The organism is Nonomuraea sp. SYSU D8015, assembly GCF_008065375.1.
GTDB lineage: Bacteria > Actinomycetota > Actinomycetes > Streptosporangiales > Streptosporangiaceae > Nonomuraea.
In genome coordinates this window covers 283516-340286 of sequence record NZ_VJYI01000009.1, presented here as the reverse complement: position 1 = coordinate 340286, position 56771 = coordinate 283516, and the positions used below count along the sequence as shown (strand labels likewise).

Genomic DNA, 56771 nt, shown 5'->3' with positions numbered 1-56771 from the left:
CCGCCGTACTTCGCCAACCGGGGACCCGGATCGCTCTTCGGCGGCCCGGACCGGCTGGCCGAGTTCTTCGTACGGGACATCGCCGAGGGCATCGGGCGGACCGGCGTCAAGGCCGCCATGCTCAAGTGCGCCTCCGACCACCTCGGGATGACGAAGGGGTGCGAGCGGGTGTTCCGGGCGGTCGCCGAGGCGCATCTGGCGACCGGCGCGCCGATCACCACGCACTCCCACAGCGCCTCCAAGGGCGGCCTGGAGCAGCAGCGCCTGCTCGCCTCGCTCGGGGTCGACCTGAGCCGGGTGGTGATCGGGCACGCCGGGGACTCGGCCGACCTGGCCTATCTGGAGGAGCTGGTCGCGGGCGGCTCCTACCTGGGCATGGACCGCTTCGGGATCGAGACGATCAGCTCCTTCGAGCAGCGGGTGTCGACCGTTGCCGCGATGTGCGAGCGCGGGCACGCCGGAAGGATGGTGCTGGGTCACGACTCGTACTGCTTCAACGATCGTTTCGACGCCGACGTCGTACGCGTGCGCCACCCCAACTACCACCTCCTCCACATCTCCCGCGACGTCGTGCCCGAGCTGCGCAAACGGGGCGTCACGGACGACCAGATCCATCAGATGCTCGTCGACAACCCGCGGAGGATCTTCGCATGACCGATGACTTCGACGTCGGCTCGGACTGGCACGTCGCGGACCCGTACCCCTTCCTCGCCCGGCTCCGCAGGGAGTCACCGGTGTTCTGGAGCGAGCACCTCCAGGCGTACGTGCTGACCCGCTACGCCGACGTGCGAGCCGCGTACGGCGACCCGCGGCGCTTCTCCTCCAAGGGCTCGCTCACGATCTCCCGGAGCCTGACCGAGGAGACGAAGGAGAAGCTGGGCGAGCACGGCTCCTTCCTGTCCAGCTTCGTGGCGAACGTCGACCCGCCCGACCACACCCGCCTGCGCCGGTCGGTGTCGAGGGCGTTCACGCCGCGGGCGGTCGCCGCCATGGAGGACGCCTTCCGGCGGCTCAACGAGGACGTCCTCGACCGGATCGAGCCGCGGGGCGAGGCCGACTTCGTGGCCGAGATCGGGCACGAGCCGTCGATCAAGCTGACGGCCCGCTTCATCGGCGTGCCGGAGTCCGACGAGGCGTTCGTGCAGGCGCACGTCAAGGACTGGTTCCAGCTCTTCCTGTCGCCTCAGCCGCCCGGGCGGCAGCTGGAGCTCGCCGACAGCTTCCTCACCTATCTTGACTACGTGGACCGGCTGGTCGCCGCCCGGGCCAAGGACCCCAAGGACGACTTCGCCTCGCTGATGACCTCCCTGATCGGCGACGAGCTGACCCACAGGGAGGTGGTCGAGCTGATCTCCACGATCCTGCTCGGCGGCAACGACACCGTCCCGAACCAGCTCGGCAACTCGGTCCTGCGCCTGCTCAGGGAGGGAGCCTGGCCGGTGCCCGCGGAGAAGACCGCGAACGCGGCCGAGGAGTGCATGCGCATCGACGGCGCCTCGCTCGGCTCGTTCCGCTACGCCGCCGCCGACGTGACCCTGCACGGCGTGACGATCCCGGCGGGCGCCCTGGTCCTGCTGTCGACCGACTCCGCCGCCCACGACGAGACCGTCTTCCCCGACCCGGAACGCTTCTGGATCGACCGGCCGAACGCCGCCGACCACATGGTCTTCGGCTACGGCATCCACTTCTGCGTGGGCGCCGCCCTCGGCCGCCTGCAACTGCGCACCGCCCTCGACGTGCTCGGCCGCCGCCTGCCGGGGCTCCGCCTCGTCCCCGGCCAGCCGGTCGCCCACCGCAAGTCGATCGTCGGGCGCGGGCTGACGTCGCTGCGGGTGGCGTGGTGAGCGGCCGCTTCGACGGCCGCGTCGCGCTGGTGACGGGGGCCGGGTCCGGGATCGGCCAGGCGTGCGCGGCCCGGCTGGCCGCCGAGGGCGCCTGCGTGGGCGTGCTCGACCTGCGCGCGGCCGCCGCCAAGGCCACCGCCGCCGCCATCCGCGCCCGCGGCGGCACCGCCACGGCGCTCACCTGCGACGTCTCCGAGGAGAAGCAGGTGGAGGAGGCGGTCGCGACCCTGGTGGCGTCGTTCGGCCGGGTGGACGTCCTGCACTCCAACGCCGCCGCCCTCGACCACGACGTGTACGGCCGGGACCGCGAGCTGGACGGGCTCGACGTCGCCGTCTGGGACCGCACCATGGAGGTCAACCTGCGCGGCGCCATGCTCATGGTCAAGCACACGGTCCCCGCCATGCCCGACGGCGGCGCCATCGTGCTCACGTCGTCGGTGTCCGCCCTGACCGGCGACACCGTCCACGCCGCGTACGGGGCCTCCAAGTCGGCGCTGATCGGCTTCACCCGCTACGTCGCCACCATGTACGGCGAGCGCGGCATCCGCTGCAACGCCGTCGCCCCCGCGCTCGTCCTCACCCCGGCCGCGCAGCGCGCCCTGACGCAGGAACAGCTCGCCGACAAGGCCGCCGAGCGCCTCCTGCCGTGGCCGTGCACGGTGGAGGACGTGGCGAACCTGGTGGCGTTCCTGGCCTCCGACGAGAGCCGCTGCGTCACCGGCCAGACCCTCGTCATCGACTCCGGCACCCTCGCCCACCGCCCGCAGCACGCCGTCCAGAGGTGGCGCGCGGCCCAGTGACGCCGATGGGCGGGCGCCGCGCGGGGCGCCCGCCCATCGGGCCTGACTCCGAAACGACCCCACAGGATGTTGTTTCCGAAGCGGGGAAAGTTCCATGATTGCGCCCGCAAGCGGAATACTCGCAGCCATCCGGTGTTCGCATGAGCGTTCTCGGTGATCTCGGGAGGTCGTATGGAGCCGGTGGCGGTCGGGCTGGTCGGAGCGGGGCCGTGGGCCCGGATGGCGCACGCGCCCATGCTGGCGAAGAGCCCGCACACGCGGCTGGCCGGGGTGTGGGCCCGGCGCCCCGAGGCGGCCGCCGAGCTGGGCGCGCCGGTCTTCGAGCGGATCGAGGAGCTGTTCGACGCCTGTGAGGCCGTGGCGTTCTGCGTGCCGCCCGCCGTGCAGGCCGAGATCGGCGTGCGCGCCGCCCGCGCGGGCAAGGCGCTGCTGCTGGAGAAACCGCTGGCCGACTCCCTGGAGGCGGCTCAACGGCTGGCCGACGCCGTCGCCGAGGCGGGCGTGGCCTCCCAGATGCTGCTCACCCTGCGCTACGCCGCGCAGACCCGCACGTTCCTCGCCCGGTGCCGCGAGATCGAGCCGTTCGGCGGCCACGCCGCCAACATCTCCGGCGCGCTCCTCGGCGACCACCCCTTCGCCACGCCGTGGCGGCTGGAGCGCGGCGCGCTGCTCGACGTCGGCCCCCACGTGATCGACCTGCTGGACGCCGCGCTCGGCCCGGTGACCGGCGTGCGCGCGCACGGGCGTTCGCGCGGCTGGACCGGCCTGCTGCTGGAGCACGAGGGCGGTGCGGTCTCCGAGGCGTCGCTGTGCATGGCCGCCGTCGGCGACCTGCCGCCCCCGACGTTCGCCGTGTACGGCCGCACCGGCAGTGCCGTCCTGCCGTCCTTCGACGACGATCCCCTGGACGTCGTGGCCGAGGAGTTCGCCCGTACCGTGCGGAACGGGGGCCACCCGCTCGACGCGGCCCACGGGCTCAGGCTGCAGCGGATCATCGCCGAGGCGGAGTCCCAACTCGCCCCTTGACGCTGAGGATATTTGGGGCATTGATACGGTTTGTCGGAAGCGCAGTGTTGCAGCGAAGTCCGGTGCGAGTCCGGCGCTGTCCCGCAACTGTCATAGCCAGGTCGCCTGCCTCTGCGCTGACGCCATCAACCCTCGTGGAAAAGGGTGATCCGTCGCTCATCGCGGGTCTCTCGGTTCCGACAGTGTGAAAGGACTTCTCGTGAGGCCCGTACGCACGGCCTTCGCGGGCGCGCTGCTGGGAACGCTGGTGCTGGCCGGATGCGGTCAGACCGGCACCACGGCCACCCCCTCCGCCACCACCGCCCCCGCGGCCCCCGCCGCGGAGAGCTTCCCCGTCACCGTCGAGGCGGGCAACGGCAAGCTCACGCTCACCAAGAAGCCGGAGCGGATCGTCTCGCTCTCGGCCACCCACACCGAGACGCTGTTCGCCATCGGCGCGGGCCCCCAGGTCGTCGCGGTGGACGACCAGTCGAACCATCCGCCCGAGGCCCCCAAGACCGACCTGTCCGGCCTCAAGCCGAACGTCGAGGCCATCGTCGCCAAGAAGCCCGACCTGGTCGTGCTCTCCGACGACCTGGACCAGGTGGTCGCCGAGCTGGGCAAGGTCAACGTGCCCGTCCTCCTCCAGCCCGCCGCCACCGACATCGACGACGCGTACGAGGAGATCGCCGAGCTGGGCGCGGCCACCGGCAACAAGGCCAAGGCCGACCAGCTGGTCGCCGACATGAAGGCGGCCATGGACAAGCTCGCCGCCGAGGCGCCCAAGGACAAGAAGCTCACGTACTACCACGAGCTCGACCAGACGCCGTACGCGGCGACGTCCAAGACCTTCATCGGTCAGATCTACGCGATGTTCGGCCTCACCAACATCGCCGACAAGGCGCCCGACGCGGCAGGCGGATATCCCAAGCTGTCGGCCGAGTTCGTGGCCCAGGCCGACCCGGACCTGATCTTCCTTGCGGACGTCAAGTGCTGTCAGCAGAACAAGGACGCCCTGGCCAAGCGGCCCGGCTGGAAGAATCTCTCCGCGATCGAGAACGACCGGGTGATCCTGCTCGACGACGACGTCGCCTCCCGCTGGGGCCCGCGCATCGTCGAGCTCGCCGAGACCATCGGGGCCGCCGTGTCCAAGGCCGGCGCGAGCTGACCATGGCGACGCAGGCCGGCCCGTCCAGGGCCAGACCCCTCTGGGTGGCGGGCGCCCTGGGCGTGCTGGCCGCGTCCATGATCGCCGGACTCCTCGACGGGGCCGCCGACATCTCGCCGTGGCAGGTGGTGCTCCAGGCGGTGGACTGGCTGCCGTTCGTCCACGTCGACTCGGGCCTGGCGCCCGTCGAGCAGGGGCTGCTGTACGAGCTGCGGCTGCCCAGGGTGCTCGTCGCCGCCGTGGTCGGCGGGCTGCTGGCCATGGCCGGGGCCGCCTACCAGGGCGTGTTCCGCAACCCGCTCGCCGACCCGTACCTGCTGGGCGCGGCCGCCGGCGCGGGACTGGCCGCGACGGTCGCCATCGTGGCGCTGCCCGCCGTGGCGCAGAGCATCCCTGTGGCCGCGTTCATCGGGGCCGTGGGGGGCGTGTTCCTGGCCTACATGCTCGGCAACACGGCCGGGCGCGCCGGCGGAACCGCCACGCTGGTGCTGGCCGGGGTGGCGGTCACCTCGTTCCTGACCGCGATCCAGACGTTCGTGCAGCAGTTCAAGGTCGAGGAGTTGCAGCGCATCTACTCGTGGATCCTCGGCGACGTCGGCGGTGGCTGGGACCAGCTCTGGCTGGTGCTCCCGTACGCCGTCGTCTCCACCGTTCTGCTCCTGCTGCACGGGCGCATGCTCGACGTGCTGTCCGTCGGCGACGAGGAGGCCACCAGCCTGGGCCTGCGGGCGGCCAGGGTGCGCTTCGCGGTGCTGCTGGCGGCCTCGTTGGCCACCGCGGCGGCCGTGGCGGTGAGCGGGCTGATCGGGTTCGTGGGCATCGTGGTCCCGCACGTGGTGCGGCGGCTGGCGGGCGGTTCGTACCGGATCGTGCTGCCCCTGTCGCTGATCGGCGGAGCCGCGTTCCTCGTGCTGGCCGACCTCGTCGCCCGCACCGTCCTCGCGCCGGCCGAGCTGCCGATCGGCGTGGTCACGATGTTCGTGGGGGCGCCGTTCTTCGTCGCGGTCCTGCGCATGACCAGGCGGGCGGTCGCGTGATCGAGACCCGGGGCCTGTCGGTGCGGCTCGGCGAGCGCGAGGTCGTCCGCGACGTCGGCTTGCGGGTGCGCCGCGGCGAGTGGCTGGCGATCATCGGGCCGAACGGGGCCGGCAAGTCCACCCTGCTCAAGGCCGTCATGGGGCTGGTGGCGCACCGGGGGGACGTCACGCTCTCCGGGCGGCCGGCGGCGGGGCTGAAGCCACGGGAGCGGGCCAGGCTGCTGGCGTACGCGCCGCAGACGCCCGCCCTGCCGCCCGACATGACCGTCTTCGACTACGCGCTGCTGGGGCGCACGCCGTACATCCCGTATTTAGGACGCGAGAGCCGCCACGACCGCGACGTCACCGCCTCCGTGCTCGACCGGCTCGACCTCGGCGCCCTCGCTGCGCGTCCCGTCGGGGAGCTGTCCGGCGGGGAACGGCAACGCGTCGTCCTGGCCAGGGCGCTCGTCCAGCAGGCCCCCGTGCTCCTGCTCGACGAGCCGACCACCGCGCTCGACCTCGGCCACCAGCAGCAGGTGCTGGAGCTGGTGGACCGGCTCAGACGCGCCGACGGGCTCACCGTCGTCACCACCCTGCACGACCTGACCGTGGCCGGCCTGTACGCCGACGCGCTGCTCCTGCTCGCCGACGGCCGCGCCGTCGCCTCCGGCGACCCCGCCCAGGTGCTCACCGAGGAATTGGTCGGACGGCACTTCGACGCCCATGTGAAGATCGAGCCGGGGCCGGACGGGCGGCCCGTCGTCCTCTTGGTCAGGGGAGGGTCGTGAAGCTGACGTATCGGGTGGAGGAGGGGGTGCGGCTCGGGGCCCTGCTGTGGGAGTTCGGGCCGGGCTGGCGGATGATCTCCTCGGCGATGCTCGGCGGGGGGATCGGGGAGCGCGAGTGGGTGCTGAACGCGCAGGTCGTGGCCGGATATTCGCGGATGGACCCCGTCGATCATCTCCTCTCGCTGGGGCCCGCGGGCGCCGGGGTCGGGATGATGACCGCCGCGTCGGTCGATCGGTACGTGCGCGCGGCGGACGGCGGCGCAGAGGCCTTCGCGACCGTGGGGTTACGCGTCCCCACCTGGGCGGCCGCCCCGGAGGGTTTCCAGGATCCGGAGCTGGCCCCGATGCGGGTGGGCACCGTCAACATCGTGGCCGTGGTGCCTGTGGCCATGACGGACGCCGCCCTGGTGAACGCCGTCATGACCGTCACGGAGGCCAAGTCGCAGGCGTTGATCGAGGCCGGGTTCCCGTGCACGGGGACGGCGTCGGACGCTGTGTGCGTGGCCGTGCCCGTCGAGGGGACGCCGGAGTTGTTCGGGGGGCCTCGGTCGGAGTGGGGGGCTCGGGTGGCGCGGGCCGTGCATGCGGCGGTGCGGCAAGGCGCCGAAGCGTGGCGGTCTCGTGACTCAAAGTGAGGAAATCCGGGGAAGTAGCATGTGGGCGAGGGCGAGACTCCCGATACTGAATGGGTGACCGCGATGGCGACGATCGAACCGACGGAGCGCACGGCATTTCCGGCCGCGCCGTTCACCGTCGACGACCTGTTCAACTTCCCCGATGACGGGAACCGTTACGAGCTCTTCAACGGGAGCCTGGTAGTGAGCCCTGCCCCCACCCCCTGCACCAGGACGCGCTCTTCCGGCTGCAGATGCTTCTCCACCAGGCGGTGCCGTCGCATCTGAAGGTGTTCTCCACGGTCAACGTGCGCGCGTCGGACACGGACTTCTACATCCCGGACCTGGTCGTGGTGCCCAAGGGCAGGTTCGAGTCGGTCAAACTCATGTTCACGCCCGAGGACGTGCTGCTCGCTGTGGAGGTGGTCAGTCCGAGCACGAAGACACGTGACCGGGCGACCAAGGTGGAGGCATATGCCAAGGCCGGCATTCCCACTTACTGGCGTGTAGAGCTCGACGAAGGGCCGACGCTCTACGTCTACGACCTCGACGGCGACTCCTACAGAGGGCCCGTCGCGCACAAGGCCGGGACCCTCGCATCACTGACGGCGCCCTACCCGATCAGCTTCGATCCTGCCGACCTGATCGAGGACTGAGTCTCGGCCCCGTAGTCCTCGGCCGCCCCTCGGGGCGTGACGCGCCCCGCCTCGAGGTCGGCCAGGACCGCCGCCGGGTCCCGTTCGCTCGGCGGGCCGAGGCCGGCGCCGCCGGTGGTCTCCACGATGAACGCCTCTCCGGCCGCGAATCGCACATTGTTGACCTTCGACGCGAGCCGTTCCACCGTCCCGTCCAGGTGGCGCTTGAAGAACCCGCCCACCCGGCCCGGCAGACCGCCGTCCCTGCCCGGGGGCGGGAGGCGGAGGCGGTCACCGCGGGTCGTGACGTGGCAGTCGGCCAGGAAGCGGTAGACGGTCCGCGACCCCAGCCCGCCCCGGAAGCGTCCGGGGCCGCCCGAGTCCGGGATCGTCTCGATCGACTCGACGATCAGCGGGCAGCGGCTCTCCACCGGCTCGGCCTGCGGCACCGAGTTGCGGCCGACCCCGAAGTGCACGCCCGTCGCGTCCGGCCCGTCCAGCCCCTGCCGGGCGCCCACGCCGCCGAAGTCGTACGACAGATGGATCCAGTACGGCGCCCCCACGGCGGCGATCGAGAACGGCTGCAGGATCCCGCTCGGCGCGATCGCCCGTTCGGGCACCGCGTCCGACAGGGCCTGGAAGACGGCCTCCATGGCGGCGTAGATCGGGACGTACCGGCCGCCGCAGGGGTACGGGGAGCGGGCGTTCAGCAGCGAGCCCTCGGGCAGGCGGACGTCGATGGCGCGCAGGCAGCCGTCGTTCATCGGGATCGTCGGGTCCAGGAAGCAGCGGACCGCGAAGACGGCCGCCGCCAGGGACTGCGAGGCCGAGGCGTTGACGGCGGCGGGGACCTGCGGGTCGGTGCCCGCGAAGTCGAGCACGGCGCCGGTGGCGTCGAGAGTGACGGCGACGCGGATGTGGTGTGATTTTTCGGGATTTATCCCGTCGTCATCGATCGGGTACGCCGCCTCGAACCGGCCCTCAGGCAGCTCGGCCAGCGAGGCGCGGGTCCTGGCCTCCGTGTAGTCCAGGTAGTCGTCGACGCCGGCCGCCAGGCCCTCTACGCCGTACTCGCCGATCAGCGACTCGAGGCGGGCGGCGGCCACCGCCGTGCCCGCCACGAGCGCCCGTACATCACCCATGACCTTGTCCGGGGTGCGGCTGTTGGCCCGCAGTATGGCCTCCATGGCCGGTTCGATCCCGTCGGCGGTGGCCAGGCGGACCGGCGGGAGCTGCAGGCCCTCCAGGAAGATGTCCGTGGCCAGCGGGGCCATCCCGCCTGCCGAGAGGCCGCCCAGGTCGGAGACGTGGATCATGGTGGCGGTGAAGTAGGCGGGGGTTCCGCCGACGAAGACCGGCCGGTAGACGAGCAGGTCGTTGGTGTGCACGCCGCCCCGGTAGGCGTCGTTGAGCACGTACACGTCGCCGGGGCGCATCGTCTCCAGGGGGATGTCCTCGATCAGCTCCGGGAGGGCGACCTTGAGCGCCATGCTGTTCATGAGCGTGGTGGCCATGGAGTGGGCGATCAGACGGCCTCGGGCGTCCAGGACGGCGGCCGACGCGTCGGAGCCCTCCACGATGAACGTCGAGTACGCCGAGCGCACCACCACGATGCTGGCCTCCTCCGCGGCCACGACCAGCGCGTTCCTCAGCACCTCCGCGGTGAGGGCGTCGCTCATGGGCTCTCGCTCCCGCGGGTCAGGTGGACGGCGTGGGACTCGGTGAGGGCGGCGGTCCAGGCGGGCGGCACGACGATCGTGGACTCGGTGTCCTCGACGATGGCCGGGCCGTGGAGGGTGCGTTCCATGGTGTCCCTGGTGTGGACGGGGGTTTCGACGTAGCCGCCCAGCTCGGGGAAGTACGCCCTTCTGGCGCCAGGAGGGTGCGGTTCGGCCGGGGGAGGGGCGGGCGTCGGCGCGGTGGACCGTGCGTGGGCGTCGGCGGGGGTCGTCAGGCGGATGCGGTAGCTGACCAGCTCGATCTCGCCCTCCTGCGCGATCCCGTACACCTGCCTGTAGCGGTCGCAGAACCGGGACGCGAGCACCTCCCGGGAGGGAGACCAGTCGACGGTCAGGTCGTGGGACTGGCCCTTGAAGCGGACGTCCACCGAACGCAGCAGCCGCACCGCCGGGTCCGAGAGCGAGACGCCCAGGTCGGCCGCGGCCTCCTCGGCGAGCGAGGTGAAGACGGCCTCAGGGTCGGGCGCGTCCAGGCGGGACAGGACGCGGTCCGTGGAAAGGTCCCCGGCCAGCAGGCCCGCCGCCGACGCCACCCCGCAGTACGCGGGCACCACCACCGTGGAGATCCCGAACCGCTCGGCCACCCGCGCCGCGTGCATCGGCCCGGCGCCGCCGAAGGCGACCAGGGCGAAGCCGCGCGGGTCGATCCCGCGCTGGACCGTGACCACGTGCACGGCCGACGCCATCGAGGCGCTGACGATCTCGTGCACGGCGTACGCGGCCTCCTCCCGCGACACCCCCAGCGGCCCCGCGAGCCGGTCGAGTGCCTTGTCCGCCAGCGCCGGCGACAGCGGGATAGAGGCCGAGGAGAGGTAGCCGAGCACCAGGTTCGCGTCCGTGACGGTCGGCTCGGAGCCGCCCAGGCCGTAGCAGGCGGGGCCGGGGGACGAGCCGGCCGAGTGCGGGCCCACGCGCAGCGCCCCCGCCGCGTCGAGCCAGGCCACGCTGCCGCCGCCCGCCCCCACCTCCGCCAGGTCGATGGCCGGCGTCTTGATCGGCACGCCGGTGCCCGCCCGCCGCCCGCCGAAACTCCCCTTGCCGCCCACGTGGAACTCGTGGGTGATCTCGGGCCGCCCGCCGCGCACCACGCATGCCTTGGCGGTGGTGCCGCCCATGTCGAACGAGATCACGTCCGCGAACCCGGCCCCGGCCGCCGCCAGCACACCCGCCGCCGGGCCGGACTCGATCGTGGCCACCGCCCGCCGGGCGGCCAGCTCGGCGGAGATCACGCCGCCGCTCGACTCCATGACGTGGATGGGCGCGTGGATGCCGAGGCCGGCGAGCCGGGTGCGCAGCTGCGAAAGGTAAGAGGCCATCAATGGGCCGATATATGCGGACATGATGGTGGTGGTGGCGCGCTCGTATTCGCGGATTTCCGGCCACACCTCCGACGAGGTCACCACATTGGGGACCGATTCCCGCAGGATCGCCGCCACCTGGCGCTCGTGTGCCGGATTGGCATAGGAGTGCAGCAGGCACACGGCCGCCGACCCGATGCCCCGTCGCGCGATCTCCGCCGCCACGCGCCGTACCGAATCGGCATCGAGCGGGGTCAGCACCTCGCCGCGCGCCGAGACCCGCTCCACCACCTCGAAGCAGTCCTCCGCGGCGACCGGGGGAGGGGGCGGCGAGAAGCGCAGGTCGTACCGGTCCTCCTCGACGCGGGCGTAGCGGCCGAGCGGGATGGCCGCGCGGAAGCCCCGGGTCGTGACATAGGCGACCCGCACGCCCTTGCGTTCGAGCACCGCGTTGGTGGCCAGCGTGGTGGCGTGCACCACTCGTCTGACCTGCGCCGGGTCGCGGTCGGCGAGCGCCTGTGTAACGCCGGTGAGGATTCCGGCGATGGGGTCATGGGGGGTGCTCAGACATTTGGCCACGGAAATGGCGCCGGACGTGCCTCGAAGGACCACGTCGGTGAAGGTGCCGCCGACATCGACGCCGATCACGTAGTCCATTCGGGTACGTTATGCCCCCTAACAAGCGCTTGTCTATCGGCCCCTCTATTGACTTACGGCACCTGATTGGGACCCTGGTCCTATTCCTGCGTTTTGGGAGCGGAGATGGCGCGCCTCACAGCTCTGGCCGGTGGCGTCGCGGTGGCAGTGTTGCTGACCGCGATGCCGGTCGCGGCTCACGAGCATCCGAGCGGGATCACCGACCTGGTGACCCCTGCCGTGGTGCGCGTGGAAGCCGTGTCCCATGTGGAGATCACCCTGCTCGATCACATCGGCGAGCTGAAACACGTGGAGCGGTCCTATGACATCCCGTTCGGGTCGGGCACGGGCACCGTGGTCAACCCCGACGGGACGATCGTCGGGCTGCGCCGTTTCGCGGTCAACGACGACGACGTCGCCGTCTACGCGGCCAACAAGATCTTCGCCGAGCACCACAAGGTGAAGATCCCCGCCGACTACAAGAAGCACAAGCTCTCCGACGATCAGCTCAACCGCCACCTCCAGGCGTGCTACCCGCCCAAGAGCGACACCGCCACCTGCATCATCAACGTCACCACCGAGATCACGGCCTACCCCAACGTGTCCCCGCCCAGCGCCGACGGCTTCAAGGTCAAGTGCATCAAGGCCGGCCCCACGCCCGACAGCCCCGCCGTGCTGGTGCCGGTGGCCCCGGTCACGGGCAGCGTGGGCATGCCGACCGCGCCGCTCGCCGACAAGGTGCCCGACCAGGAGGGCTCGCCCACCAGCATCGCCGGATTCCTCGGCCGGCCGGGGCCGAACGTGGCGCACACCGTCGAGATCGCCCACCTGAGCAAGGGCGGCGGCCAGGGAGCGACCGGCAGGCCGTTCGCCGACCCCGAGAAGAAGGTGGATGAGCCGGTCAAGCTGGGCGGCCTGGCCGACAAGGGAATGGCGGGCGCGCCGGTGATCGGCGACAAGAACGGCCACGTCATCGGCCTGCTCGTCGGCGGCGGCAAAGAAGGCAAGATGATCGGGGTCAGGGAGATCACCGGCATCCTGTCCCAGGCCAAGGTGGTGCCGCGCAGGGGCGCGATCGACACGGCCTTCGAGGCGGCGCTGACCCGCTACCACACCAAGTACTACACCGAGGCCGCGCCGGGCTTCCAGCGGGTGCTGGAGCTCTATCCCGGCAACGTGGTGGCCGCGGCGCTGCTGAAGACCTCGCTCGCCAAGCGGGGCGGCCCGGAGGACCAGGGCACCAAGCGGGTGGCGGCCGAGTCGTCCGGATCAACGCCGCTGTGGCCGTTCATCGTGGCGGCCGCGGTGCTTTTCCTGGCCGCCGGCGGCGGGGCGTATTTGTTGTGGCGTCGCCGCACTCCTGAAAAACCGACAGAACTGCCGCAGCCGCTGGCGACTGTTCCACCGCTCGACGACGGCGCCAACCAGACCGTGGTCGTGCGGCGGTCCCAGTCGTTCCAAGTGGTCCCGCAGCAGCAGCAGTTGATGACGGCGCAGGAGCCGGCGGTCAAATACTGCACCTCGTGCGGCATGAGGCTCGGGCCCGCGCACCGCTTCTGCGGCTACTGCGGTCACCCCATCGAGACGTGATGCAATTGAACGAAAGATCCCTCATCGGCCAGGAGGTGGCCGGTTATTACATCGAGGACATCGTGGGCAAGGGCGGCATGGCCGTCGTCTACCTGGCGCTCGATCCGAGGCTGAGCCGCCGCGTCGCGCTCAAGATCCTCAACCCGGTGCTCAGCGTGGACGACCGGTTCAGGCAGCGGTTCATCCTGGAGTCGCGGACGGTCGCCAGCATCGAGCATCCCAACATCATCCCGATCTACGAGGCCAACGCGGACGCCGACGGCGTGCTCTACATCGCCATGCGCTACGTCGACGGCCTCGACCTGCGCCGCCTCATCTACGACCGCGGACCGTTGCCGATCGGCCAGGCCAACCAGATCTTCGCCCAGGTGGCCGCCGCGCTCGACGCCGCCCACGCGCACGACCTCATCCACCGCGACGTCAAACCGGCCAACATCCTGCTGGCCGACAACCACGTCTACCTGACCGACTTCGGCATCACCAAGCACCGCTCGTCGATCTCCGGGCTGACACAGACCGACCAGTTCATCGGCACACCCCGGTACATGTCGCCGGAGCAGATCAACAAGGAGCACATCGACGGCCGGTGCGACCAGTACGCGCTGGCCTGCGTGGTCTACGAGTCGCTGACGGCGCGGCTGCCGTTCCAGCGGGAGAACGACATCGCCCTGCTGTGGGCGCACCTGGCCGAGCAGCCCGTGCCGCTGTCGCAGCTCAGGCCGGACCTGCCGCCGCAGATCGACGCCGTCATGATGCGCGCGCTGGCCAAGTCGCCGGAGCAGCGCTACGCGACCTGCACCGAGTTCGTCAACGCGCTGCGCGACGCGATCAGCGGGCCGTCGCACGAGGTCTTCCCGTCCGACCTCGCCGCCGGGTCGCACCTCGTACCCCGGCCGGGCGCCAGCCCGCACTCGGGACCGCACGCCGTGCCGCGCTCGGGAGCGCATGCGGCGCCGCACTCGGGCCCGCACTCAGGGCCCCACTCGGGACCGTCGTCAGGGCCGCACTCAGGGCCGCACTCGGGGCCCGGGCCGGCTGCGTTCGGGCAGCCGCCCGTGGGGGCGCCCCCCACGCAGCCCTCCGGGCGGAAGAAGCGCCCGGGGCGGGTGCCGATCGTGGCGGCCACGCTGGTCGCGGCCGTCGCCGCGCTCGCGCTGGTGGCCTTCACCATCATGAGCCACCGCGGCGACACCTGGTCGCGCTACCAGACCAGCACCGCCGCGCCGCTGACGTTCGACTATCCGGGCGACTGGGCCGTACGCACCCACCGCGACCTGTTCGCGGTGGCCTCGCCGCACGCCCAGGAGTTCGAGTCCCTCTTCGTGGCCGGCCCGGGCGCCGACTGGTCGACGATCTCCCAGATCGTCGCCGACGACCCCGAGTCCGCCTCCGGCGTGTACGTCCAGACCTCCGACACCCTCGACGCCGGCGGCGACTCCGAGCAGATGAAGGCCAAGATGGAGGTGCTGCTGCCGGGCGAGGTCGACCTCGGCAAGCCCGTACAGGACCAGGCCGGCAACAGCCCCGCCACCCGCTTCGACGGCTCTCTGCGCGACCCGGAGAGCGGCACCAGGCTCGCCTTCGTCAGCTACGTGATCGACCGCGAGCCCAAGACCATGCTCGTGATGTATTTCTGCGCCAAGACCACCTGCGACAACGCCACCCAGACCCGCATCAGGCAGAGCGTGCACGTGTCGTGACTTGTAACTCACTTGTGCCCGGCTTGACCTGGGTGTTCAAGGCATACGCCCGGAGTCTACCCTCCGGCTTGTGGGCATTCGCATAGTCATCGCCGACGACCAGGCGATGGTCAGGGCCGGGTTACGCATGGTCGTCGATAGCGACCCTGGCATGGAAGTCGTCGGCGAGGCCGCCGACGGGCGGGAGGCCATCGCCGTGGCCCGGCGCACCCGCCCGGACATCGTCTTGATGGACATCTCGATGCCCAGACTGGACGGGCTGTCCGCGGCCAAGGAGCTGCTGGACGCCCCGGCGCCCCCGAAGATCATCACGCTGACCACGTTCGACACCGACGAGAACCTCTACGCCGCGCTGCGCGCCGGCACCAGCGGCTTCCTGCTGAAGGTCTCGCCGCCGGAGCAACTGCTGGAGGCGATCAGGGTGGTGCACGCCGGGGACGCGCTGCTCGACCCGGCGGTGACCAGCCGGGTGATCGCCACGTTCGCCGGGCGGGCCGACCCGACGCCCTCGCCCATGCTGACCGAGCTGACGCCGCGTGAGCTGGAGGTGCTGCGGCTGCTGGCGCGGGGCCTCACCAACGCGGAGATCGCCGGGGAGCTGTACGTGGGGGAGGCCACGGTCAAGACGCACGTGGCGCGGGTGCTGATGAAGCTCTCTCTGCGCGATCGGGCTCAGGCCGTGGTGTTCGCGTACGAGTCCGGCGTCGTCCGGCCGGGCGCGGCCTAAGGGTTTGGTGGGTTAGTGGCTTCTGTGTGTATATTTTCCTGCATCTAGCGGAGGATTCAGGAGATATTTCATGCGAGCGTTCCCCCGGGTGTTGTTCGACGAGGCTCACAGCGAGTCGTGGACCGTACGGCGTGAGGTGGCCGAGGCCATCAACCCCGCCCATCCCGACGACAACAGCTACGCCCGGGCCGCGGAGCTGCTGCGGCACCTGGGGCACACGGTCACCGTTCACGCGTCCGGCGCGCTCGTCCCCGAGGTGCTGGCCGAGCAGGACGTCCTGGTGATCGCGCACCCGTCGGGGGAGCGGTGGGAGCGGACCACCGGCGCGGGCAGCCCTGTCTTCTCCGCCGCCGAGCTGGACGCGATCGAGGCGTACGTCGCCGCCGGCGGCGGGCTGGTGGTGCTGGCCGAGGAGGAGCAGGACAAGTACGGCAACAACCTGCGCGAGCTGCTCGGCCGGTTCGGCGTCGGGATCGAGCACGCCACCGTGCGCGACCCCAAGAACGCGCACCGGGGCGTGGCCACCTGGGTGCTCGCCGCCCGCGCGACCACGGACGGACTGCTCGCGGGCGTCGGGACGGCCTGCTTCTACCGCACCGGCGTCCTGACGCTGACGCCCGGCGGCACGGCGTCCGGGGGGCTGGCGTCCGAGGGCCCGGCTTCCGGCGGCCTGGCTTCCGGCGGCCTGGCTTCCGGCGGCCTGGCTTCCGGCGGCCTGGCTTCCGAGGGGACGGCTTCCGAGGGGAAGGCATGTGAGGGGATGGTTCTGTTCACGACCTCCGCCACCGCCGACCCGGCGGGCGCTCCGCTCGCGGTCGCCGTCCGGCACGGCCGGGGCCGCGTCGTCGTGTTCGCCGACTCCGACCTGTTCGGCGACGACTCCATCGACGACTACGACCACCGCAGGCTGTGGGGCAACGTGGTCACCTGGGTCGCCCGCGTGCCCGTCGCCGACGGGGCCGCCGGGGCGCGCGACGAGGCCAAGGCCGCGGTCTTCGCCCGGCTCAAGGCGGCCGTCGAGGAGCTCAGGCCGCTCCAGGTCAAGGACGGTTCGGTGCCGGGGGAGGGCAAGGAGCGGGCGGCGGCGCTGGTGGCGCGGATCGCCGAGCACGTGGGCGAAATATCGCCATATTTCCCCCATGACGCCGCGTACCTCCAGGCCGTCCAGCGCGACCTCGCCGCCTGGGCCGACGGCGGCCTCGGCGTGCCCGACTTCCTTGACTCGCTCGACCTCTTCCACCCCGACACCCAGCGCGTGGACGGTCTGGAGCACGTCGTGGTCTTCCCGATGTACACCCAGAACGGCAACCCGAACCGCAACCTCGAGGCCGTCTGGATCCGCACCGTCTGGCCCGACTGGCTGGCCGAGTTGGAGGCGAACGGCTACGACAACCCGATGTTCGTGCCGATCGCGTTCGAGGACTTCACCTCCGGCTACGACACGCACTCCGCCGTGCTCTTCCCCGAGACGGTCGCGGTGCGCCAGACGCCCGCCCGCTTCACCTGGGGCGGCATCTTCGCCGACCGCGAGGCCGCCAGGTTCCGGAGGGTGTCGCAGGCGGCCGTGGGCACGCTCAACCTCGCCCTGCCGCCGGACGCCGCCAGGCTGCTGGCCTCGCAGCAGCTCGCGCAGGACACGTTCGTGCTGTGGGACCTCGTCCACGACCGCACGCACAGCCACGGCGACCTGCCGTTCGACCCCTTCATGATCAAGCAGCGGATGCCGTACTGGCTGTACTCGCTGGAGGAGCTGCGCTGCGACCTGACCGCGTTCGGCGAGGCGGTGAAGCTGGAGCGGCAGGGAGTGCCGTATGCCAGGTACGTGCAGGTGGCGATCCTGTTCGACCGGCTGTTCAGGTTCCCGATCAGCGGGGACCGGGTGCGGAACTACGACGGGCTCGGCGGCCAGCTGCTCTTCGCGTACCTGCACCGCAACGACGTCGTGCGGTGGACGGACAACCGGCTGTCGATCGACTGGGAGCGGGTCGCGGACGGGGTCGCCGACCTGCGGGGCGAGGTCGAGAAGCTCTACCGGGACGGCATCGACCGGTCGAAGCTGGCGCACTGGCTGGCGGCGTACGAGCTGGTGAGCTCGTACGTGGCGCCGCACCCCGCCTCCACCTGGGCGAAGGGGATCGACGCGCTGCCGGAGGAGCAGAAGGCCAAGGTGGACGCGGTGCTGCCGGACGAGTTCCCGCTGAGCATGTTCTACGAGGCGCTGCGCCGTAAGCTGGCCGATGTGGTCGAATCGACTAAGGGGCTTCGCGCATGATCATTTTGGTGACCGGGGCCGGGGGCCCCACGGGTGAGGCCGTAACTGGATATTTCCGGAAAAATGGTCACACCGTGATCGGGGTCGACAAGGACGACGTCGATCTCCTCGACCGCGCGGCCGTGGAGCGGCTGGCCGAGAGCATCGACCGCGAGCACGGGCGCGTGGACGGCGTGGTGCACCTGGTCGGCGGCTGGCGCGGGTCCAGCACGTTCGCCGAGACCAGCCTCGACGACTGGGACCTCCTGCACGACCTGTTGATCCGCACCCTCCAGCACGTGTCGCTCGCCTTCGAGCCGCTGCTGCGCCGCAGCGACAACGGCCGCTTCGTGATCGTCTCCGCGAAGGCGGCCGAGCGGCCGACCGCCGGCGGCGCCGTGTACGCGGCGGCCAAGGCGGCGGCGGAGGCGTGGACGCTCGCGCTGGCCGACGCCCTGTCGGAAACGAACAGCGCGGCGGTGATCCTCGTGGTCAAGGCCCTGGTCAACGACGCCATGCGGGCCGCCAAACCGGACGCGGCCTTCCCCGGCTTCACCGACGTCAACGACCTGGCGGCGGCGATCGGAGGCCTCTACGACCGCCCCGCCGCCGAGATCAACGGCATCCGATTGGACCTCACTTCTTGATTCCCCGGCACGACCCCCAGCACAAGACGTTCGCCAGCGACAACTATGCCGGCGTGCACCCGGAGATTCTCCAGGCCATCGCGACCGCCAACGGCGGCCACCAGATCTCCTACGGCGACGACGCGTACACCGAGGCCCTGCAGGACGTCTTCAAGCAGCACTTCGGCGAGCAGGCGCAGGTGTGGCCCGTCTTCAACGGCACGGCCGCGAACGTCGTCTCCCTCCGCGCCATGACCGCGCACTGGGAGGCCGTCATCTGCGCCGAGACCGCCCACATCAACACCGACGAGGGCGGCGCCCCCGAGGTCGCGGGTGGCATCAAGCTCCTCACCGTGCCCACCCCCGACGGCAAGCTCACGCCCGAGCTGATCGACCGGCAGGCGTGGGGCTTCGGCGACGTCCACCGGGCCCAGCCCCGCGTGGTCTCGATCTCCAACACCACCGAGCTGGGCACCCTCTACACGCCCGACGAGGTCGCCGCGATCTGCGCGCACGCCCACGAGCTGGGGCTGCTCGTCCACGTGGACGGCTCCCGCCTCACGAACGCGGCGGCGGCGCTGGACGTGCCCATGCGGGCGCTGACGACGGATGCCGGGGTGGACGTCCTGTCCTTCGGCGGCACCAAGATCGGACTCCTGTACGGCGAGGCAGTCGTCGTGCTCAACCCCGCCGCGGCCACCGGGATCGACTACATCCGCAAGACGTTCATGCAGCTGTCGTCGAAGATGCGGTTCGTCTCCGCGCAGTTCGAGGCGCTGCTGTCGGGCGATCTGTGGCTGCGGAACGCGCGCCGGGCCAACGCCATGGGACGGCGGCTGGCCGACGCGGTCCGCGACATCCCGGGCGTCGAACTGCCCCGGCCCGTGGAGGCGAACGCCGTCTTCGCCATCCTGCCCAGGGATGTGGCGGAACGCCTGCAGAAGCGGTTCCGCTTCTACACGTGGAACGAGGCGACGGGGGAGGTGCGGTGGATGTGCGCCTTCGACACGACGGAGTCCGACGTCGACGCCTTCGCCGCCGCCATCGCCGCCGAAATGACCACCGCCCTGCCCTCCTGACCCGCCCGGCGCGGCGTGGCTCCGCGGCGCGGGACGGCGGTGCCCGGCGCAACGTGTGCGGCGCTGCCCACGACGGCGCACCTCCCTCCTGCGGCGGAATCCGGGCGCGGCGCGTGCGGCCGGATTCGGGCGCGGCGGGATCGCCGGTGGGCGGGCGGTCACGTGGCACGCGGTCACGTGGCGGGAGCTGGGCGGCCTGCGTGCCGGTGGCGGCAGGCGTCAGGACGGGCGGGCCGGGCCGTCGTCGGAGCGCAGGGCCAGGCGGGCGGCCTGCCAGCCCCCCATCCCGTGCACCGAAGCCCCGGGCGGCGTAGAGGCCGAGCACAGGAAGACGCCCGGCAACGGGGTCCGCCACGGCGCGGGGGACCAGACCGGGCGCCTGACGAACTGCACCAGGCTGGCCAGCCCACCCGCGATGTCACCCCCCACCAGGTTCGGGTTGACCGCCTCCAGCTCCGCCGGCCCCATCGCGTGCCTGGCCAGCACCCGATCCCGGAACCCTGGCGCGTACCGCTCGATCTGGGTCTCGATGGCGTCCGTCATGTCGACGGCGGATCCATGGGGAACGTGGCAATAGGCCCACAACGTGTGCCCGCCCCGGGTCGGGTCGGCCGCGTACGGCTGGACGAGCAGCACGTACGGCCGCGGCGAGTGCCGCCCGGCGGCCATCTCCGCCTCGCTGAGCGCGATCTCCTCCAGCGTCCCGCCCAGGTGCACCGTGCCCGCCCCGGCCACCGCCGGGTCCCGCCACGGCACCGGCCCGTCCAGCGCCCAGTCCAGCTTGAACGCCCCGGGACCGTAGCGGAAGCGCTGGAGCCGCCGCCGGTAGCCGGCCGGCAGGTCGGCCATCGCGAGGAACTGCCTGGGCGTCACGTCGAGCACCACGGTCGGCGCGTCCAGTTCGGCCAGGCGGCGCACCCGGTGCCCGGTGACCGCCTCGCCGCCTAGGGACCTGAGCTCGGCCACCAGTGCGTCGGCGAGCACCTGCGAGCCGCCCCGCACGAGCGGCCAGCCCACGAGGTGGGCCAGGGACGCCAGCAGCAGGCCGTAGCCGGCGCTGATGGGGGAGCGCAGGTCGATCATGGAATGCGCGGCCATGCCCGCGATCAGCGCCCGGCCCTCGACGGTCCTGAACGCCCGCCGGGCGAACGTCGTGGCGGGCAGCGCGCCCGCGAGCCCGAACCTTACCGCCTGCGCGAACGCCCGCGGCGGGACGTCCCACGGCCCGAGGGGCTTGAGCAGCAGCTCCACCAGCGGGAACCCGGCCCGCGCCGTCGCGCCCACCGTAGCCAGCCACGCCCCCGCGTCGTGCCCGAGCCCCTCGGCGGTGCGGTGCGGGTCGCGGTGGACGAGCACGGCCGGACGGTCGTCCAGCGGGTGGGCGACCGGCACGGACGGATGGGCGAACTCCACGCCCTTGAGCTCCAGCCCGCGGAACACCGGGGAGGCCTGCGCCAGCGCCATCACGGTCGCGCAGAAGTCGTGCACCCGCCCGGGCAACGTCAGCTCGCCGGAGCGGAGCCCGCCGCCGAACCGGTCGGCCGCCTCCAGCAGCAGCACCTTCCGCCCGGCGCGGGCCAGGGTGACGGCGGCGACGAGCCCGTTGGGCCCTGAGCCCACGACGATGGCGTCGGCGTCCTTCACGGGGTCACCGGGGTGTCAGTATCGACGGGTAGGGCTGGGCGCCGCGCTTGTGCAGCAGGTCCGTCATGAGCTCGATCTCGCCGCTCTGCCCCTCGACGATCTTCTGCGCCATGCTCACCACCTCGCTGCGGGTGGACAGCTTGAGCAGGCCCTCTGCCATCTCCACGCCGCCCTCGTGGTGGCGGATCATCAGCTGCAGGAAGAGGATCTCGGCCTGCGTGCCCTGCGCCTCCTTGAGCTTGGCCAGCTCGTCCGGGGTGGCCATGCCGGGCATCGTGCCGGGCGCGGCCGTGGCGCCGCCGTGCCCGTGGCCACTCATCCAGGCCATCGGCTTCTGGTCGGTCGCCTGGGTGAGCTGCCACTGCTGCAGCCAGCCCAGGAACATGCCGCGCTGGTTGGCCTGGGTGTTGATGATGTCGAAGGCCAGGTTGTCGATCTCCTTGGCGGGGCGCTTGTCCCTGATGATGAACGCCATGTCGACGGCCTGCGCGTGATGCGCGGCCATGTCGCGGGCGAACCCGGCCTCGGGCGAGGAGTCGCCGGGCGTGCCCGAGCGACCGAAGAGCAGAAATGCGGCCGCGGCGAGCACCAGCACGGCGCAGACGGCGAGGACGGGTTTCCTGGCGGGCTTTTCCATGGCTCGTCCAGCGTACCCACCGGTGGGCGGGGGTCGTGATCGGACGCATATGTGCCTCTTATTCTCCGCATACGGCCGGAGGGCATAGGGTGACCTCTGTTGGTTCGCCGATGGAGGAACGATGACGAAGGAGAAGGCGCAGGCGCGGCGCGAGCATCTGCAGCAGATGCGGGCCGAGCAGAAGCGCAAACAACGCCGCGCCGCACTGCTCATGTGGGGAACGGGCGGTTTGATCATCGTCGTGCTCATCGGTGTGGTTGGCTTCTATCTGATCGATCAGGCTCGCAAGACCTCGCTGGACGCCGTGGCCAACTACAAGTACGAGTCCGGCCAGCACGTCTGGACCGCGGTCACCTACAAGGAGACCCCGCCGGTGGGCGGCGAGCACAACAACTACTGGCAGCAGTGCGCGATCTACGACAAGCCGATCCACCCCGAGCACGCGGTCCACTCGCTGGAGCACGGAGCCGTCTGGATCACTTACCGGCCCGACCTGCCCAAGGCACAGGTCGACAAGCTGAAGGAAGTGGCGACGTCCACGGGCGACCAGGAATACATGCTGGTCAGCCCGTTCCCCAACCTGCCGGCGCCGGTGGTGGCGTCGTCGTGGGGGCACCAGCTGAAGCTGAACGACCCGGCGGACCCGAAGCTGGGCGCGTTCATCAAGCGCTACCAGAACGGCCCTGACACGCCGGAGCCGGGCGCCACCTGCGGCGGCGAGAGGGCCGTCACCACCACGGCCGACCAGGCCCCGCTGCCGCCCGAGCCGACGGGCCAGCAGCCGATGGACAGCGCCTCCCCGTCGCCCAGCCAGTCTCAGCAGTAGGGCGGCGAGCCGATCCCCGCATGCGCCCGCCACGCCTCGCCGACGAGCAGGCCGTGGCGGGCGCGGGCGTTGTCCCCGGATGAGGAGGTCAGGCCAGCGCGTCCTCCAACGGCGTCCACTCCAGGCCGTGCGCCTCGGCCACCGGGCGGCTGGTCAGGTGGCCCTCGTGGGCGTTCAGGCCGAGCGCCAGCGCCCGGTCCTCGCGCATGGCCCGCCGCCAGCCCAGGTCGGCGATGGCCAGCGCGTACGGGAGCGTGACGTTGGTCAGCGCGAACGTCGAGGTGTGCGGCACCGCCCCCGGCATGTTGGCCACGCAGTAGAAGATCGAGTCGTGCACCCGGTACGTCGGCGCCTCGTGCGTGGTGGGCCGGGAGTCCTCGAAGCAGCCGCCCTGGTCGATCGAGATGTCCACCAGCACCGAGCCCGGCTTCATCCGGCTGACGAGGTCGTTGGTCACCAGCGTCGGCGCCTTGGCGCCGGGCACCAGCACCGCGCCGATGACGAGGTCGGCCTCCAGCACCGCGCGCTCGATCTCCAGCGTGTTGGAGGCGACCGTCTGGCAGTGCCCCTGGTAGATGAGGTCGGCCTGGCGCAGCTTGTCGATGTTCTTGTCGAGCAGCATCACCTCGGCCTGCATGCCGAGGGCGATGGCGGCGGCGTTCATGCCGGACACGCCGGCCCCGATGACGACGACGTGCGCCGCGCGCACGCCGGACACGCCGCCCATCAGCACGCCCCTGCCGCCCGCCGACCGCATCAGGTGGTACGCGCCGACCTGCGGCGCCAGCCGGCCCGCCACCTCCGACATGGGCGCCAGCAGCGGCAGCGCGCCCTCCGGAGTCTGGACGGTCTCGTACGCCACCGCGGTGCAGCCCGCGTCGAGCAGGGCCTGCGTGCAGGCCCGGGAGGCGGCCAGATGGAGGTACGTGAACAGCACCTGACCCTTGCGCAGCCGGTGGTACTCCTCCGCCATGGGCTCCTTGACCTTCATGACGAGCTCGGCCGCGCCCCACACCTCGTCGGCGTCGGGCACGATGACGGCGCCCGCCGCGGTGAAATCGGCGTCGGGGATCGCCGAGCCCTCGCCCGCGCCCCGCTCGACGTAGACCTGGTGGCCGTGGCGTACCAGCTCGTGCACCCCCGCAGGGGTCAGCGCCACTCGATATTCGCTGTTCTTGACCTCTAGGGGGACACCGATTTTCATGGAACAACTCTCGTTCGCGAGAAAACTTCCGCCAATCTGTGATCCTGCCCTCATTCTTCCTCCTATTCCATGACCTAGCGGTGATCATCGCTTGATTACCCCGGTCCGGCCGGTCCTCGATAGGCTCACCGCAGCCCGAACACCAGGATGGGATCGTCATCGATGGACAAGCCGGAAGAGCCGCCACCCGCGGATCCGGGGGAGCCGCAGGCCAGCAGACTCACCACCATCGTCTTGCTGGTCACGCTGGTGCTCGTCGTGCTCGTCGCAGGCGTGGCCGGCACCGTCGCCGTCCTGATGACGAGGAGCCCCGACACGCCGCTGTTAGGGGCCACGCCGCCGCAGCGGCTGGCCGTGCCCATTCACTTCGCCCCCGTCAGGGAGTTCAAGCCGGCGCCGTGCCCCAACGAGCCGGTCGTGCTGGACGAGGAGCAGAAGACCTGCTACCTGCTGGAGGACGGCGTCACGGTCGGCGCCGTGCAGGAGATCGAGCCGGTGCGCGAGAAGGACGGCCAATACTCCGTGCGCATCGCCGTCGCGCCGGCCTACAAAGAGCGACTGGTGCAACTCATCGACGAGATGGTGCCCGACCAGCGGCAGGTCGCGATCGTGCTGGCCCCCGAGCAGCCCGAGGAGCCCAAGATCGTGCTCGCCGCGCCCATCGTCACCCAGGCCATGGACGGCGACAGCATGAGCATCGCCGGGTTCACGAAGGAGCAGGCCGAAGCGCTGACGGCCCGCCTGCTCGGCCCGACGGCGACCACCGGCGCGCCGACCGGTGCGCCCACCGGCGCTCCCTCCAGCGCGCCCACCGGTCAGCCCGGCGGCACCTCACCGGTCACGACCCCGGGCGCCACGGGCACGCCGGGCACGACCGGGACCACACCCCCGGGAGCCACCGGCACGGCCGCCCCCGTGACCAACGCCGGGCCCACCCCCGATCGCCGCTACGCCAGCTGCAAGGAGGCCGTGGCGGCCGGCGAGGGCCCCTACCACAAGGGCACGCACCGGGAATACGCGTGGTATCCCGACCTCGACAACAACGGCGTGGCCTGCAACAGCGGCGACATCCGCAACTAGGCGAACAGCCGCTCCAGCCAGTCCATCCCGAAATACGCCAGGAAGATCGCCGACACCACCCACAGCAGCCACGGGATCTCCGCGAACTTGCCGCGGGCCGCCTTGATCAGCGTGTAGACGATCACGCCCGCGCCCACGCCGTTCGTGATCGAGTACGTGAACGGCATCAGCGCGATCGTCAGGAACGCCGGCACGGCCAGCTCCACGTCGTCCCAGGGCACGTTCTTGCTCTGCATCATCATCAGCGCCCCGACCAGCACCAGCGCGGGCGCCGCCGCGGCGGCGGGCACGACCGCGGCCAGCGGCGTGAACAGCAGCGTCAGCCCCAGCAGCGCCCCGGTCACCACGCTGGCGAGCCCGGTCCGCGCGCCCTCGCCGACGCCCGCGGCCGACTCCACGAAGACGGTGTTCGCCGAGGAGCTGACCCCGCCGCCCACCATGCCCGCCACGCCGTCGACGGTGAGGATCCGGCCCAGCCGCGGCACCTGCCCCCGCCGGTCCACGAGCCCCGCCTCGTCGCTGACGCCGATGATCGTGCCCATCGCGTCGAAGAACCCGGACAGCACGAGCGTGAACAGCACCACGGACGCCGTCAGCGCCCCCGCCCTGGCGAACCCGCCGAACACGTCGACCGCGCCGACCAGGCCGAAGCTGGGCGCCGCGACCAGCGACTCGGGCACGCGCGGCGTGACGACGCCCCACGACTCCGGAGGGACCCTGGCCAGCGAGTTGACCAGCACGGACAGTGCCGCGGTCACCGCGATGGCGAGGAGGATGGCGCCCGGGATCCGGCGTGCGAACAAGACGATCATCAGCAGCAGGCCGAAGCAGAACATCACGACCGGCCAGCCCGTCAGCTGGCCGGTGGCGCCGAGCTGCACGGGAGTGCCCGTGCCGCGCGCCACGAACCCGGCGTCCACCAGGCCGATCAGCGCGATGAACAGGCCGATGCCCACGCTGATGGCGTGCTTGAGCGCCAGCGGGATCGCGTTCATGATCAGCGTGCGCAGGCCGGTGACGGCCAGCAGGACGATCGCGAGGCCCTCGAGCACCACCAGGCCCATGGCCTGGGCCCATGTCATGTGGGGCGCGGCCTGGTAGGCGACCACCGCGTTCAGCCCGAGCCCGGCGGCCAGGCCGAACGGGGCGTTGCCGACGACCGCCATGAGCAGCGTGGAGATCGCGGCGGCGAGCGCGGTGGAGGTGGTCAGCTCGGCGATCGACAGGCGCGCGCCGGTGACGTCCCTGGCGCCCGCGAGGATGATCGGATTGAGCAGGATGATGTACGCCATGGCCACGAATGTGGTGATGCCGCCACGCACCTCGCGGCCGACGGTGGTCCCCCGTCCGGTCAGCTCGAAGAATCGGTCGAGCACACCCATTCCCCCTTGATGATCAGGGGGAATGGGGGGCACTTACCCGATGGAGGACGGGTTCACGCCTTCTCGTGCCGTCCGTGGCCGACGAGCCCGATGAACTCCTCCAGCCCGATCGTGCCGTCGCCGTCGCGGTCGGCGGACTTGATGAACGCCTCCACCTCGCTCTCGGACGCGCCCTGCCCGCCCAGCGCCTCGTTGGCCTGGCGGATCTCGGCCGCGGTCAGCAGCCCGTCTCCGTCGGTGTCGAAGCGCCTGAACTCCGCCTCGGCGGCCTCACGTGCGGTTGCCATCGGATACCTCCCCGTCGTTACCCCTTATTGAACAGGGCGATATCTTCCGGCCTGATCGGAACGCGCGTCAACCGGAGCCCGGTGGCCGCGCGCACCGCCGCCGCGATGGCGGGGGTGGAGGACAGCGTCGGGGGCTCGCCCGCGCCGCGCAGGCCGTACGGCGCCGCAGGATCCGGATTTTCCAGGATTTTCAGCTGCATGGGCGGCATGTCGAGGATGGTGGGGATCAGGTAGTCGGTGAACGACGGGTTGAGCACCTTGCCGTCGCGTACCTGGATCTCCTCCATCAGCGCCAGCCCGAGACCCTGCGCCGAGCCGCCGTGGATCTGCCCTTCTAGGGCCTGCGGGTTCATGATCCGGCCCACGTCCTGAACCGCCGCCAGCTCCACCACCTTGACCAGGCCCAGCTCGACGTCCACGTCCACCACGGCCCGGTGCACGCACAGCGCCAGCTGCGTGTGCGAGTCGCCCTGCCCCGTCACCGGATCCATCGGGTACGTGGGCCGGTGCCGGTACACGCGGGTCTCCTCGACCGGCCCGAACCGCTCCAGGGCCTCCCGCGCCGGCAGCCCCTTGAACCGCTCGCGCACGGCCTCGCAGGCGGCCTTCACCGCGCCGCCGGTGACGTACGACTGCCGGGAGGCCGACGACGAGCCGGCCGAGCCCACCGAGGTGTCGGCCGTGGCCACGGTCACGTTCGCGATGCCGAGCTCGGTGCGGGCGATCTGGGCCTGGAGCGTCACCAGGCCCTGGCCCACCTCGGCGGCCGCGGTGTGCACGGTGACGTGCGGCTCGCCGCCCACCAGCTCGGCCCGCACCCGGGCCGTGGAGTAGTCGTCGAAGCCCTCGGAGAAGCAGATGTTCTTGATCCCGACGCCGTACCCGACGCCGCGCCGCACCGACTCTCCGTGCGTGGTCTGCGACACGCCGCCGGGCAGATCACGCAGATCCCGGCCGGTCGGCCCGTCGGGCAGGGGCCCCGGCGTCGGCAGGGCCTCCAGATCGCGCAGCATGTCCGCGAGCGGCGCCGGGGAGTCGATCAGCTGGCCGGTGATGAGCCGGGACCCCTGCGAGACGGCGTTGCGCACCCGGATCTCCACCGGCGACAGCCCGCACGCCTCGGCCAGCCGGTCCATCTGCGACTCGTACGCGTAGCAGGCCTGCACCGCGCCGAACCCGCGCATGGCGCCGCACGGCGGGTTGTTGGTGTAGACGCCGGTGGCCACCACGTCCACGTTCGGCACCTCGTACGGGCCCACGCCCAGCGACGCGGCGTTGCCCACCACGGCCGGGGAGGAGGAGCAGTACGCGCCGCCGTCCAGCAGGATGTCGGCCTTGACGTAGACCAGCCTGCCGTCGCGGGTGGCGCCGTGCTCGTAGCGCATCCGGGCGGGATGGCGGTGCACGTGGCCGAAGAACGACTCCTCACGGCCATAGACGATCTTGACGGGGCGGTCCAGGCGCAGCGCCAGCATGCAGGCGTGCACCTGCATGGACAGATCCTCGCGGGCGCCGAACGCGCCGCCCACGCCGGACAGCGTCAGACGCACCTTCTCCGGCGGCAGGCCGAGGCAGGGGGCCAGCTGATCGCGGTCCACGTGCAGCCACTGGGTGGCGATGTAGAGGTCGACGCCGCCGTCCTCCGCCGGAACCGCCAGCCCGGCCTCCGGGCCCAGGAACGCCTGGTCCTGCATGCCGACCTCGTACTCGCCGGTGACCACGACCTCGGCCTCGAAGGTGTCGCCGTAGCGCACCGGCTGGCGCCGCACGACGTCCGCCGACTCGCGGGGGTCGGTGACGGCCTCGCGGACCTCGTACTCGACCACGATCGCGGCGGCCGCCCTGCGGGCCGTCTCCGGATGGTCGGCCGCCACCAGCGCCACCGGCTCGCCCTGGTAGCGGACCTGGTCGATGGCCAGCACCGGCTGGTCCTTGTGCTCCAGACCGTAGAACTTCGCCCCGGGCACGTCCTCGTGCGTCAGCACGGCCAGCACGCCGGGGATCCTCAGCGCCGGCCCCACGTCGATCGAGCGGATCCACGCCGACGCGTGCGGGCTGCGCAGCGTCGCCCCCCACACCATGCCGTCGATCCACAGGTCGGAGGCGTAGGCGAACTCTCCGGTCACCTTCAGCGCCGCGTCCGGGCGTCTGGCGCTCTCTCCGACGCCGTGCCCGCTCACGTTGGGCAGGGTCGTGTACGCGGTCTCCGTCATCCTCCGAGTAGAGCACCGCCGCCCGTCCGGCTCCTATGCACGCGACGTGAAATCCATGTCAAAGCACGTAACATGCGGCTTGTATATTCCTCCAAGTGCGCATCAGTGACCTGCTGGCCATCGACGATCTGCGCCTGACGCTGCTCGCCGGCGACCCCGATCGCGAGTTCAGCACCGTGCACATCACCGACCTGCCGGAGCCGGGGCGCTACCTGTCCGGCGGCGAGCTCGTGCTGACCGGGCTCATGTGGCGGCACACACCCGACGACTCCGACCGGTTCGTGGCCGCGCTGGCCGAGGCCGGGGTCGCCGCGCTGGGCGCCGGGGCGGCCTGGCTGGGCCACGTCCCCGACGACCTGGTGTCCGCCTGCCGGGCCGCCGGCCTGCCGCTGCTCGAGGTGCCGACGGAGGTCTCGTTCCGCACACTGACCGAGCTCGTCGTGCCCCGGCTGTCCGGCGACGTACGCGACGAGCTCGGCCGCCACCGCAGGCTCGTCGCCGCCATCGCCGAAGGCGCCGACCTGCGCGAGCTGTTCGAGCTCACCGCCGCCGAGCTGGGCGTCACCGGCGCCGTCCTGTCCGCGTCCGGCCACATGATCGTCGGCACCGTCGCGGACCCCGTGCGCCTGGCCAAGGCCTACCTGACGGCACCCCGGCTGCCCGCCTGCGTCGCCGGCAGCACGATCTTCGCGGTGGGCCGCGGGCACCGCGCCGCGGGCTGGGTCCTGGCCTGCGACGGCGACCTGCTGGGCCGCGCCGACCTCGGCTACGAGCTGGCCGCCTGCGTCGGGCTGGAGCGCAGCCGCATGGAGGAGGGCCGCAGGGTCGAGCGCCGCCTGGCCGAGCAGCTCGTCGTGGCCGCGCTCGCCGACGCCGACGTGGCCGAGCTCAACGCCCGCCTGCGGACGTGCGGAATCGACGCGGCGGAGCCGTACGCGATCGTGACCGCCACGGCGTCCCGACCTGGGCCCCGGCCGGGCGCCACCCGCGGCCCCGATCCCGCCGCGCTCGGCGGCCAGATCGTGGAGGAGCTGCTCGGCCGCGAGGTCGTGGCGGCGGCCGGCGCCGACGGCGCGGTCGCCGTGGTGCCGCTGCGCGGCCGCACCACCGCCGAGCTGGCCGACCGGCTGCGGGCCGGCGCCGAGGTGCTGTCCGCGCTGCCCGACACCCGCGTCTGCGCCGGGGTGAGCGGCGCGCTCACCGGCGCCGCCGCGATCAAGGGCGGCGTGGAGGAGGCCGGCCACGCCAGGCGGCTGGCCGAGGCCCGCGCCGGAGGGGTGGTGACCAGCGACGAGATCTACACCCACGCGCTGCTGCTGGCCACGGTGCCGGGCGACGTGCGCCGCTCGTTCGCGGCCCGGCTGCTGTCGCCGCTGCTCGACTACGACCGCAGGCACCAGTCCGACCTGGTGCGCACGCTCGGCGTCTTCCTCGACTGCGCCGGCTCGTGGAACGCCTGCGCCGAGCGGCTCCACGTGCACGTCAACACCGTCCGCTACCGCATCCGCAGGATCGAGGAGCTGACCGGCAGGAACCTGTCCACGATGGCCGATCGGGTCGACTTCTTCCTGGCCCTCAGGGACACGGGCCCGCCGCGGTGACCGCGTGACAAGTCGACATCGCTGTTCGCCGAAAAGACGTACGAATGCGTGACCGGATGATGGAACGGAGCGGGCGGCTGCGACGGCGAGAATGGCGAGTGTCGCCCGCTGCCTGGCAGGGCCAAGATCGACGGTGCGGGAGCCGTTTACGGCGGTCACCGCCCCCAACAGGCGGATGGAAATCCCGCCGCTCACGCCAGCCTCCGCCATCGCCTCCCGCTCGCAGTCAACGAGGCAGCGTAGTCGCTCTGGCGTTCCTGTGAAGGGAACGGGGGAGATGTAGATCGAATGTAGGGAGCCGCGGCTAGACTGGCGCAAGCGTGGGAAGAGGGGGGCAAGCGACGAGGCGGTGCCGTCACTCTCTCAAGAGAGCGTCGCCCGCAGGGCACGATGCGGCGTGCGCCTATGACAGGCGAGTGCACCCCCTCTTGCCGCCCACTCTTGCTCAGCAGCAGTGACTGTCATTCTGGCTGGCGGCGAGGGAAGACGTTTCGGCACTCGCCGCCGTAACATTACCTCCAATGGTTGCCACGAACGAGATCGCGGCGATCAGGGCTGACAGGGCAATACGCATGCGCATGGGGGTTCTCCCTCGCCTATGTGAGGTTGCTAGGACTTCATCTTCTCAGGGAGCAACGACTGTGACCACATCTGACCTGGTCGGACTCCGCATCAAAACCGTTCGGCGTCAACGTGGCCTTTCGCAGGCACAGCTGGCGCACCCCGAGCTCTCTGACAGTTACGTCTCGTTGATCGAGAGTGGCAAGCGTACCCCCACCCCCGCGGTCCTGGAGCTGCTGGCCCAGAAGCTCGACTGCTCGTTGTCCTATCTGATCAACGGTGTGACCGCCGAGCAGATGGAGGACATCGAGCTGGCACTCGGCTACGCACGGCTGGCCCTTGAGAACGGCGAGGTCGCCGAGGCTCGCACGCGGTTCGAAGAGCTGCTCGGGAACAGCAGCCTGACAGGCTTGGCTGCGCTCCGTCAAGACGCCGAGTTCGGGCTGGCGCTCGCGACCGAGGCCGCCGGCGATCTCGACCGGGCGATCTCCATTCTGCTGAAGCTGCGCGAGGAGGATCTGCCGCCTGACCGCCGCATCGAGGTCGCCATCGCGCTGTGCCGCACCTACCGGGAGAACGAGCAGCTCACCGAGGCCGTCCAGGTGGGCGAGCAAATGCTGGGCGGCAACACCCGGCTGGCCTGGACCGACCTGCTCGTCGAGATGGGTGCCACGTTGCTGGCCGCCTACCTGGAACGCGGCGATCTGCTTCGCGCCAGGCAGTTCGCGGCCGAGTTGCTCAACGCCGCCGACGCGCTGGGCACGCCGCGCTCGATCGTCGCGTCCAACTGGATGGCCTCCAACGCCGCCCACGCCACCGGCCACAACGACGAGGCGCTGATCTTCGCCGAGCGAGCGATGGCCGTGCAGCTGGAGACCGGTCAGCCGCGCAACATCGCGAGGATGCGGCTTGCGCTGGCGCGGAAGCGGCTCAGGTCCGGCATGCACGACGCCCTGGCTGTACGTGACATGCTACGGACGGCGGTCGCCGAGTTCGAGCAGACCTCCACCAGCACGATCGACCGGGCCCGCGTTCACGTGGAGTTGGCCTGCGCCGAGTACATGTCCCGAGGCCTTGACGAGGCCGCCAAGCACGCTATGACCGGTAGGGACCTTCTCCCCGAGTTCGGTCACTCGCTGGGTGCCGAGGCGAACCTGCTGCTCGGCAGGATCTACAATGCGGCAGGCCGTGCGGAGGAAGCGCACCAGCATGTCACCGCCGTGAACGACTGGCTTGCCCCGCTGCCCGACTCCCGCAATTCAGCCTCCATGTGGTACGCCGCCGCCGAGACCATGGAGGAGTTGGGCGACCCTGACGGGGCCGTGGAGGCATACCAGCGGGCACTGGCCTGCGCAGGGCTGTAGCGCGGTCCGGACCGGGCATGGGCGTCGGTAGCCTTGGGGGTGTCATGAAGAGATCCCCGCTCGCGGCCCTGACCGCGATACTCGCCGCCCTGCTCGTGCTCGGCACCGCCGCCCCGGCGCTGGCGCACGACGCGCTCAAGAGCAGCTCACCGGCCAAGGGGGCAGAGGTCGACGCCCTCGACGAGGTCAGGCTCGAGTTCACCAACAAGGTGCGCATGCCGTTCGTCATCGTGCGCGGGCCGGGTGACGCCCAAGTCCAGTCGGGCAAGCCCGAGCTGGACGGCGCGGTGGTGAGGCAGGCGGTGAAGGGGCCGCTGCCCGACGGGAAATACACGATCGCCTACCGGGTCGTGTCGTCCGACGGGCATCCGATCGAGGGTGAGATCCCCTTCAGGGTCAAGGGCGCCGAGACGCCGCCGGCGTCGCCCAGCCCCGAGTCGCCCAGCCCTGAGGCGTCGCAGTCGGCCGCGGCGTCCCCGAGCCCGGAGGCGTCCGCGCCGGCGAGCGCACCGTCCGCCCCGGCGGGCCAGACGAGCCTGGAGGCCGACGAGGTCTCGTCCGCCCAAGACGTGTCGTTCCCCGTCTGGCTGATCGTCGTGATCGGCGCGCTCGTCGGCATCGGCATCGGATTCCTGCTCAGCGCGCGGAGAAGCAAGCCATGAGCCGGGCGGCGCGCCTCGCGCTCGCGGGAGCGGCGGCCGCGGTCGTCGCACTGGTGATCGGCATGATCGCCGGAGGCCGGGCGTTCCCCCGGATCATCCCCGGGCTGCCCGACGCGGGCGCGGTCGTCCGGTGGGGGCTGCCGCTGTCCAAGCTGCTGATGGACCTGGCCGGCCTGGCCACCGTCGGGCTGCTGCTCATGGCCGCCACCCTGCTGCCCAACGACAAGGGCATGCTCGGCAAGCCCGCGCTCCACTACGTCAAGGGCGCCTCCTGGGCGGCGCTGGCCTGGGCCGGGGCGGCGTTCCTCTCCATCGTCTTCGGCGTCGCCGACTCCATGGGCCGCACGGTGCCCCAGGTCCTCGACGGCGCCTACCTCAGCAGCTACGCCACCCAGACCACGCAGGGCGTCGCGCTGACGCTCGTCGTGCTGTTCGGCGTGGCGATCGCCCTGTTCTCCCGAGGCGCCATCACCGCGGGGGCCGCGGCGGGGCTGCTGGTGTTCGCGCTGGTCACGCTGCTGCCGGTGCCGCTCACCGGCCACTCGTCCTCCTCGCCCAACCACGACCTGGCCACCTCCGCGGTGGCGCTGCACCTGCTTGCCCTCGCCCTCTGGGTGGGCGGCCTGGTCGTGCTGGCCGCGCACGCCCTGCGCAAGGAGCCGCTGCTCGACGTGGCCGCCGACCGGTTCTCCAGGATGGCCTTGTGGTGCTACGTCGGCGTGGGGCTCTCGGGGGTGTTCAGCCTCGTCGCGCGGCTGGGCGCGGTGTCCGACCTGTGGACCTCCGAGTACGGCGTGCTCGCCGTGGTCAAGATCGTCGCCTTCGTGCTGCTCGGCTACGTCGGCTACTGGCACAGGAAGCGCACCCTGGTCCAGCTCGAGGGCCGCAGTCCGGGGGCGTTCACCCGGCTGGCCGGCGGCGAGACGCTGCTCATGCTCGCCACCGTCGGGCTGGCCGTCGCGCTGTCGCGCACCCCGCCGCCCGAGTTCGTCACCCCCGCCGACCGGGCCTTCGAACTGCTCGGCTTCCCCCTGCCGCCGGAGATCACGCTCGGCAACGTGTTCACCCTGTGGTGGTTCGACCTGTTCTTCGCCGTGGTCGCCGCCGTGCTCGCCGGGCTCTACCTGGCCGGCGTGCTCCGGCTCAGGCGGCGCGGCGACGCCTGGCCCCCTTTGCGCACGGCCTCCTGGTTCATCGGGGTCGCGCTGCTGGTCTTCGCCACGCAGAGCGGGCTGGCCCGCTACGCCCAGGTCATGTTCGACGTGCACATGATCGAGCACATGACCCTCTCCATGATCGTGCCGATCTTCCTCGTCCTCGGCGGGCCCGTCACGCTGGCGCTGCGCGCGCTCAAGCCCGCCGCCAGGCGGGGCGACAGAGGGCCGCGTGAGTGGATCACGACGATCCTGCACAGCCGGTTCACGAAGGTCGCCACGCATCCCGTCGTCGCCACGTCGATCTTCATCGGCTCGACGTACGCGCTCTACTTCACGCCGCTGTTCGAGTCCGCCATGACCGAGCACCTCGGGCACATCTGGATGACGCTGCACTTCCTGCTCAGCGGGTGCCTGTTCTTCTGGGTGATCATCGGAGTCGATCCCGGCCCCAACCGGCTCCCGTACGTCGGGCGGCTGCTCATGCTCTTCGTCACCATGCCGTTCCACGCGTTCTTCGGCATCGCGCTGATGATGACGGGCACGGTGATCGCCTCCGGCTGGTACGAGCAGCTCGGCCGCACGTGGGGCGACACGCTGCTGCAGACGCAGCAGGACGGCGGTGCCATCGCGTGGGGCTTCGGCGAGATCCCCACGTTGATCGTGCTGCTGGCCATCGCCGTGCAGTGGTACCAGGACGACGACCGGCAGGCCCGGCGCGCCGACCGGAAGGCCGACCGCGGCGGCGCCGGCGATCCGGAGCTCGACTCCTACAACGCCTACCTCGCCCGCCTCAACCGCGCTGACAAGGGCGAGTAGCCGTTCGGACATGCCCTTCTATCCTCCAACCACACGTCTCTGTACCGGCAGGTAGCCTTTCTCGTAGGGGATACGGGCATAACCTCGTGAGCTAGCGTGCGCAGCCTTGAGGGGGGATTGCGCGGCGCGAGTGGAGGCGCCGGAGTGGGGACCGGCGCAGGCCCGGGTGCCAAGGAAGGCGAGAACCATTGTCGGAAGAGACACGCATGCGCGGGGGGCAGAGCCTGGCCGAGGCGCTCGAGAGCTACCTCGCCGAATGGTCGGAGCGTACGGGGATCGCCGTGGAGACTTGGGCCCTGCCGGCCACGGACGTGCCGTCCCGCGTCTCCAGCAGCGTCATGGCCGCCCTGCGTGAGGCCCTGGACAACGTCGAGCAGCACAGCAGGGCCAGGACCGTGTCCATCGCCGTGACGAGCGGCAAGAGCGGGCTGCGCATGACCGTCAGTGACAACGGCCAGGGATTTCCCACGGCCAGGGCCGGGCGCGGGATCGCCCGGATGAGAGCGGCGTTCGCCGAGGTCGGGGGCAGTCTGTCGGTCAACAGCGTCCACGGGGAGGGGACCACGATCAGCGGGGTGGTGCCGCGGCGCGACTGAGCCGTGCACCACCGGCCGGGTGTCACGGGAGGGTGAGGATGTCGCTGCCGGTCTCCGTGACCACGATCGTGTGCTCGAACTGGGCCGTGCGCTTGCGGTCCTTCGTGACCGCCGTCCACTTGTCCGGCCAGATCTCGTACTCGATCGTGCCCAGCGTGAGCATCGGCTCGATCGTGAACGTCATGCCCGGCACCAGCTCCACCCGCAGCGACGGGTCGTCGTAGTGGGGGACCATCAGGCCCGAGTGGAAGGTCGTGCCGATGCCGTGGCCGGTGAAGTCGCGGACGACGCCGTAGCCGAAGCGCTTGGCGTACGCCTCGATGACCCGGCCCACCACATTGAGCTGCCGGCCGGGGGCGACCGCCTTGATGGCGCGCATCATCGCCTCGCGGGTGCGCTCGACCAGCAGCCGCGACTCCTCGTCCACCTCGCCCACGAGGTATGTCGCGTCGGTGTCGCCGTGCACGCCGCCGATGTAGGCGGTGATGTCGACGTTGACGATGTCGCCGTCGCGCAGCACCGTGTCGTCGGGGATGCCGTGGCAGATCACCTCGTTGATCGAGGTGCACAGGGACTTGGGGTAGCCCTTGTAGCCCAGCGTGCTGGGATAGGCGCCGTGGTCGATGAGGAACTCGTGGCCGATCCTGTCGAGCTCGTCGGTGGTGACGCCTGGCTGGACGTGCTTGCCGACCTCCTCGAGCGCCTGGGCGGCGATCCTGCCCGCCACGCGCATGCGCTCGATGACCTCGGGGGTCTTCACGTCGGACTCGCCGATCTTGGGGCGCTTCTTGCCGACGTACTCCGGCCGCTCGATGTGGGCGGGGACCTTTCGCATCGGCGAAACTCGTCCGGGCTGGAGCAGTGTCGTCATGAACCATGAGTCTACGGGGCAGAATCAACCACGTGAGCGAAGGCCAGTGGTGGTTCTGTCTCAAGCACATGCGGGTCGAGCCCGACCAGGGCTGCCCCAACAAGGACCGGATGGGTCCGTACGCGTCCGAGCAGGAGGCGGCCGGGGCGCTGCAGCGCGCCGCCGACCGCAACAAGGCGTGGGACGAGGCCGACCAGGACGACGACTAGGGCACGACCGCGTACGCCCGGACGGGGAACGTGCCCATGCCCGCGACCATCGGCGGCGCGGCGTGGAAGCGGAAGCCTCGGTCGGGCAGCTGCGCCAGGCCCGTCATGTGCTCCACCAGGGGGATCCCCGCCTCCAGCAGGATCGTGTGGGCGGGGCGTTCGCCCTGCGGCGGGGTGTCGTCGATGTTGAGCGAATCGATCCCGACCAGCGCCGCGCCCTGCCCGGCCAGCCACTTCGCCGACTCGGGCGCCAGATAGGGGTGGCCGTGGAAATAGGCGTCGGTGCCGAAGTGGCGGTCCCAGCCGGTGTGGATCAGCACGGCCCGCCTCCGCACGTCGAGCCTCTGGTCGAGGACGATCTCCCGCCCCCCGCCCTGGGCGCGGACCACCAGGCCGGGGAGGTCGGCGAGCTTGGACACCGGCACCTGGGACAGGTCCGGGCCGTCCGGGTAGCGGTGGAACGGGGTGTCCAGGTAGGTGCCGGTGTTGGCGGCCATGGTGATCATGCCGATGTGGAACTCCGTGCCCGGCGCGTACACCTCGCGGGAGCCCTCCCTGGTGAGATGCGCGGTCACCTTCGGGGCCGGGATGCCGGGATAGGTGATCATCCCGTCGGTGATGCGGTGGCTGAGTTCGACGATCATTTGGCCACTCCTACTCGTACTCGCGTGAGCTTGACGAGGGCGGCCACGCCGATGGCGGCCCACACCAGGTTGAGGCCGGCCGACGGCCAGGCGGCGCTGTGGGCGCTGTTGACCATGAGGGCGGCCGAGCCGAAGAGGTTGAGCAGCTGGTACGCCACTCCGTCGCCCGAGAGGCGGGACGACGATACCAGGGCGTAGCCGGCCAGCAGTGCGGCGGCTCCGGCCCAGCCGATGGCGGCGAGGAGGAGGTCCATACAGCCATTGTCCGGATTTAGGGCCGTAAAGCACAAATAAAGAAAGCTAAAGATGGACGTAAGCTGAGCTGCATGGACATCGACCCCCGGCGACTGCGCGTGCTCCACGAAGTCGCCCGCCGAGGCGGCGTGATGCGGGCCGCCGAGGCGCTCCACCTGACGCCCTCCGCCGTCTCCCAGCAGCTCGCCCAGCTGGAACGCGAGGTCGGGCTGGCGCTCATCGACCGCTCCCAGCGCAGGATCTCCCTCACCCCGGCCGGGCGGGTGCTGGCCGGATACGCCGAACGGGTGGAGGAGGAGCTGCTGGAGGCCAGGCGGGAGCTCACCCGGTTCACCGAGCGGCTGGCCGGGCCGGTGCGCATCGCCGCGTTCCCCACGGTGATCACGCACGTGCTGGTGCCCGCCATGCGCGAGCTCGCCGTACGCCATCCCAAGATCACGCCGATCATCCATGAGATCTACGGTGCGCCCGCGCTGCAGGAGCTGCGGCTCGGGGCGGTGGACGTGCTGATCACCGAGCAGGACATGGGGCTGCCGGCGCTCGCGCAGCCGTCGCTGAGCGCGCGGCTGCTCTACGTGGACGAGTACCGCATCGTGCTGCCGCCGGACTGGCCCGACCCGCCCCACAGCTTCGCCAACCTCACAGAGGTGCCGTGGGTGGCCGGCGATCCGGGCCAGGCGACCGGGCAGGCGTTGGAGCGGCTGGCCGGGCTGCACGGGTTCGAGCCGCGCAAGGTGCACGTCATCACGGAGTTCGGGCCCACCCTCGCGCTGGTCGCGGCCGGGCACGGGGTGGCGATCGTGCCCTCGCTGGCCCTGCTGGACGTGCCCGAGGGCGAGGTACGGGTGAGCGAATTGCGGGACGTGGGCGCGCGCCGCCTGGACGCCGTGACGCGCGTGAGCCGTACCCGGTCGGGGGAGCCGGATCCCGTGCAAGCCGTGGTGATCGGCGTGATCGAGGAGGCCACGGCGGCGCTGGAGGCGTCGCTGAGCGGCCGCCTGCGAACACCCGGGCAGCCCGTCGCCGGAGAGGAGCCCCGTGAGGATGCGGCCGCCCGCTAGTCGATCGTCTGGGGGCCGCTGACCTTCTCCAGGAGGCGGGCCAGGCGGCCACGCAGGCCGAGCCGCTGCTCCACCTCCCCGGCCGCCGCGCTCACCAGGTGCTGGGCGCCGTCGAACGTCACCAGCCCGTCCCGCGGCACCGCGATCGCCTCGTGCGCAAGGCCCGCCAGCTCCGAGTCGCCGCCCTCGATCGCCAGGATGGTCGCACCCGTGCGGCGGGCGTCGTCGACCCGCTCCAACAGCGGCACCGGCGCCTGCTGCTCCGACAGCACGAACAACGTCTCGCCGCGAGCCGCCCGCTCCAGGCGGTCGAGGCCGACGCGCAGGTGGGCGGGCGCGTCGGCGGGCGGAGCCCAGCGGACCAGGGTGGGCGTGAGCTGCGGCAGGCCGGAGAACCTCGCCTCGTCGCTGAGGTGCGCGGTCAGGTGCCAGGGCTCCTCGTCGGGGGTGCCGACCAGCAGCAGGCCGCCGGGCGACCGGGTGGCGCGCAGCGCTTGGCCGAGCTCGCGGGCGCGTTCGAGCCAGCCGGTCTGGGCGAGGATCTCACGTAGGAGGGCCACCGATCCGGAGTCCATGAGTCCATCGTGCCCGACGGGCCCGGCGGGAAAGCCTGCTTTCCCGCAAGACGAACGCTTCTTCCTCTCGGTCTTTGGGGGCCGCGTGGAGGGCTTGCGCCCCGGGGGCTGTTTCGCGAGTTGTCACTTTTCGAAGTTGTGTGCATGGATGTCCCGGGCTGTGGGGATCCGTGCAGAGGACCGCGGCGCAGAGCTGGACTGTCAGACGCCCACGATCATCCGGCACGGACTGGCCGTACGGACCGGCGTCACGGTGAGCCGGCTGCGCCGGATGACGACAACCGGGTGCGTGCCCTGGCCGGCTGACACCCTGAATCCCCCCGACGGCCAGAAGGCATTCTCTGCCTATGTCCGGCAAGACTCAGTGCCGCTGCACCGGGCCAGGCCGGATATCACGTCGTCAAACGCTGGGTGCCCTGGCCGCCGGCGCGGAGCCGCCCGTGGCGGACGGCACGACGGGTCTGCCCCGCCTGCTCAGCCGGCCCCAGCCGCGGGGTCGTGGCTTCGACTGCTGCGTACGCTGCTGGACGAGGTCAGCATGGTCGATTCCCGGGCGGGCCCCGGCTCGGCCGCCCTCCTGCACCAGGTCTGGGACGCCGCGAACTTGCCGTTCCGGGCCGGCCTGACCCTCTGGCGACCGTACGAGCGGCTGAGCCCGTCGCGTCAGGAAGCGATGCTGCAGGCGGCGGCCACCGCGGTGCAACGGCCGCGGACGGGAGGATCATTCCCGGCGGCACGCTCGGCTCGGCGCTGCAGCCCGCTCCACACTCCTTGGCAACCGTCAGTGTTCCGGAAACTCAGGACCCCGGCTCTGTTCGCGTCTCGGATCTGCAGTTGGTGATAGGACAGCCAGATGATCGCTCGAATGGACGACGGCGCGGCGCCGGCGGGCAGCCTGTGAGGTGTCACAGCCAGCCGCGTTCCTTGGCGAGCAGGGCGGCCTGGAAGCGGGTGCTCGCGCCGAGGCGGGCCATCAGGTCGGCGACGTGGGCGCGGAACTTGCGGACCGACACGTTGATCGAACGGGCCGCCGACTCGTCGGTGTCGTGGCAGGTCAGTGCGTGCAGGACGCGTTGTTCGATGGGGGACAGCGGCAGGTCGCCCAGATCGCGGGCGCGTGCCCGCATGCCGTCGAAGACGTCCGCCAGCATCGCCACCACGCCGGGTTGGCGGATCTGCAGGGCGCCCGCCGTCGGGGCGGCGGGATCGGCTTGGATGAAGGCGGCCGAGCGGTTGACGACGGCCAGGTGCTTGACCGGCTCGGACGTGACCCGGTGCAGGTCTCCCCGGGCATGCCAGTGCCGCGCGTACGGCTCCTGTCCGGGGTCGTCCAGCGCGCGTGCCGAGAACAGCGTGCGGCTGCGCAACCCGCGGGCCAGCTGCTGGTCGAGAGGCTTGTCGTCGAGGTCGGTCGCGACGTTCAGCGGGCGGACCTTCAGATGCATGAACTCGCAGGGGGCGTCAGCCAGGAGCGCGCGAATGCGCCGGGTGACATCCGGCCCGTTCGGAATGTGTTCGACCATTTGCACGGGGCGGCCGCTGCGGTGCTCCTCGGTCAGTTCCTTGAGCACGTCCCAGGCCAGGGTGAGTTCTGTGAGCTGGCGCTGAGTCTGCTCCACCCGTCGCCGCACGAGCAGGTCGACGGCGGCCGCCGGGGTGACCGCAGTCAGCGTTTCGTCCACCAGGCCCAGCGCCCGTGCGGACCACTTCGCGCATCCGTGCAGACGACTTCGGAAGTGACACCAGTGATGGATTGACACGCCCTATGTTCCGCCGTCATTTCGGGCCTTGACATGGAGTTACCCACGGGTAACGATCGGCTCGCGGCGCCGCCGTCCCAAGTCGGTGATCCTCAGGGACCTCAGGGAGAGGGGCGGCACATGACCTTACGTGTCCGCGTCAGCATGTCCGTGATCCTGTTATTGATCATGTCCCTCACCACGACCCCGGCCCGCGCCGCGACGCCGGGAGACGTGGTCTCCGCACAGCCCACCACCGTCTACCTCCTGCCGGGCCGGCTGCTGGAGGTGCCGGTCAACGCCTGGCGCATCCTCTACAACTCCACTTCCGCCACCGGCGCGCTCAACGCCGTGTCCGGCACGCTGCTCGTGCCCAAGGCCGGCTATCCGCTCGGCGCGCGCCCCATCATCGGGTACGCCGTCGGCACCCACGGTCTCGGCGACCAGTGCGCCCCTTCGGTCAGCATGAGCGAGGGCAGGGAGGCCGAGCTCGCGTTGATCAGCCTCTTCCTGCTCAAGGGTTTCGCGGTGGCCGTGACCGACTACGAAGGCCTCGGCACTCCCGGGCAGCACACGTACATGGCCGGGATCTCCCAGGGCCACGCCGTGCTCGACTCGATCAGGGCCGCCATGCGCGTGCCCGGCGCCAACCTGTCGACCCGGGCGCCCGTGGCCGTCATGGGGTACTCCCAGGGCGGCGCGTCGGCCGGGTGGGCGGCCCAGCTGCAGCCCTCGTACGCGCCCGAGCTCAGGCTCAGGGGCGTGGCCGCGGGCGGCGTGCCCGCCGACCTGCACGCCGTCGCCACCCACCTGGACGGCAGCGAGAACTTCGGGCTGGCCGCGGCCGCAGGCGTCGGGCTCGACGCCGCCTACCCCGAGCTCGACCTCGAGGCCGACCTCAACGACCGGGGCCGCGCGCTGCTCGCCGAGGCCGCCGACGACTGCGTGGGCGACCTCGACCGTCTCGCCGGGCTCCGCTTCTCCGACCTGAGCCCGATCGACCTGCTCAACCAGCCCAAGTGGCTGGCCCGGCTGGGAGAGAACCGGCTCGGGGCCATGGCTCCGCGGGTGCCGATGTTCCTGTACCACGGCAAGGGGGACCAGATCATCCCCCTGGCGGTGGGGTCGACGTTGCGGTCGGAGTACTGCCGGGCCGGGGTGACCGTACGGTGGGTCGCGCTGCCCGCGCCCGATCATGTCACCGGGGCCGTCGAGGGCGGGCCGCTCGCCATCGAGTGGCTGACCCTGCGGATACTCGGGTTGCCCGCGTCCGGCAACTGCTAGGCGCCGATTCGCAGCCGGGCCCGGCCCCGTACCGGGCCCGGCTGTCGCCGTGTGCCGGGCGGCTAGATCACGCCCGCGCCGTCGAGCAGGGCGCCGGCCGTCGCGACGGCGAGGCCGTCGAGTCCTTCAGGCTCGCCGGGTGCTCGGGCGACTTGGCTTCCACCGCCGCCGCCACGCGCTGCGTTCCAGGGCACAACGCCTCGACGCCCACGCCTACGCCCTCCCGGTTGAAGAGCTCTGCCGCGGCGTCGAGCAGACGGTCTCGCGTCGATGCGGGGGGGCCGGGGGCGGGTCTGTCATGTGCCCAGGCTACCCGTCCGGTTGCGTTCTGGAAACCGATCGGTTTATGGTGGTCGGAAACCGATCGGTTTCCAGTTGAGGAGAGGCTCATGACCAGGATCAAAGGCTCCGTGGCCATCGTCACAGGCGGCAGCCGCGGCATCGGGAAGGCGTTGGTGGACTCCCTCTACCGTCGCGGCGCCGCGAAGGTCTACGCGACCGCCCGCGACCCCCGGACGGTCACCCACCCCGACGCGGTCCCGGTGGCCCTCGAAGTCACCGATGCCGCTTCCGTGGCCGCGGTCGCCGAGCAGGCGCACGACGCGACCATCCTGATCAACAACGCCGGAACCATGCTCGGCGCGTCATTCCTCGACTCCCCGGTCGACGACGTGCGGCGCGAGTTCGAGGTCAACTTCTACGGGCCGCTGCTCACCGCCCGCCGCTTCGTCCCGGTGCTCGAACGCAACGGCGGCGGTCACATCCTCAACATCCATTCGGTGCTGTCCTGGTTCACGGCTGCGGGGGTCGAGGCCTACAGCGCGTCCAAGTCCGCGTTGTGGTCGCAGACCAACGCGCTGCGCCTGGCACTGCGGCCCCGCGGCATCAACGTCACCGGGTTGCACGTCGGCTACGTCGACACCGACATGGCCGCCGGCGTCGACGCTCCCAAGAGCTCTCCGTACGACGTCGCGGAGCAGGCCCTGGACGGCATCGAGGCCGACGCCGCCGAGGTCATCGCCGATGAGCTGACGCGCCAGGTCAAAGCCGGTCTCGCCGCCGATCTCACCGCTCTGTACCCGCAGCTCGCGGCCCCGGCGCAACCGGCCGGCGGGTGAAGGGAAGAGGCGGGCGGCGTGAGCTCCGGATTCGGGGGCTGGCATGATCTGGCTATGACTGACGTGAGCGGACTTTCCATCGGCATCCTCGGCGGCACCGGCGACCAGGGGAAGGGGCTGGCGCGGCGGTTCGCGCTGGCCGGGCATCCGGTGCTGATCGGATCCCGCAGCGCGCAGCGCGCCCAGGAGGCGGCCGACTCCATCGGGGCGGGCGCGACGGGCGGTGAGAACGCCGCCGTCGCCGCCCAGGCCGGCCTCGTGATCGTGGCGGTGCCGTACGAGGGCCACAAGGCGCTGCTGGAGTCCCTCCGGTCGGAGCTGGCCGGGAAGATCGTGGTGGACTGCGTGAACCCGCTCGGGTTCGACAAGCAGGGGGCCTACGCGCTGCGGGTCGAGGAGGGCAGCGCGGCGCAGCAGGCGGCGGCGGTGCTGCCGGACAGCCGGGTGGTGGCGGCGTTCCACCACGTGTCGGCCGTGGTGCTGATGGATCCGGCGGTGGACAAGGTGGATCTGGATGTGCTCGTGCTGGGGGACGACCGCGAGGCGACGGACACGGTGCAGGCTCTGGCGGAGGTCATCCCGGGGGTCCGGGGGGTGTACGGGGGGCGGCTGCGTAACGCCTTCCAGGTGGAGGCGCTGACGGCGAACATCATCTCTGTGAATCGGCGGTACAAGGCGCATGCGGGGCTGCGCATCACCGACATCTGACCTCGCGTCCCGGCCCGCCGTCCCTCCCCACCTCGCCGTACTTCGGCCGGGGTCCTTCGGGGGTACGGCCGGGGTCCTTTGGGGGGAGGGTACTGCTGGGGTCCTTTGGGCGGGGGGGTACGGCTCCCACCCCGGCGGCGTGCGCCTGCCGCCTTTGGGAGCGAGGGGGTTCGGCTGAGGTGGGCGGGCGTGCTCGCCACCATGCTCCTTGCTCCTCTTCCCCGAAGGGCCGCCGCCGAAGTACGGCGAGGTGGGGAGGGACGCAGGGCAGTTGCGCTGACGTGCCGAGAAAAGGGCGAGCCGTCGCGGGGTCGGAGCCGGTCCGGGGGTCAGATCCAGCCGGCGTCCTCGGCGATCCGGATGGCGTCGATCTTGTTGCGGGCTCCCGTCTTCGTGATCGCGCCGGTGAGGTAGTTGCGTACCGTGCCGGGCGACAGGTGGAGGCGGGCGGCGATCTCCTCGGCGGACGCGCCCCTGGCGGACTCCCTGAGCACGGAGGCCTCCCGGGGAGTGAGCGGGCTCTCGCCGTACTCCATCGCCGCCGACACCAGCTCGGCGTCCAGCACCCGCAGCCCCGCCGCCGTGCGCCGGATCGCGTCCGCCAGCCGGTCGCCCGGGGCGTCCTTGACCAGGAACGCCTCGATGCCTGCAGCCAGCGCCCGGCGTACCTGGCCGGGCCGGCCGAGCGCCGTGAGCACGAGGATCCGGCAGGACGGAAGGCGCTCGCGAAGCGTGGCGGCGGCGGTGATGCCGTCGACGACCGGCAGGTCGATGTCCACGACGGCCACGTCGGGCCGGCACTCCAGCGCGGCGGGCACGATCTCGTCGCCGCGGGTCACCTCCGCGACGACCTCGATGTCGGTTTCCAGGCGCAGGAGGGCGGTGAGGGCGGCCCGGATCATGTGCATGTCTTCGGCGAGCAGCACTCTGATCATGCCGGGCTCTCCGCCGGGACCTCCATGGACAGCAGGAAGCCGCCCGCGCCCGCCGGGGCGGCGGTGCAGACGCCGCCTGCCTGGGCGGCGCGTTCGGCCAGGCCGGTGAGGCCGCCGCCGGGCGGTCCCGGCTCCGGCGGGGAGCCGTCGTTGGCCACTTCCAGCCGGACCGCGCCGCCGCTCGCCGAGGTGGTGATCGTGCAGGTGGTGGCCCTGCTGTGGCGCAGGACGTTGGTGACGGCCTCGCGCACGGCCCAGGCCAGCGCCTCCTCCGAGCGCCGCGGGAGCGCGACGTCGGCCAGGTGCGCCTGGCAGCCGATGCCGGACGACTCCAGCAGCGCCACCGCCCGGTTCACCTCGCCGGTCAGCGACATGGCCCGGTAGCCCCTGGCGACCTGGCGCACGTCCTGGGCCGCCTCCCTGGCCACCCGTACCAGCTCGCCCACCTCGGTCCGGGCCGAGGCGGGGTCGCGGTCCATGAGACGGGAGGCGAGGTCGCCCTTGAGCGCGATCGCGGTGAGGCTGCGGCCGAGGCCGTCGTGCAGGTCGCGGGAGATCCGCAGGCGCTCTTTCAGCACGGCGGCGTCCGCCAGCTCGGCCCTGGCCTGCTCCAGGTCGGCCGCGACGCGGACGAACCGGACCAGCGCATACGTCATGGCGCCCGTCGTGGGCACGGTGACCACGTAGAAGGCGACGATCACGGGAACGGGAACGATCATCGAGAGCCCGACGCCTTCGTACACCATCATCAGCCCCACCAGCGCCGTGCCCCAGCGCAGCGGCAGGAACACCAGCAGGGTCCCGGCCAGCATCGGGGCGGCCACCGCGGACCAGCCGCCCGGCAGCAGGAAGTCGGGCAGGTATGTCACGACCGCCTGCAGCACGAGCGTGAGCGGGTAGCGCGAAGGCCGCTCGCCCCGCAGACCCGCCCGCATGTTGAGCAGATGCGTGCCGACGACGGCGGCGATGGCGAGGCCGGCCCCCGCGCCATAGAGCGGGCTGTGCAGGAAGTACAGCAGCGCGATCACGGTGTAGGCGACGGAGACGGCCGCGATGAGGCCGCCGGCGACCCGCCTGGCCGAGGTCGAGAGCACGATCGATTATGACCGACGGGGTTCCCAGCGGAACCACAGCTTGATCGCGACCAGCCCGGCCATCGCCCACGACGTGAGGATCAGGACGGGTCCCGCCAGGTCGCCGGTCTTGACCGCGTCCACGACCGCCGTGGTCGGCAGCAGGTCCAGCACCTCCCGCAGCCACGACGGCAGAGGGATGGGGCCCATCGCGCCCGCCGAGACGCCGCACACCAGGAAGACCGGCATGGTGTAGACGCCCGCCAGCTCCGCGCGCGGGATCGCGGCCGTGTACGCGGCCCCGAGCAGCGACAGCACGGCCGACCCCGCAGCGGCGACCCCCAGGAACGCCAGGGGGTTCGCGGGCAGAGGCACGCCGGCCGCCAGGCGCACGGCCACCGCGCAGACCACGATCATGGCCAGGGTCTGCGTGGCCGTGGAGGCGATCTGACCGGTGAGGATCTGCCCGTCGGTCAGCTCACTGGCCCGCAGGCGTTTGAGCACGAGCTGGTCGCGGCGGTTCGTCAGGGCGACGGCGATGTTCATGAACGCGGTGATCGACAGCAGGATGGCGAGGGTGCCATGGAAGATCGAGGTGGCGGCGGCGACGCCGCCGGTCGTCATGTGCCGCATGAGCAGCGGCATCCCGACGGCCAGCCCCACCGGCGTGATCACCGAGGCGAACAGCATGGCCTTGTCGCGCCAGAACAGGCGCGTGCCGAGGCGGTAGGTGGCGGCCAGGCTCATCGGGCGCTCCGCTGCAGGTCGAGGAACAGGTCCTCCAGGGTCGCGGTGCGGACCTCCAGGCCCGCCAGCCGCAGCCCGCGCTCGGCGGCCCAGGTCAGCAGTGTCTGGGAGGCCAGGTCGGGGTCCTCGGCGCGGCAGACGGCGTGCCCGCCCTCCACGGTGACCGGCAGCGGCAGGTCACCGGGGTCGACGTGCGCGGGCAGCCGGAACGCCACCCGCCCGCCGCGGGGGGCCAGCGTCTCCGCCATGCCGCCGGAGGCGACGATCTCACCCTCGTCCATGATCGCCATGGTGGAGGCCAGGCGCTGCGCCTCCTCCAGATAGTGCGTGGTCAGCAGGATCGTGGTCCCCTGAGCCGCCAGGCCGCGGACCACGTCCCAGGTGCTGCTGCGGGCCTCGGGGTCCATGCCGGTGGTCGGCTCGTCGAGGAACAGCACCTCGGGCCGCCCGAGGAGGGCCAGCGCGAGGTCGAGCCGGCGCTTCTCGCCGCCGGACAGCTGGCGTACTTTGGTGGCCGCCCGGCCGGTCAGCCCCGCCAGGCCGAGCGCCTCGTCGCGGGGGCGGGGGGCGGCGGTGAAGTCGCGCCAGGTGTCCACGGTCTGGGCGACGGTCAGGTCGGGGAAGAAGCCGGCCTCCTGCAGCATGATCCCGGTGCGCCGCCTGAGCGCCGCGCGGTCGGTGTGCGGGTCGAGACCGAGCACCCGCACCCGGCCGCCGTCCGCCCGCCCGAAGCCGGCCAGGACCTCCACCGTCGTGGTCTTGCCCGCGCCGTTCCTGCCGAGCAGCGCGAAGATCTCTCCCTCGGCCACCTCGAACGAGATGCCCTTCACCGCCTCGAAGCCCTGATGGCTCCTCGTGAGCCCGTTGACCTGGATCGCTGTCATGTGTCCGACTATTTCGGGACAGGCACTCCGGGCGGCAGTGAAGAATTCACGACCTTCACGACTTTCGGGAGAGCTTCAGCAGCGCGTCCGTGACGGCTTCCGGGTCGACGATCTGGTGCAGGTGCCCGCCCGGCACGCGGTCCACGGGCCAGCCCCGCCGGTGCGCCTCCTCGGCGACCTTGTCGTACGGCGCTCCGAACCACAGGCACGAGCACCTGATCTCGTCCCACCCGGCGGGCACGGGGATGGACTGCGTGTAGTAGTCGAGCGGCAGCCGCGGCTGCTCCGCGGCCACCCGGATCCGCGTGGCCGGGTCGGGCAGCATGGCCACCACGTCCTCCTCGTCCCACCAGTCCGTCCAGCGCGGCAGCACGCCGTCGGGGCCGGCCAGGTCGTGCAGGAACGGCAGGAACTCCTCCTCCGCGACCCTGATCAGCCCGTCGCGCGGCGGGATGTGGGCGTCGGCGAACACGCACGCCACCACGCGATCGCCCAGCCCTTCCTTGATCAGCGGCAGGAAGAACCCGGCGTTGCTGTGCACCGCCAGCACCACGGGCGTGGCGGGCGCGGCGTCACGCACCGCCGCCACCACCCGCGGCCAATAGGGCGGCCCGCCCGTGGAAATGCCGGTCAGGTCGGGCACCACGGCGGCGTGCCCGCGGCGCTCCAGCGACTCGGCCACGGGCGCCCAGGTCGACGGACCGACGGAGGGACTATGGACAAGTACGAAGGTCGTCTCCACGTACCCACCCTGTCAGACGATCAGGGCGTGGCGGGACACCGCCCGCCCTGCCCCGTCGAAGGATGCCCAGGCCGCGGCCAGGTTGTTCACCGCTCGCGAAAGCTCGTCCTCCGGGAAGAGGAAGTGCAGCCGCATGTGGCCGGCGTGCCCGCCCAGAGGGTCGAACGACCGGCCCGGCGGCACCGCGACGCCGTGCCTGAGCGCCACCTGGGCGAACGCGTCGACCTCGCCGCGCGGCAGCCGCACCCAGATCGTCTGGCCTCCGCGGGCCGGCTCGAACGACCACGAAGGGAGGCGTTCGCGCAGCTCGGCGCACAGGTGGTCGTGGCGGGCGCGCAGCGTGCGCACACGGGCCTCGCGCACTTCGTCCAGGCGGCGCAGCAGCGCCGCGGCGGCGAGCTGGCCGAGGACCTCGCCCCCGAGGTCGTGGACCGCCCGCAGCCTGGACAGGCGCGACACCAGCGGCGCCGCCGCGCGGATCCACCCCACGCGCAGCCCGCCCCAGACCAGCTTGCTCAGCGACCCGACCGTGACGACCTGCTCGACCTGTCCGTTTCCTGGCCCGTACGCGGCCGTCGGCGGCGGCGTTTCGCCCGAGAAGCACAGCTCGGCGCAGACCTCGTCATCGATCAGCGGCACGTCGTACTGGGCGGCGAGCGCCGCCAGCCGCCTGCGCTCGGAGTTGGGCATGACGGCGCCGTCCGGATTGCGCGCGGTGGGGACGAAGTAGGCCAGCGCGGGGCGTTCGCGCAGCTGCTCGGGTGTGCCCGGCTTGACGACCGCGGACGCGTGCCTGAACGCCTCCAGCGCCCCCGGGTACGTCGGCGACTCGGTCAGCACGGTGTCGCCCGGTGCCACCAGCAGCGCGGTGAGCAGCGTGAGCGCCTGCTGGGCGCCTGTCGTCACCATGATCTCGTCGGGCGTGGTGCGCAGGCCGCGCGCACAGTAGTAGTCCGCGAGTGCAGCGCGCAGAGCCGGGTTCCCCGCAGGCTGGTAGCCCAGGTCCCACGTGCCCTTCAGCCGCGCCGCGGCCTCCTCGTACGCCTCGAACATCGCCGCCGGCGGGTCGTGGGGCGCGGCGCAGGTCAGCAGCTGCACGCCGTCCGGCGGGTGCAGGATGTGCTGCATCAGCGGATTGGCCGGCACCCCGTCGGCGGTCCTGGTCGCGGGCAGGTCGAGCGCGGCCACCCGGGTGCCGCTGCCCTGGCGCCGCACCACGCGGCCCTCCTGCTGCAGCAGGTCGTACGCCGCCACCACGGTGCCCCGGCCCACCGCAAGCCGCCTGGCCAGCACCCGGTCCGGCGGCAGCGGCTCGTCCGGCGGCAGCACGCCGTCGTCGATCAGCACCCGCAGCCGGGACGCCAGCAGCAGGTACAGAGGCCCGCGCCCCGACGCCCACCGGCCCAGCAGGTCGACAAGGTCGTCCAGATTGGCCCCATTCATGGACCAATTCTGCAGGATTGGCTCTGATGCCGACCCCCTGAGTGGGGGATCCTCTCCGTATGACCGAATTCCGCCCCGAGACCAGGGCCGTCCACGTCCCCCACCCGCCCGTTCAGGACAGCCGTCCGATCACGGTGCCGATCTACCAGACGTCCGGGTTCACGTTCGACGACCCAGCTGTGATGGCCGACGCGATGGGCCGTCCCGACGGGGCGTACGTGTACGGGCGCTACACCAACCCCACCGTCCGCTCGCTGGAGCTGGCCGTCGCCGGGCTCGAGGGCGGCGCGGGCGCCATCGCCACCGGCTCCGGCATGGGCGCGATCAACACCGTCCTGCTCGGCCTGCTCAAGCCCGGCGACCACCTGATCGCCCAGCAGGCCCTGTACGGGGGGACGGCGGCGATGATCAACGATCTGACCGGCAGGTTCGGGATCGCCGTCACCTACGTGCCCGAGAACGACCCGGACGCCCTGCGCGCCGCCGTCCGGCCCGAGACCCGGCTGGTCTACCTGGAGACGATCAGCAACCCGACGACCCTCGTGGCCGACCTGCCCGGAATGTGCGCGGCGGCCCGGGAGCTGGGGATCCTGTCCGTGGTCGACAACACGTTCGCCACGGCGCTGCTGTGCCGTCCCCTCGAACACGGGGCGGACATCGTCGTGCACTCCACCACCAAATACCTGTCCGGGCACACCGATGTGGTCGGCGGCCTGGCGGTCTTCGCCGACACCGCGCTCTACGAGCGGGTCTGGCACTTCGCGATCGAGCTCGGCGCCTCGGCCGACCCGTTCGCCGCCTGGCTGACGCTGCGCGGGCTGCAGACGCTCGCGCTGCGCATGGAACGCCACTGCTCCAACGCCGAGTTCCTGGCCACCAGGCTCGCCGCGCATCCCGCCGTGACGGCCGTGCACTGGCCGGGGCTGCCCTCGCATCCGTCGTACGAGCTGGCCGGAAAGCTGCTGCCCGGCTTCGGGGGGGTGTTCTCGTTCGACCTGGCCGGCGGGAGGGCCGCGGGGGAGAAGTTCATGAGCTCCGTACGCCTCGCGCTCCTCGCCCCGTCGCTCGGCGGCGTCGAGACGCTCGTGCTGCACCCCGCCACGACCTCCCACCGGGCGCTCAGCGCGGACGAACTGGCCAGGAACGGGATCGGCGAGGGCACCGTGCGGATCTCGGTCGGCATCGAGCACCCCGAGGACCTCTGGGCCGACGTCTCCCAGGCGCTGGCATAGTTGGAAGCTCGCCGGGCTTCGATGGGCTTGGATAGGGGACTGCATGACCGCTGTGGGTTACCGAGACGTGCTGGCCGCCGCCGAGCGGATCTCCGGGCTGGTGCTGCGCACGCCCGTGCTGGAGATCTCGCCGGGTCTCTTCCTCAAGCTGGAGCTGCTCCAGCACTCCGGGTCCTTCAAGGTGCGCGGGGCGTTCAACCGGATCCTGTCGGCGGGGCAGCTGCCCGACAGCGGGGTCATCGCGGCCAGCGGGGGCAACCACGGGCTCGCCGTGGCATACGCCGCCAAGACGCTGGGGGTGCGGGCGGAGATCTTCGTGCCCGAGGTGACGAGCCCCGTGAAGGTGGCCGGGCTGGCGGCGCTCGGGGCGCACATCACCCAGACCGGTGCCATCTATTCCGAGGCGGCTGAGGCGGCGGGCAAGCGCGCGGCAGAGACCGGGGCGCTGACCGTGCACGCCTATGACCAGGCGGAGGTGGTGGCAGGGCAGGGGACCACCGGGCTGGAGATCATGGAGCAGACCGGCGGCGTGGACACCGTGGTGGCCGCCGTCGGCGGCGGCGGCTTCGCCGCCGGGATCACCGTGGGCACCGAGGGCGCGGCGCCGCCGCCTCGGATCGTCGCCGTCGAGCCCCAGCGGATCCCGACCCTCCGCGAGGCGCTGCGGGCCGGTGAGCCGGTGCCGGTCGAGGTGGGCGGGGTGGCGGCCGACGCCCTGGGCGCCACCCGGCTCGGCGGGCTGGCCTTCGAGATCCTGTCCGGGTCGCGGGTGGAGAGCGTGCTGGTGAGCGACGAGGCGATCGTGGCGGCTCGGCGTACCTTGTGGGAGCGGCACAGGGTGGTGGCCGAGCACGCGGGGGCGGCGGCGTACGCGGCGCTGGTGTCCGGGGCGTACCGGCCGGAACCGGGGGAGCGGGTGGCGGTCGTGGTGTGCGGCTCCAACACCGACCCCGCCACCCTCACCGCCACCCCCTGACTCCGCTCGCCACCCGCGGTGTGACCGCCGCCCGCCCTCGAGATGGCCGCTGCGCTCGCATCGCGCGGTGCTCGCATCGCGCCGTGTCGGGCGGTGCTCGTGTCGGGTGGTGCTCGCGTCGCGCCGTGTCGGGTGGTGCTCGCGTCGCGCCGTGTCGGGCGGTGCTCATCGGGCGTCGTGCCAGGCGGTGGTCACCGGCCGTGGTACCGCACTACCCGTCGCCGCGTGACCGTGCTGCGGACCCTCCGGCGGGCGCTTCGCCGCGTGCGAAGCGGACGGGGGCCTGTCCTTCGGCCTTCACGATTGTGGCGACGCGCCCGGCGGGGCAGGCGACTGATCGGACGGGCAGGCCCCTGACCCCGCCCCCACACAGCCTGCCCGCAGCGTGGCGCGGCACGGCGGCGCGTGGGCCGCCGGTCCCGCTGCGCCGTGTGGCGGTGCGTCTCACCCCGAATAGCCGTGCCTGGCAAAGAGCGATGCGTCCCACCCCGGCCCGGCAGAGGTCCGGGGTGGGACGCGTATGTTCGGTTCCTGGTCCGCCCGAGATGAGGCGAACGGCGCGGTCAGGTGTAGGTGTGTTCCGGGGCGGGGAAGGTGCCGGAGGCCACTTCGTCGGCGAAGGCACGCACGGCGCGATCCATCTCGGCGGCCAGGTCCGAGTACCGCTTGACGAACTTGGCCGGGCGCGGCGTCAGCCCCATCAGGTCCTGCCACACCAGGACCTGCGCGTCCGTCGCCGCCCCCGCCCCGATGCCGATCGTCGGGATCGCCAGCGACGTCGTCACCCGCTGCGCCAGGTCGGCCGGCACGCACTCCAGCACCACCGAGAACGCCCCGGCCCGCTCCAGGTCCTTGGCGTCCGCCATGAGCTCGTCACCTGACTGCCCCCGCCCCTGGACGCGGTAGCCGCCCAGGACGTTGACCGACTGCGGGGTCAGGCCGAGGTGCGCCATGACCGGCACACCCGCCGAGACCAGTGCCTCGACCTGCGGTATGACCCGGCGGCCGCCTTCCAGCTTTACGGCGTGCGCGCCCGCCTCCTTCATGAAGCGCGCCGCCGACTCCAGTGCCTGCTGGGGCGAGGACTGATAGGAGCCGAACGGCAGGTCGGCGACCACGAGGGCGCGCGACGACCCGCGTACGACGGCCGCCGTGAGCGGCAGCAGGTCGTCGACCGTGACGGGCAGCGTGGAGTCGTAGCCGTAGACGACCATGGCCGCCGAGTCGCCCACCAGCAGGACCGGGATGCCCGCCGCGTCGAACACCCGCGCCGTCATCGCGTCGTAGGCGGTGACCATGGGCCACCGCTCTCCGCGCTCCTTGGCGGCGGTGAGGTCGCGGACGGTGACGCGGCGCCCGGAGACGCCGCCGTACAGCGTGGTTGAAGAGGACATGTGAAAACCCTCCAGGAACGTCTCGAGGCGCCCCAATGGCGTCCCCGGACTCCTTCCGATGATGTCACGCGCGGAAAACCAGTGGCGAAACTGTCGGTGCCGCTTGCGAGAATCAGGGCGGAGGTCATGAACGACGATGGCTATCGATCCTTACCGACAACTGCTCAAGATTCCGGGCATCCCGACGTTGCTGCTGGTCGGGATGCTCGCCAGGGTGCCCGCCACGGCCACGACCATGGCGCTGACCCTGCACGTGGCCACGGTCCTCGGCCTCGGCTACACCAAGGCGGGGCTGATCACCATGGCGAGCACGATCGGCATGGCGATCGGCTCCCCGTTGTCGGGAAGGCTGGTTGACAAGCACGGCCTGCGGCCCGTCATCATCGTCACCACCGTGGCGCAGATGGTGTTCTGGGCGTGCGCGTGGACGCTGCCGTTCCCCGTCCTGGTCGGTGCGGCGGCGCTGGCGGGGCTGCTCGGGCCGCCGGTGTTCAGCGTGACCAGGCAGTGCCTGGCCGCCATGGTGCCCCCGCAGCAGCGACGCACCGGCTTCTCGCTGGACTCCATGCTGGTCGAGCTGTCCTACATGATGGGGCCCGCGCTGGCGGTGGCGGGCATCACGATCCTGGGCAGCACCGTGACCATGCTGCTCATCGGGAGCGGCATGACGGTCGCGGGCCTGGGGCTGATCGTGCTCAATCCGCCCACCCGGTCGGCGGCGGAGGAGGCGGAGCACGAGGAGCGGGCGGGCAAGGTGCCCAGGCGGGAGTGGTTCACGCCGGCCTTCGGGGCGCTGCTCGGCACGGCGGTGGCGACCACGTTCGTGCTCGCCGCGACGGAGCTGGCCCTGGTCGCCACCATGACCAATGCCGGGCAGACCCAGTGGATCGGCCTCGCGGTGGGCATCTGGTGCGTTTACTCGCTGGTCGGCGGGTTCGTGTACGGCGGGCTGCCGCGTGGCTTCTCGCCTCTGACGCTGATCGCCGCCATGGGCCTGCTGACGGCCCCCGTGGGGCTGGCGAGCGGAGACTGGCGGTGGCTGGTCCTCGCCCTGCTTCCCGCCGGAATCTTGTGCGCCCCCTCCCTGTCGTCCGCCGTTGACCGGCTCAGCAGCTGGGTGCCGGCGACCGCCAGGGGAGAGGCGATGGGCTTCCACGGCACCGCGCTGCTGATCGGCAACGCCGCCGCGGCGCCCGTCGCCGGAGCCGTCATCGACGGGCCCGGCCCGGCCTGGGCGTTCATGGTGGCGGGCCTGGTGGGCGTGGCCATGGTGCTGGTCGCCCTGCCGTTCTGGCGTCGCCGTCCCACGGGTGCTTCGCCGGTGCCGGTGGAGGCACCGGCCGAGGTGCAGACCGCCTCCACGCCGGCCCCGTCTCAGGTGGGCTGAGGCCGGGGCGGCGCACGGGCCCCGGTGAAGGGTGCGTCGGTGCCGTGTCGTGGGGATTGCCGGCTCACTGACGCGGCGGCCATGGAGCTGCCGGATGGTGTGCGCGTGAGGCGACGCCAAGGCCTGGGTGCCCATGGGGCGACGTCAAGGCTCCGGTGTCCGTGAGGCCGAGGTTCCGGTGTCCGTGAGGCGGCGCCAGCGCTTGGGTTGGTGTGACCCGAGGCGGTGCCGTGGCGGCGGGGGGCGTCGGTGCTGCGTGGTGCCGTTGCCCGCGCGGCTCTATGCGGTGCTGGCCGAGCAGGCGGCGGCCGAGGACGCGGTGGTACGCGGCGAGGCAGGACGGTGGTGCGGGAGTGCCTGGGCTCTGTGGTCGCGACTGCTTCGGCTCAGTGCTCGGGGGGAGCCGTGGCGGCAGCCGGTGGGCGTCCGGAGTTGCGGAGGAGTTTACGAAACGGGACCGTTGCGTATCGGAATAGCTTGCGATACGTTGTCGTTGCGAAACTCAGACGTATCGAAATTAAGGATGTCTCCATGGATCCGAACGCAGGGCACCCGCGCCGATGGGCGATCCTGGGCGTGCTGGTGTTCAGCCTCCTGGCGGTCGTGCTCGACAACACGATCCTCAACGTGGCGATGAAGACCATCGCCGACCCGGTGGCCGGCTTGGGAGCGACGCAGAGCGAGCTGGAATGGGCGATCAACTCCTACACGCTCGTGTTCGCCGGATTGTTGTTCACGTTCGGTGTGATCGGTGACCGCACAGGGCGAAAGCGCATGTTGTTCATCGGCATGGCGCTGTTCGGCCTGGCCTCACTGGCCAGCGCCTACTCCCAGGATCCGATGCAGCTGATCCTGGCGAGGGCGGCGATGGGCATCGGCGGCGCGGCGATCATGCCGGCGACCCTGGCCATCATCTCCAACGTCTTCCCGCCCGCCGAGCGCGGCAAGGCCATCGGCATCTGGGCCGGTGGCGTCGGGCTCGCCGTGGCGATCGGCCCGATCACCGGCGGCCTGCTGATCGAGCACTTCTGGTGGGGCTCGGTCTTCTTGATCAACGTGCCGATCGTCGTCATCGGGATGATCCTCATCGCCACGATCGTGCCCGAGTCGAGGGACCCGAAGCCGTCGAAGCTGGACCCGTTCGGCGTGGTGCTGTCGATCATCGGCCTGGTGGCCGTCGTGTACGGCATCATCCGGGGCGGCTTCCTCGGCACTGTGGCCAGCGCCGAGGTGCTGGTGCCCGCGCTGATCGGCGTGGCGGTGCTGGGCGTGTTCGTGTGGTGGGAGCGGCGCATCGACCACCCGGTCTTCGACGTGCGCAACTTCTCCAACGTCCGGTTCAGCTCGGCCATCGCCATGATGGGCATCGTCTTCTTCGCGATGATGGGCGGGATGTTCTTCCTGACCTTCTACCTGCAGGTCGTGCTCGGCTTCTCGGCGCTGCAGGCGGGAGCGCTGATGATCCCGTTCGCCGCCGCGCAGCTCATCTTCGCGCCGCTCAGCCAGCGGGTGAACGAGCGGTTCGGCGCCAAGCTGTCGGCCACGGTCAGCATGATCATCGTCACGCTGGCGCTGGGCAGCTATGCGTTCATGGACCAGAACACGCCGATCGTGCTGATCGAGGTCATCTTCTTCGTCCAGGGCGCCGCGATGGCCAACATCATGCCGCCCGCCACCACCGCCATCATGGAGTCGCTCCCGAGGGAGAAGGCCGGCGTCGGCTCGGCCATGAGCAACACCGTCCGCCAGGTCGCCGGCGCGCTCGGCGTGGCCGTGCTCGGCTCGGTGCTGTCGTCCAGCTACCGCGGCCGAATGGAGCCCGTGCTGGCCGGCCTGCCCGCCGACGTGCAGCACACCGCCGGTGAGTCGCTCATGGCGACGATGGGCGTCGTCCAGGCGCTCGGCGAGCGGGGCCAGGCGCTGATCAAGCCCGCGTTCGCCGCGT

51 protein-coding genes (2 of these 51 only partly in view) are annotated in these 56771 nt (G+C 71.5%); 31 read left to right on the top strand and 20 right to left on the bottom strand.

Translation table 11 applies throughout. The features are described 5' to 3' along the window. The 9 genes from ID574_RS33810 to ID574_RS33770 form a co-directional block, all read left to right on the top strand. A protein-coding gene (locus tag ID574_RS33810) for a phosphotriesterase family protein (protein WP_223167325.1) crosses the window boundary here: on the top strand, nt 1-654 show its 3' portion. 303 nt of this gene lie to the left of the window's left edge; 654 of the gene's 957 nt are visible here — the last part of the coding sequence; its start codon lies off the left edge, out of view; it ends in the stop codon at nt 652-654. Beyond that, nucleotides 651-1844 carry a cytochrome P450 gene (locus ID574_RS33805; RefSeq protein ID WP_188193042.1) on the top strand — a complete coding sequence of 398 codons (1194 nt, stop codon included), beginning with the start codon at nt 651-653 and terminating at the stop codon, nt 1842-1844. Before ID574_RS33810 ends, ID574_RS33805 begins: the two co-directional genes overlap by 4 nt. Beyond that, nucleotides 1841-2644 carry an SDR family NAD(P)-dependent oxidoreductase gene (locus ID574_RS33800; RefSeq protein WP_188193041.1) on the top strand — a complete coding sequence of 268 codons (804 nt, stop codon included), beginning with the start codon at nt 1841-1843 and terminating at the stop codon, nt 2642-2644. Before ID574_RS33805 ends, ID574_RS33800 begins: the two co-directional genes overlap by 4 nt. A gap of 171 nt (nt 2645-2815) precedes the next feature. After that, a complete protein-coding gene (locus ID574_RS33795) occupies nt 2816-3670 on the top strand; it encodes a Gfo/Idh/MocA family protein (protein ID WP_188193040.1) in 855 nt (284 codons plus the stop codon). 199 nt (nt 3671-3869) lie between these two features. Then, nucleotides 3870-4817 carry an ABC transporter substrate-binding protein gene (locus ID574_RS33790; protein WP_188193039.1) on the top strand — a complete coding sequence of 316 codons (948 nt, stop codon included), beginning with the start codon at nt 3870-3872 and terminating at the stop codon, nt 4815-4817. A gap of 2 nt (nt 4818-4819) precedes the next feature. Further along, on the top strand, nt 4820-5854 hold the full coding sequence (locus ID574_RS33785) for a FecCD family ABC transporter permease (RefSeq protein WP_188193038.1): 1035 nt from the start codon (nt 4820-4822) through the stop codon (nt 5852-5854). Next, nucleotides 5851-6624: an ABC transporter ATP-binding protein gene (locus tag ID574_RS33780; protein ID WP_188193037.1), complete on the top strand. Its 774-nt coding sequence runs from the start codon at nt 5851-5853 to the stop codon at nt 6622-6624. Before ID574_RS33785 ends, ID574_RS33780 begins: the two co-directional genes overlap by 4 nt. Continuing rightward, the gene (locus tag ID574_RS33775) at nt 6621-7259 is read left to right on the top strand and encodes an adenosylcobinamide amidohydrolase (protein WP_188193036.1); all 639 of its coding nucleotides are present in this window, start codon (nt 6621-6623) and stop codon (nt 7257-7259) included. Before ID574_RS33780 ends, ID574_RS33775 begins: the two co-directional genes overlap by 4 nt. A 233-nt stretch (nt 7260-7492) precedes the next feature. Further along, nucleotides 7493-7894 (top strand): Uma2 family endonuclease, encoded by a 402-nt coding sequence (locus tag ID574_RS33770; protein ID WP_188193035.1) that lies wholly within the window; start codon nt 7493-7495, stop codon nt 7892-7894. On the opposite strand, the gene ID574_RS33765 is transcribed toward ID574_RS33770, so the two are convergent. Both ID574_RS33765 and ID574_RS33760 read right to left on the bottom strand, forming a co-directional pair. Continuing rightward, nucleotides 7852-9552 carry a hydantoinase B/oxoprolinase family protein gene (locus tag ID574_RS33765; RefSeq protein WP_188193034.1) on the bottom strand — a complete coding sequence of 567 codons (1701 nt, stop codon included), beginning with the start codon at nt 9550-9552 and terminating at the stop codon, nt 7852-7854. The genes ID574_RS33770 and ID574_RS33765 overlap by 43 nt on opposite strands. Next, entirely contained in the window at nt 9549-11567 is a 2019-nt protein-coding gene (locus ID574_RS33760) for a hydantoinase/oxoprolinase family protein (RefSeq protein ID WP_188193033.1), read from the bottom strand. Before ID574_RS33760 ends, ID574_RS33765 begins: the two co-directional genes overlap by 4 nt. Before the next feature lie 105 nt (nt 11568-11672). Here ID574_RS33760 and ID574_RS33755 point away from each other — a divergent pair, with 105 nt between their 5' ends. The 6 genes from ID574_RS33755 (at nt 11673) to ID574_RS33730 (ending at nt 19519) form a co-directional block, all read left to right on the top strand. Further along, nucleotides 11673-13136 (top strand): zinc ribbon domain-containing protein, encoded by a 1464-nt coding sequence (locus ID574_RS33755; RefSeq protein ID WP_188193032.1) that lies wholly within the window; start codon nt 11673-11675, stop codon nt 13134-13136. Next, entirely contained in the window at nt 13136-14836 is a 1701-nt protein-coding gene (locus tag ID574_RS33750) for a serine/threonine protein kinase (RefSeq protein WP_188193141.1), read from the top strand. The genes ID574_RS33755 and ID574_RS33750 overlap by 1 nt, the downstream gene beginning before the upstream one ends. 70 nt (nt 14837-14906) lie before the next feature. Continuing rightward, nucleotides 14907-15563 (top strand): response regulator, encoded by a 657-nt coding sequence (locus ID574_RS33745; RefSeq protein ID WP_188193031.1) that lies wholly within the window; start codon nt 14907-14909, stop codon nt 15561-15563. Between the two features lie 70 nt (nt 15564-15633). Next, complete coding sequence (locus tag ID574_RS33740) at nt 15634-17835, top strand: DUF6421 family protein (RefSeq protein ID WP_188193030.1); 2202 nt, start codon at nt 15634-15636, stop codon at nt 17833-17835. After that, on the top strand, nt 17832-18461 hold the full coding sequence (locus ID574_RS33735; RefSeq protein WP_188193029.1) for an SDR family NAD(P)-dependent oxidoreductase: 630 nt from the start codon (nt 17832-17834) through the stop codon (nt 18459-18461). Before ID574_RS33740 ends, ID574_RS33735 begins: the two co-directional genes overlap by 4 nt. Further along, on the top strand, nt 18458-19519 hold the full coding sequence (locus tag ID574_RS33730; protein WP_188193028.1) for a threonine aldolase family protein: 1062 nt from the start codon (nt 18458-18460) through the stop codon (nt 19517-19519). The genes ID574_RS33735 and ID574_RS33730 overlap by 4 nt, the downstream gene beginning before the upstream one ends. A 219-nt stretch (nt 19520-19738) precedes the next feature. Here the strand turns inward: ID574_RS33730 and ID574_RS33725 are convergent, their stop codons facing one another. After that, nucleotides 19739-21163 carry a phytoene desaturase family protein gene (locus tag ID574_RS33725; protein WP_188193027.1) on the bottom strand — a complete coding sequence of 475 codons (1425 nt, stop codon included), beginning with the start codon at nt 21161-21163 and terminating at the stop codon, nt 19739-19741. Between the two features lie 4 nt (nt 21164-21167). Further along, nucleotides 21168-21800, bottom strand: coding sequence for a DUF305 domain-containing protein (locus ID574_RS33720; RefSeq protein WP_188193026.1), 633 nt, complete (start codon nt 21798-21800; stop codon nt 21168-21170). A gap of 121 nt (nt 21801-21921) precedes the next feature. Between ID574_RS33720 and ID574_RS33715 the strand changes: the two genes are divergently transcribed. Further along, a complete protein-coding gene (locus ID574_RS33715) occupies nt 21922-22626 on the top strand; it encodes a thioredoxin-like domain-containing protein (RefSeq protein WP_188193025.1) in 705 nt (234 codons plus the stop codon). A gap of 88 nt (nt 22627-22714) precedes the next feature. Here the strand turns inward: ID574_RS33715 and ald are convergent, their stop codons facing one another. Next, nucleotides 22715-23830: an alanine dehydrogenase gene (gene ald / locus ID574_RS33710; RefSeq protein WP_188193024.1), complete on the bottom strand. Its 1116-nt coding sequence runs from the start codon at nt 23828-23830 to the stop codon at nt 22715-22717. A 162-nt stretch (nt 23831-23992) separates the two neighbouring features. Here ald and ID574_RS33705 point away from each other — a divergent pair, with 162 nt between their 5' ends. Beyond that, nucleotides 23993-24910, top strand: a complete 918-nt coding sequence (locus tag ID574_RS33705; RefSeq protein ID WP_188193023.1) for an excalibur calcium-binding domain-containing protein — start codon at nt 23993-23995, stop codon at nt 24908-24910. Here ID574_RS33705 and ID574_RS33700 read toward each other — a convergent pair. The 3 genes from ID574_RS33700 to ID574_RS33690 are packed head-to-tail and all read right to left on the bottom strand — an operon-like array spanning nt 24907 to nt 28792. Further along, nucleotides 24907-26292 (bottom strand): NCS2 family permease, encoded by a 1386-nt coding sequence (locus ID574_RS33700; protein WP_188193022.1) that lies wholly within the window; start codon nt 26290-26292, stop codon nt 24907-24909. The genes ID574_RS33705 and ID574_RS33700 overlap by 4 nt on opposite strands. Before the next feature lie 53 nt (nt 26293-26345). After that, nucleotides 26346-26579 (bottom strand): EF-hand domain-containing protein, encoded by a 234-nt coding sequence (locus tag ID574_RS33695; RefSeq protein WP_188193021.1) that lies wholly within the window; start codon nt 26577-26579, stop codon nt 26346-26348. Nucleotides 26580-26596: 17 nt separating this feature from the next. Next, the gene (locus ID574_RS33690; RefSeq protein ID WP_188193020.1) at nt 26597-28792 is read right to left on the bottom strand and encodes a molybdopterin cofactor-binding domain-containing protein; all 2196 of its coding nucleotides are present in this window, start codon (nt 28790-28792) and stop codon (nt 26597-26599) included. 95 nt (nt 28793-28887) lie between these two features. On the opposite strand from ID574_RS33690, the gene ID574_RS33685 reads away from it, so the two are divergent. The 5 genes from ID574_RS33685 to ID574_RS33665 all read left to right on the top strand — a co-directional run bounded on the left by ID574_RS33685 (nt 28888) and on the right by ID574_RS33665 (nt 35549). Next, nucleotides 28888-30393 (top strand): PucR family transcriptional regulator, encoded by a 1506-nt coding sequence (locus ID574_RS33685; RefSeq protein ID WP_188193019.1) that lies wholly within the window; start codon nt 28888-28890, stop codon nt 30391-30393. A 641-nt stretch (nt 30394-31034) separates the two neighbouring features. After that, the gene (locus tag ID574_RS33680; RefSeq protein WP_188193018.1) at nt 31035-32318 is read left to right on the top strand and encodes a helix-turn-helix domain-containing protein; all 1284 of its coding nucleotides are present in this window, start codon (nt 31035-31037) and stop codon (nt 32316-32318) included. 44 nt (nt 32319-32362) lie between these two features. Beyond that, entirely contained in the window at nt 32363-32980 is a 618-nt protein-coding gene (locus ID574_RS33675) for a copper resistance CopC family protein (RefSeq protein ID WP_188193017.1), read from the top strand. Continuing rightward, a complete protein-coding gene (locus ID574_RS33670; protein ID WP_188193016.1) occupies nt 32977-34953 on the top strand; it encodes a bifunctional copper resistance protein CopD/cytochrome c oxidase assembly protein in 1977 nt (658 codons plus the stop codon). The genes ID574_RS33675 and ID574_RS33670 overlap by 4 nt, the downstream gene beginning before the upstream one ends. Nucleotides 34954-35159: 206 nt before the next feature. Next, on the top strand, nt 35160-35549 hold the full coding sequence (locus ID574_RS33665) for a sensor histidine kinase (protein WP_188193015.1): 390 nt from the start codon (nt 35160-35162) through the stop codon (nt 35547-35549). A gap of 22 nt (nt 35550-35571) precedes the next feature. Here the strand turns inward: ID574_RS33665 and map are convergent, their stop codons facing one another. Continuing rightward, the gene (map, locus tag ID574_RS33660; protein WP_188193014.1) at nt 35572-36420 is read right to left on the bottom strand and encodes a type I methionyl aminopeptidase; all 849 of its coding nucleotides are present in this window, start codon (nt 36418-36420) and stop codon (nt 35572-35574) included. A gap of 32 nt (nt 36421-36452) precedes the next feature. On the opposite strand from map, the gene ID574_RS33655 reads away from it, so the two are divergent. After that, entirely contained in the window at nt 36453-36629 is a 177-nt protein-coding gene (locus tag ID574_RS33655) for a hypothetical protein (protein ID WP_185112781.1), read from the top strand. Here the strand turns inward: ID574_RS33655 and ID574_RS33650 are convergent. Both ID574_RS33650 and ID574_RS33645 read right to left on the bottom strand, forming a co-directional pair. Further along, nucleotides 36626-37273, bottom strand: coding sequence for a cyclase family protein (locus ID574_RS33650; protein WP_188193012.1), 648 nt, complete (start codon nt 37271-37273; stop codon nt 36626-36628). The genes ID574_RS33655 and ID574_RS33650 overlap by 4 nt on opposite strands. After that, on the bottom strand, nt 37270-37527 hold the full coding sequence (locus ID574_RS33645) for a CBU_0592 family membrane protein (protein ID WP_188193011.1): 258 nt from the start codon (nt 37525-37527) through the stop codon (nt 37270-37272). The genes ID574_RS33650 and ID574_RS33645 overlap by 4 nt, the downstream gene beginning before the upstream one ends. Nucleotides 37528-37599: 72 nt before the next feature. Here ID574_RS33645 and ID574_RS33640 point away from each other — a divergent pair, with 72 nt between their 5' ends. Next, nucleotides 37600-38589: a LysR family transcriptional regulator gene (locus ID574_RS33640; protein WP_188193010.1), complete on the top strand. Its 990-nt coding sequence runs from the start codon at nt 37600-37602 to the stop codon at nt 38587-38589. On the opposite strand, the gene ID574_RS33635 is transcribed toward ID574_RS33640, so the two are convergent. Together ID574_RS33635 and ID574_RS33630 are read right to left on the bottom strand one after the other, a co-directional pair. Beyond that, nucleotides 38586-39164: a hypothetical protein gene (locus ID574_RS33635; RefSeq protein WP_188193009.1), complete on the bottom strand. Its 579-nt coding sequence runs from the start codon at nt 39162-39164 to the stop codon at nt 38586-38588. The genes ID574_RS33640 and ID574_RS33635 overlap by 4 nt on opposite strands. Before the next feature lie 905 nt (nt 39165-40069). Continuing rightward, nucleotides 40070-40846 carry a helix-turn-helix transcriptional regulator gene (locus ID574_RS33630; protein WP_188193008.1) on the bottom strand — a complete coding sequence of 259 codons (777 nt, stop codon included), beginning with the start codon at nt 40844-40846 and terminating at the stop codon, nt 40070-40072. Nucleotides 40847-41044: 198 nt separating this feature from the next. On the opposite strand from ID574_RS33630, the gene ID574_RS33625 reads away from it, so the two are divergent. The 3 genes from ID574_RS33625 to npdG all read left to right on the top strand — a co-directional run bounded on the left by ID574_RS33625 (nt 41045) and on the right by npdG (nt 44013). Next, nucleotides 41045-42187 (top strand): lipase family protein, encoded by a 1143-nt coding sequence (locus ID574_RS33625; RefSeq protein ID WP_188193007.1) that lies wholly within the window; start codon nt 41045-41047, stop codon nt 42185-42187. A gap of 389 nt (nt 42188-42576) precedes the next feature. Next, nucleotides 42577-43305 (top strand): SDR family oxidoreductase, encoded by a 729-nt coding sequence (locus ID574_RS33620; protein WP_188193006.1) that lies wholly within the window; start codon nt 42577-42579, stop codon nt 43303-43305. 54 nt (nt 43306-43359) lie between these two features. Then, nucleotides 43360-44013, top strand: coding sequence for an NADPH-dependent F420 reductase (gene npdG, locus ID574_RS33615; RefSeq protein ID WP_188193005.1), 654 nt, complete (start codon nt 43360-43362; stop codon nt 44011-44013). A gap of 329 nt (nt 44014-44342) precedes the next feature. Here npdG and ID574_RS33610 read toward each other — a convergent pair whose 3' ends face one another. The 6 genes from ID574_RS33610 to yczR are packed head-to-tail and all read right to left on the bottom strand — an operon-like array spanning nt 44343 to nt 49837. Next, nucleotides 44343-44948, bottom strand: a complete 606-nt coding sequence (locus ID574_RS33610) for a response regulator transcription factor (protein ID WP_188193004.1) — start codon at nt 44946-44948, stop codon at nt 44343-44345. Next, nucleotides 44945-46042, bottom strand: a complete 1098-nt coding sequence (locus ID574_RS33605) for a sensor histidine kinase (RefSeq protein WP_188193003.1) — start codon at nt 46040-46042, stop codon at nt 44945-44947. The genes ID574_RS33610 and ID574_RS33605 overlap by 4 nt, the downstream gene beginning before the upstream one ends. A gap of 6 nt (nt 46043-46048) precedes the next feature. Further along, complete coding sequence (locus ID574_RS33600) at nt 46049-46768, bottom strand: ABC transporter permease (protein ID WP_188193002.1); 720 nt, start codon at nt 46766-46768, stop codon at nt 46049-46051. Continuing rightward, nucleotides 46765-47652 carry an ABC transporter ATP-binding protein gene (locus ID574_RS33595; protein WP_188193001.1) on the bottom strand — a complete coding sequence of 296 codons (888 nt, stop codon included), beginning with the start codon at nt 47650-47652 and terminating at the stop codon, nt 46765-46767. Before ID574_RS33595 ends, ID574_RS33600 begins: the two co-directional genes overlap by 4 nt. Before the next feature lie 55 nt (nt 47653-47707). Then, a complete protein-coding gene (locus ID574_RS33590) occupies nt 47708-48394 on the bottom strand; it encodes an alpha/beta hydrolase (RefSeq protein ID WP_188193000.1) in 687 nt (228 codons plus the stop codon). Nucleotides 48395-48406: 12 nt separating this feature from the next. Further along, the gene (gene yczR / locus ID574_RS33585; protein WP_188192999.1) at nt 48407-49837 is read right to left on the bottom strand and encodes an aminotransferase-like domain-containing protein; all 1431 of its coding nucleotides are present in this window, start codon (nt 49835-49837) and stop codon (nt 48407-48409) included. A 59-nt stretch (nt 49838-49896) separates the two neighbouring features. On the opposite strand from yczR, the gene ID574_RS33580 reads away from it, so the two are divergent. Together ID574_RS33580 and ID574_RS33575 are read left to right on the top strand one after the other, a co-directional pair. Beyond that, a complete protein-coding gene (locus tag ID574_RS33580) occupies nt 49897-51069 on the top strand; it encodes a trans-sulfuration enzyme family protein (protein WP_188192998.1) in 1173 nt (390 codons plus the stop codon). A 43-nt stretch (nt 51070-51112) separates the two neighbouring features. Then, nucleotides 51113-52045, top strand: a complete 933-nt coding sequence (locus ID574_RS33575; RefSeq protein ID WP_188192997.1) for a serine/threonine dehydratase — start codon at nt 51113-51115, stop codon at nt 52043-52045. Nucleotides 52046-52608: 563 nt separating this feature from the next. Here ID574_RS33575 and panB read toward each other — a convergent pair. After that, on the bottom strand, nt 52609-53439 hold the full coding sequence (panB, locus tag ID574_RS33570; protein ID WP_188192996.1) for a 3-methyl-2-oxobutanoate hydroxymethyltransferase: 831 nt from the start codon (nt 53437-53439) through the stop codon (nt 52609-52611). Between the two features lie 136 nt (nt 53440-53575). Between panB and ID574_RS33565 the strand changes: the two genes are divergently transcribed. Further along, nucleotides 53576-54826 carry an MFS transporter gene (locus tag ID574_RS33565; RefSeq protein WP_188192995.1) on the top strand — a complete coding sequence of 417 codons (1251 nt, stop codon included), beginning with the start codon at nt 53576-53578 and terminating at the stop codon, nt 54824-54826. Between the two features lie 531 nt (nt 54827-55357). Further along, on the top strand, nt 55358-56771 hold the 5' portion of the coding sequence (locus ID574_RS33560) for an MFS transporter (RefSeq protein ID WP_188192994.1). Its footprint extends 137 nt past the window's final position; 1414 of the gene's 1551 nt are visible here — the first part of the coding sequence; the start codon lies at nt 55358-55360; the stop codon falls past the right edge of the window.

Bases quoted from the DNA above. Each gene is read 5' to 3' on its own strand.
- ID574_RS33805 (WP_188193042.1), top strand. From the start codon at position 651: ATGACCGATGACTTCGACGTCGGCTCGGACTGGCACGTCGCGGACCCG.
- ID574_RS33795 (WP_188193040.1), top strand. From the start codon at position 2,816: ATGGAGCCGGTGGCGGTCGGGCTGGTCGGAGCGGGGCCGTGGGCCCGG.
- ID574_RS33785 (WP_188193038.1), top strand. From the start codon at position 4,820: ATGGCGACGCAGGCCGGCCCGTCCAGGGCCAGACCCCTCTGGGTGGCG.
- ID574_RS33770 (WP_188193035.1), top strand. From the start codon at position 7,493: ATGCTTCTCCACCAGGCGGTGCCGTCGCATCTGAAGGTGTTCTCCACG.
- ID574_RS33765 (WP_188193034.1), bottom strand. From the start codon at position 9,552: ATGAGCGACGCCCTCACCGCGGAGGTGCTGAGGAACGCGCTGGTCGTG.
- ID574_RS33760 (WP_188193033.1), bottom strand. From the start codon at position 11,567: ATGGACTACGTGATCGGCGTCGATGTCGGCGGCACCTTCACCGACGTG.
- ID574_RS33755 (WP_188193032.1), top strand. From the start codon at position 11,673: ATGGCGCGCCTCACAGCTCTGGCCGGTGGCGTCGCGGTGGCAGTGTTG.
- ID574_RS33750 (WP_188193141.1), top strand. From the start codon at position 13,136: ATGCAATTGAACGAAAGATCCCTCATCGGCCAGGAGGTGGCCGGTTAT.
- ID574_RS33740 (WP_188193030.1), top strand. From the start codon at position 15,634: ATGCGAGCGTTCCCCCGGGTGTTGTTCGACGAGGCTCACAGCGAGTCG.
- ID574_RS33735 (WP_188193029.1), top strand. From the start codon at position 17,832: ATGATCATTTTGGTGACCGGGGCCGGGGGCCCCACGGGTGAGGCCGTA.
- ID574_RS33720 (WP_188193026.1), bottom strand. From the start codon at position 21,800: ATGGAAAAGCCCGCCAGGAAACCCGTCCTCGCCGTCTGCGCCGTGCTG.
- ID574_RS33715 (WP_188193025.1), top strand. From the start codon at position 21,922: ATGACGAAGGAGAAGGCGCAGGCGCGGCGCGAGCATCTGCAGCAGATG.
- ald (WP_188193024.1), bottom strand. From the start codon at position 23,830: ATGAAAATCGGTGTCCCCCTAGAGGTCAAGAACAGCGAATATCGAGTG.
- ID574_RS33705 (WP_188193023.1), top strand. From the start codon at position 23,993: ATGGACAAGCCGGAAGAGCCGCCACCCGCGGATCCGGGGGAGCCGCAG.
- ID574_RS33700 (WP_188193022.1), bottom strand. From the start codon at position 26,292: ATGGGTGTGCTCGACCGATTCTTCGAGCTGACCGGACGGGGGACCACC.
- ID574_RS33695 (WP_188193021.1), bottom strand. From the start codon at position 26,579: ATGGCAACCGCACGTGAGGCCGCCGAGGCGGAGTTCAGGCGCTTCGAC.
- ID574_RS33690 (WP_188193020.1), bottom strand. From the start codon at position 28,792: ATGACGGAGACCGCGTACACGACCCTGCCCAACGTGAGCGGGCACGGC.
- ID574_RS33675 (WP_188193017.1), top strand. From the start codon at position 32,363: ATGAAGAGATCCCCGCTCGCGGCCCTGACCGCGATACTCGCCGCCCTG.
- ID574_RS33670 (WP_188193016.1), top strand. From the start codon at position 32,977: ATGAGCCGGGCGGCGCGCCTCGCGCTCGCGGGAGCGGCGGCCGCGGTC.
- ID574_RS33665 (WP_188193015.1), top strand. From the start codon at position 35,160: ATGCGCGGGGGGCAGAGCCTGGCCGAGGCGCTCGAGAGCTACCTCGCC.
- map (WP_188193014.1), bottom strand. From the start codon at position 36,420: ATGACGACACTGCTCCAGCCCGGACGAGTTTCGCCGATGCGAAAGGTC.
- ID574_RS33650 (WP_188193012.1), bottom strand. From the start codon at position 37,273: ATGATCGTCGAACTCAGCCACCGCATCACCGACGGGATGATCACCTAT.
- ID574_RS33645 (WP_188193011.1), bottom strand. From the start codon at position 37,527: ATGGACCTCCTCCTCGCCGCCATCGGCTGGGCCGGAGCCGCCGCACTG.
- ID574_RS33640 (WP_188193010.1), top strand. From the start codon at position 37,600: ATGGACATCGACCCCCGGCGACTGCGCGTGCTCCACGAAGTCGCCCGC.
- ID574_RS33635 (WP_188193009.1), bottom strand. From the start codon at position 39,164: ATGGACTCCGGATCGGTGGCCCTCCTACGTGAGATCCTCGCCCAGACC.
- ID574_RS33625 (WP_188193007.1), top strand. From the start codon at position 41,045: ATGACCTTACGTGTCCGCGTCAGCATGTCCGTGATCCTGTTATTGATC.
- ID574_RS33620 (WP_188193006.1), top strand. From the start codon at position 42,577: ATGACCAGGATCAAAGGCTCCGTGGCCATCGTCACAGGCGGCAGCCGC.
- npdG (WP_188193005.1), top strand. From the start codon at position 43,360: ATGACTGACGTGAGCGGACTTTCCATCGGCATCCTCGGCGGCACCGGC.
- ID574_RS33610 (WP_188193004.1), bottom strand. From the start codon at position 44,948: ATGATCAGAGTGCTGCTCGCCGAAGACATGCACATGATCCGGGCCGCC.
- ID574_RS33600 (WP_188193002.1), bottom strand. From the start codon at position 46,768: ATGAGCCTGGCCGCCACCTACCGCCTCGGCACGCGCCTGTTCTGGCGC.
- ID574_RS33595 (WP_188193001.1), bottom strand. From the start codon at position 47,652: ATGACAGCGATCCAGGTCAACGGGCTCACGAGGAGCCATCAGGGCTTC.
- yczR (WP_188192999.1), bottom strand. From the start codon at position 49,837: ATGAATGGGGCCAATCTGGACGACCTTGTCGACCTGCTGGGCCGGTGG.
- ID574_RS33580 (WP_188192998.1), top strand. From the start codon at position 49,897: ATGACCGAATTCCGCCCCGAGACCAGGGCCGTCCACGTCCCCCACCCG.
- ID574_RS33575 (WP_188192997.1), top strand. From the start codon at position 51,113: ATGACCGCTGTGGGTTACCGAGACGTGCTGGCCGCCGCCGAGCGGATC.
- panB (WP_188192996.1), bottom strand. From the start codon at position 53,439: ATGTCCTCTTCAACCACGCTGTACGGCGGCGTCTCCGGGCGCCGCGTC.
- ID574_RS33565 (WP_188192995.1), top strand. From the start codon at position 53,576: ATGGCTATCGATCCTTACCGACAACTGCTCAAGATTCCGGGCATCCCG.